The 56,098-nt window shown below is 65.6% G+C and carries 52 protein-coding genes, 1 tRNA gene, 1 pseudogene and 1 riboswitch (2 of these 55 running past the window's edge); of the genes and pseudogenes, 30 read left to right on the forward strand and 24 right to left on the reverse strand.

Annotated elements, in window-relative coordinates; genetic code table 11:
* Positions 1-638, reverse strand: partial view of an iron-containing alcohol dehydrogenase gene (locus OSH10_RS18700; RefSeq protein ID WP_266333493.1) — the 5' portion only. Its footprint begins 475 nt before the window's first position; 638 of the gene's 1,113 nt are visible here — the first part of the coding sequence; the start codon lies at positions 636-638; its stop codon lies off the left edge, out of view.
* A gap of 361 nt (positions 639-999) precedes the next feature.
* Here OSH10_RS18700 and OSH10_RS18705 point away from each other — a divergent pair, with 361 nt between their 5' ends.
* The 5 genes from OSH10_RS18705 (at position 1,000) to OSH10_RS18725 (ending at position 5,525) form a co-directional block, all read left to right on the forward strand.
* Positions 1,000-1,692 (forward strand): GntR family transcriptional regulator, encoded by a 693-nt coding sequence (locus tag OSH10_RS18705; protein ID WP_266333495.1) that lies wholly within the window; start codon positions 1,000-1,002, stop codon positions 1,690-1,692.
* The gene (locus OSH10_RS18710; protein WP_323181632.1) at positions 1,692-1,835 is read left to right on the forward strand and encodes a hypothetical protein; all 144 of its coding nucleotides are present in this window, start codon (positions 1,692-1,694) and stop codon (positions 1,833-1,835) included. The genes OSH10_RS18705 and OSH10_RS18710 overlap by 1 nt, the downstream gene beginning before the upstream one ends.
* Before the next feature lie 61 nt (positions 1,836-1,896).
* Positions 1,897-3,468 carry a GMC family oxidoreductase gene (locus tag OSH10_RS18715; RefSeq protein WP_266333497.1) on the forward strand — a complete coding sequence of 524 codons (1,572 nt, stop codon included), beginning with the start codon at positions 1,897-1,899 and terminating at the stop codon, positions 3,466-3,468.
* A gap of 40 nt (positions 3,469-3,508) precedes the next feature.
* Positions 3,509-4,303 carry an SDR family NAD(P)-dependent oxidoreductase gene (locus OSH10_RS18720; RefSeq protein ID WP_266333499.1) on the forward strand — a complete coding sequence of 265 codons (795 nt, stop codon included), beginning with the start codon at positions 3,509-3,511 and terminating at the stop codon, positions 4,301-4,303.
* A 109-nt stretch (positions 4,304-4,412) separates the two neighbouring features.
* A complete protein-coding gene (locus OSH10_RS18725; RefSeq protein WP_266333501.1) occupies positions 4,413-5,525 on the forward strand; it encodes a glycerol dehydrogenase in 1,113 nt (370 codons plus the stop codon).
* 432 nt (positions 5,526-5,957) lie between these two features.
* Here the strand turns inward: OSH10_RS18725 and OSH10_RS18730 are convergent, their stop codons facing one another.
* Complete coding sequence (locus OSH10_RS18730) at positions 5,958-6,854, reverse strand: SDR family oxidoreductase (protein WP_266333503.1); 897 nt, start codon at positions 6,852-6,854, stop codon at positions 5,958-5,960.
* Between the two features lie 152 nt (positions 6,855-7,006).
* Between OSH10_RS18730 and OSH10_RS18735 the strand changes: the two are divergent.
* A pseudogene (locus tag OSH10_RS18735) lies at positions 7,007-7,380 on the forward strand (transposase); the annotation flags it as partial.
* A 116-nt stretch (positions 7,381-7,496) separates the two neighbouring features.
* Here the strand turns inward: OSH10_RS18735 and OSH10_RS18740 are convergent.
* The 3 genes from OSH10_RS18740 to OSH10_RS18750 all read right to left on the reverse strand — a co-directional run bounded on the left by OSH10_RS18740 (position 7,497) and on the right by OSH10_RS18750 (position 8,993).
* Positions 7,497-7,573, reverse strand: a tRNA-His gene (locus OSH10_RS18740).
* A 167-nt stretch (positions 7,574-7,740) separates the two neighbouring features.
* On the reverse strand, positions 7,741-8,241 hold the full coding sequence (locus tag OSH10_RS18745; protein ID WP_266333505.1) for a phasin family protein: 501 nt from the start codon (positions 8,239-8,241) through the stop codon (positions 7,741-7,743).
* 257 nt (positions 8,242-8,498) lie between these two features.
* Positions 8,499-8,993 (reverse strand): phasin, encoded by a 495-nt coding sequence (locus tag OSH10_RS18750; RefSeq protein WP_266333507.1) that lies wholly within the window; start codon positions 8,991-8,993, stop codon positions 8,499-8,501.
* A 214-nt stretch (positions 8,994-9,207) separates the two neighbouring features.
* Between OSH10_RS18750 and OSH10_RS18755 the strand changes: the two genes are divergently transcribed.
* On the forward strand, positions 9,208-12,441 hold the full coding sequence (locus OSH10_RS18755; RefSeq protein ID WP_266333509.1) for an ATP-binding protein: 3,234 nt from the start codon (positions 9,208-9,210) through the stop codon (positions 12,439-12,441).
* A 129-nt stretch (positions 12,442-12,570) separates the two neighbouring features.
* On the opposite strand, the gene OSH10_RS18760 is transcribed toward OSH10_RS18755, so the two are convergent.
* Together OSH10_RS18760 and OSH10_RS18765 are read right to left on the reverse strand one after the other, a co-directional pair.
* Positions 12,571-12,990 (reverse strand): bleomycin resistance protein, encoded by a 420-nt coding sequence (locus OSH10_RS18760; protein WP_266333511.1) that lies wholly within the window; start codon positions 12,988-12,990, stop codon positions 12,571-12,573.
* Positions 12,991-13,007: 17 nt separating this feature from the next.
* A complete protein-coding gene (locus OSH10_RS18765; RefSeq protein ID WP_266333513.1) occupies positions 13,008-13,889 on the reverse strand; it encodes a LysR substrate-binding domain-containing protein in 882 nt (293 codons plus the stop codon).
* Positions 13,890-14,179: 290 nt separating this feature from the next.
* Here OSH10_RS18765 and OSH10_RS18770 point away from each other — a divergent pair, with 290 nt between their 5' ends.
* Positions 14,180-14,530, forward strand: coding sequence for a DUF1127 domain-containing protein (locus OSH10_RS18770; RefSeq protein ID WP_266333515.1), 351 nt, complete (start codon positions 14,180-14,182; stop codon positions 14,528-14,530).
* 129 nt (positions 14,531-14,659) lie between these two features.
* On the opposite strand, the gene OSH10_RS18775 is transcribed toward OSH10_RS18770, so the two are convergent.
* The 3 genes from OSH10_RS18775 to OSH10_RS18785 form a co-directional block, all read right to left on the reverse strand.
* On the reverse strand, positions 14,660-15,355 hold the full coding sequence (locus OSH10_RS18775; protein WP_266333517.1) for a DUF937 domain-containing protein: 696 nt from the start codon (positions 15,353-15,355) through the stop codon (positions 14,660-14,662).
* Positions 15,356-15,434: 79 nt separating this feature from the next.
* On the reverse strand, positions 15,435-16,259 hold the full coding sequence (locus OSH10_RS18780; protein WP_266333519.1) for a universal stress protein: 825 nt from the start codon (positions 16,257-16,259) through the stop codon (positions 15,435-15,437).
* Between the two features lie 91 nt (positions 16,260-16,350).
* The gene (locus OSH10_RS18785) at positions 16,351-17,721 is read right to left on the reverse strand and encodes a glutamate--cysteine ligase (protein ID WP_266333521.1); all 1,371 of its coding nucleotides are present in this window, start codon (positions 17,719-17,721) and stop codon (positions 16,351-16,353) included.
* 159 nt (positions 17,722-17,880) lie between these two features.
* On the opposite strand from OSH10_RS18785, the gene OSH10_RS18790 reads away from it, so the two are divergent.
* Positions 17,881-18,627, forward strand: a complete 747-nt coding sequence (locus OSH10_RS18790) for an SDR family NAD(P)-dependent oxidoreductase (protein WP_266333523.1) — start codon at positions 17,881-17,883, stop codon at positions 18,625-18,627.
* 45 nt (positions 18,628-18,672) lie between these two features.
* On the opposite strand, the gene OSH10_RS18795 is transcribed toward OSH10_RS18790, so the two are convergent.
* The gene (locus OSH10_RS18795; protein WP_266333524.1) at positions 18,673-19,626 is read right to left on the reverse strand and encodes a DMT family transporter; all 954 of its coding nucleotides are present in this window, start codon (positions 19,624-19,626) and stop codon (positions 18,673-18,675) included.
* A gap of 68 nt (positions 19,627-19,694) precedes the next feature.
* Between OSH10_RS18795 and OSH10_RS18800 the strand changes: the two genes are divergently transcribed.
* Both OSH10_RS18800 and OSH10_RS18805 read left to right on the forward strand, forming a co-directional pair.
* The gene (locus tag OSH10_RS18800) at positions 19,695-20,024 is read left to right on the forward strand and encodes a hypothetical protein (RefSeq protein WP_266333525.1); all 330 of its coding nucleotides are present in this window, start codon (positions 19,695-19,697) and stop codon (positions 20,022-20,024) included.
* Complete coding sequence (locus OSH10_RS18805; RefSeq protein ID WP_266333526.1) at positions 19,976-20,677, forward strand: type 1 glutamine amidotransferase; 702 nt, start codon at positions 19,976-19,978, stop codon at positions 20,675-20,677. Before OSH10_RS18800 ends, OSH10_RS18805 begins: the two co-directional genes overlap by 49 nt.
* Before the next feature lie 101 nt (positions 20,678-20,778).
* Here OSH10_RS18805 and OSH10_RS18810 read toward each other — a convergent pair whose 3' ends face one another.
* Positions 20,779-21,576, reverse strand: coding sequence for a FadR/GntR family transcriptional regulator (locus tag OSH10_RS18810; RefSeq protein ID WP_266333527.1), 798 nt, complete (start codon positions 21,574-21,576; stop codon positions 20,779-20,781).
* 112 nt (positions 21,577-21,688) lie between these two features.
* On the opposite strand from OSH10_RS18810, the gene OSH10_RS18815 reads away from it, so the two are divergent.
* Positions 21,689-22,825: an alpha-hydroxy acid oxidase gene (locus OSH10_RS18815; protein WP_266333617.1), complete on the forward strand. Its 1,137-nt coding sequence runs from the start codon at positions 21,689-21,691 to the stop codon at positions 22,823-22,825.
* Between the two features lie 56 nt (positions 22,826-22,881).
* Positions 22,882-24,162: a DUF3422 family protein gene (locus tag OSH10_RS18820; protein ID WP_266333528.1), complete on the forward strand. Its 1,281-nt coding sequence runs from the start codon at positions 22,882-22,884 to the stop codon at positions 24,160-24,162.
* Here OSH10_RS18820 and OSH10_RS18825 read toward each other — a convergent pair.
* Positions 24,159-25,088 (reverse strand): LysR family transcriptional regulator, encoded by a 930-nt coding sequence (locus tag OSH10_RS18825; protein WP_266333529.1) that lies wholly within the window; start codon positions 25,086-25,088, stop codon positions 24,159-24,161. The genes OSH10_RS18820 and OSH10_RS18825 overlap by 4 nt on opposite strands.
* Positions 25,089-25,214: 126 nt before the next feature.
* Here OSH10_RS18825 and OSH10_RS18830 point away from each other — a divergent pair, with 126 nt between their 5' ends.
* Both OSH10_RS18830 and OSH10_RS18835 read left to right on the forward strand, forming a co-directional pair.
* A complete protein-coding gene (locus tag OSH10_RS18830; protein ID WP_266333530.1) occupies positions 25,215-26,648 on the forward strand; it encodes an FAD-linked oxidase C-terminal domain-containing protein in 1,434 nt (477 codons plus the stop codon).
* 34 nt (positions 26,649-26,682) lie between these two features.
* Positions 26,683-27,855, forward strand: a complete 1,173-nt coding sequence (locus tag OSH10_RS18835; RefSeq protein ID WP_266333531.1) for an FAD-binding protein — start codon at positions 26,683-26,685, stop codon at positions 27,853-27,855.
* 72 nt (positions 27,856-27,927) lie between these two features.
* On the opposite strand, the gene OSH10_RS18840 is transcribed toward OSH10_RS18835, so the two are convergent.
* On the reverse strand, positions 27,928-28,263 hold the full coding sequence (locus OSH10_RS18840) for a hypothetical protein (RefSeq protein WP_266333532.1): 336 nt from the start codon (positions 28,261-28,263) through the stop codon (positions 27,928-27,930).
* A gap of 121 nt (positions 28,264-28,384) precedes the next feature.
* On the opposite strand from OSH10_RS18840, the gene glcF reads away from it, so the two are divergent.
* Complete coding sequence (gene glcF, locus OSH10_RS18845; RefSeq protein WP_266333534.1) at positions 28,385-29,683, forward strand: glycolate oxidase subunit GlcF; 1,299 nt, start codon at positions 28,385-28,387, stop codon at positions 29,681-29,683.
* Positions 29,684-29,719: 36 nt separating this feature from the next.
* On the opposite strand, the gene OSH10_RS18850 is transcribed toward glcF, so the two are convergent.
* Together OSH10_RS18850 and OSH10_RS18855 are read right to left on the reverse strand one after the other, a co-directional pair.
* A complete protein-coding gene (locus OSH10_RS18850; protein WP_266333536.1) occupies positions 29,720-29,983 on the reverse strand; it encodes a DUF1488 family protein in 264 nt (87 codons plus the stop codon).
* Between the two features lie 176 nt (positions 29,984-30,159).
* A complete protein-coding gene (locus tag OSH10_RS18855; RefSeq protein WP_266333538.1) occupies positions 30,160-30,762 on the reverse strand; it encodes a TMEM175 family protein in 603 nt (200 codons plus the stop codon).
* A 190-nt stretch (positions 30,763-30,952) separates the two neighbouring features.
* Positions 30,953-31,064, forward strand: a riboswitch (TPP riboswitch).
* A gap of 64 nt (positions 31,065-31,128) precedes the next feature.
* Between OSH10_RS18855 and thiM the strand changes: the two genes are divergently transcribed.
* The 3 genes from thiM to aceB all read left to right on the forward strand — a co-directional run bounded on the left by thiM (position 31,129) and on the right by aceB (position 34,302).
* A complete protein-coding gene (thiM, locus tag OSH10_RS18860) occupies positions 31,129-31,962 on the forward strand; it encodes a hydroxyethylthiazole kinase (protein ID WP_266333540.1) in 834 nt (277 codons plus the stop codon).
* Positions 31,959-32,600, forward strand: coding sequence for a thiamine phosphate synthase (gene thiE / locus OSH10_RS18865; RefSeq protein WP_266333541.1), 642 nt, complete (start codon positions 31,959-31,961; stop codon positions 32,598-32,600). Before thiM ends, thiE begins: the two co-directional genes overlap by 4 nt.
* Positions 32,601-32,706: 106 nt before the next feature.
* The gene (aceB, locus tag OSH10_RS18870) at positions 32,707-34,302 is read left to right on the forward strand and encodes a malate synthase A (RefSeq protein WP_266333542.1); all 1,596 of its coding nucleotides are present in this window, start codon (positions 32,707-32,709) and stop codon (positions 34,300-34,302) included.
* Between the two features lie 126 nt (positions 34,303-34,428).
* Here aceB and OSH10_RS18875 read toward each other — a convergent pair whose 3' ends face one another.
* The 3 genes from OSH10_RS18875 to OSH10_RS18885 form a co-directional block, all read right to left on the reverse strand.
* Positions 34,429-35,928, reverse strand: a complete 1,500-nt coding sequence (locus OSH10_RS18875) for an MDR family MFS transporter (protein WP_266333544.1) — start codon at positions 35,926-35,928, stop codon at positions 34,429-34,431.
* 154 nt (positions 35,929-36,082) lie between these two features.
* Entirely contained in the window at positions 36,083-37,651 is a 1,569-nt protein-coding gene (locus OSH10_RS18880; RefSeq protein ID WP_266333546.1) for a DHA2 family efflux MFS transporter permease subunit, read from the reverse strand.
* A 175-nt stretch (positions 37,652-37,826) separates the two neighbouring features.
* Positions 37,827-39,071, reverse strand: coding sequence for an HlyD family secretion protein (locus tag OSH10_RS18885; protein ID WP_266333548.1), 1,245 nt, complete (start codon positions 39,069-39,071; stop codon positions 37,827-37,829).
* 251 nt (positions 39,072-39,322) lie between these two features.
* Between OSH10_RS18885 and OSH10_RS18890 the strand changes: the two genes are divergently transcribed.
* Complete coding sequence (locus tag OSH10_RS18890; RefSeq protein ID WP_266333550.1) at positions 39,323-39,985, forward strand: TetR/AcrR family transcriptional regulator; 663 nt, start codon at positions 39,323-39,325, stop codon at positions 39,983-39,985.
* A gap of 52 nt (positions 39,986-40,037) precedes the next feature.
* On the opposite strand, the gene OSH10_RS18895 is transcribed toward OSH10_RS18890, so the two are convergent.
* Positions 40,038-40,607, reverse strand: a complete 570-nt coding sequence (locus tag OSH10_RS18895) for a L,D-transpeptidase (protein WP_266333552.1) — start codon at positions 40,605-40,607, stop codon at positions 40,038-40,040.
* A gap of 299 nt (positions 40,608-40,906) precedes the next feature.
* On the opposite strand from OSH10_RS18895, the gene OSH10_RS18900 reads away from it, so the two are divergent.
* From OSH10_RS18900 to OSH10_RS18925, 6 genes are all read left to right on the forward strand, one after another.
* On the forward strand, positions 40,907-42,658 hold the full coding sequence (locus OSH10_RS18900) for an ABC transporter ATP-binding protein/permease (protein WP_266333554.1): 1,752 nt from the start codon (positions 40,907-40,909) through the stop codon (positions 42,656-42,658).
* 151 nt (positions 42,659-42,809) lie between these two features.
* Complete coding sequence (locus OSH10_RS18905) at positions 42,810-43,274, forward strand: DoxX family protein (RefSeq protein ID WP_266333556.1); 465 nt, start codon at positions 42,810-42,812, stop codon at positions 43,272-43,274.
* A 185-nt stretch (positions 43,275-43,459) separates the two neighbouring features.
* Positions 43,460-44,950, forward strand: coding sequence for a histidine--tRNA ligase (hisS, locus tag OSH10_RS18910; protein ID WP_266333558.1), 1,491 nt, complete (start codon positions 43,460-43,462; stop codon positions 44,948-44,950).
* A 5-nt stretch (positions 44,951-44,955) separates the two neighbouring features.
* Entirely contained in the window at positions 44,956-46,068 is a 1,113-nt protein-coding gene (locus OSH10_RS18915) for an ATP phosphoribosyltransferase regulatory subunit (RefSeq protein WP_266333560.1), read from the forward strand.
* A complete protein-coding gene (hisG, locus tag OSH10_RS18920; RefSeq protein WP_266333562.1) occupies positions 46,065-47,051 on the forward strand; it encodes an ATP phosphoribosyltransferase in 987 nt (328 codons plus the stop codon). Before OSH10_RS18915 ends, hisG begins: the two co-directional genes overlap by 4 nt.
* Before the next feature lie 156 nt (positions 47,052-47,207).
* The gene (locus tag OSH10_RS18925) at positions 47,208-47,366 is read left to right on the forward strand and encodes a hypothetical protein (RefSeq protein ID WP_266333564.1); all 159 of its coding nucleotides are present in this window, start codon (positions 47,208-47,210) and stop codon (positions 47,364-47,366) included.
* On the opposite strand, the gene OSH10_RS18930 is transcribed toward OSH10_RS18925, so the two are convergent.
* Positions 47,360-48,013 carry a DNA-3-methyladenine glycosylase I gene (locus OSH10_RS18930; RefSeq protein ID WP_266333566.1) on the reverse strand — a complete coding sequence of 218 codons (654 nt, stop codon included), beginning with the start codon at positions 48,011-48,013 and terminating at the stop codon, positions 47,360-47,362. The genes OSH10_RS18925 and OSH10_RS18930 overlap by 7 nt on opposite strands.
* A gap of 278 nt (positions 48,014-48,291) precedes the next feature.
* On the opposite strand from OSH10_RS18930, the gene OSH10_RS18935 reads away from it, so the two are divergent.
* Positions 48,292-48,984: a L,D-transpeptidase gene (locus OSH10_RS18935; protein ID WP_266333568.1), complete on the forward strand. Its 693-nt coding sequence runs from the start codon at positions 48,292-48,294 to the stop codon at positions 48,982-48,984.
* 57 nt (positions 48,985-49,041) lie between these two features.
* On the opposite strand, the gene OSH10_RS18940 is transcribed toward OSH10_RS18935, so the two are convergent.
* The 3 genes from OSH10_RS18940 to OSH10_RS18950 all read right to left on the reverse strand — a co-directional run bounded on the left by OSH10_RS18940 (position 49,042) and on the right by OSH10_RS18950 (position 51,798).
* Positions 49,042-49,644, reverse strand: coding sequence for a hypothetical protein (locus OSH10_RS18940; protein ID WP_266333570.1), 603 nt, complete (start codon positions 49,642-49,644; stop codon positions 49,042-49,044).
* A 105-nt stretch (positions 49,645-49,749) separates the two neighbouring features.
* Positions 49,750-50,787, reverse strand: coding sequence for a bifunctional riboflavin kinase/FAD synthetase (locus OSH10_RS18945; protein ID WP_266333571.1), 1,038 nt, complete (start codon positions 50,785-50,787; stop codon positions 49,750-49,752).
* Between the two features lie 138 nt (positions 50,788-50,925).
* On the reverse strand, positions 50,926-51,798 hold the full coding sequence (locus OSH10_RS18950) for a TIGR01459 family HAD-type hydrolase (RefSeq protein WP_266333573.1): 873 nt from the start codon (positions 51,796-51,798) through the stop codon (positions 50,926-50,928).
* A gap of 489 nt (positions 51,799-52,287) precedes the next feature.
* Here OSH10_RS18950 and OSH10_RS18955 point away from each other — a divergent pair, with 489 nt between their 5' ends.
* The 3 genes from OSH10_RS18955 to OSH10_RS18965 all read left to right on the forward strand — a co-directional run.
* The gene (locus tag OSH10_RS18955) at positions 52,288-54,063 is read left to right on the forward strand and encodes a hypothetical protein (protein ID WP_266333575.1); all 1,776 of its coding nucleotides are present in this window, start codon (positions 52,288-52,290) and stop codon (positions 54,061-54,063) included.
* 10 nt (positions 54,064-54,073) lie between these two features.
* On the forward strand, positions 54,074-55,843 hold the full coding sequence (locus OSH10_RS18960; RefSeq protein WP_266333577.1) for a hypothetical protein: 1,770 nt from the start codon (positions 54,074-54,076) through the stop codon (positions 55,841-55,843).
* 116 nt (positions 55,844-55,959) lie between these two features.
* Positions 55,960-56,098, forward strand: the beginning of a protein-coding gene (locus OSH10_RS18965; RefSeq protein ID WP_266333579.1) for a sigma-54-dependent transcriptional regulator. It continues 1,292 nt past the right edge of the window; 139 of the gene's 1,431 nt are visible here — the first part of the coding sequence; its start codon is at positions 55,960-55,962; the stop codon falls past the right edge of the window.

The following is a 56,098-nucleotide window of genomic DNA, read 5'->3' on the forward strand; positions in this document are numbered from 1 at the left end:
ATGGCATCGGCCGGCGGATTGATCGACGGCGCCATGTAGGTTTCGAGACAGTGCGACAACGCATCCATGCCGGTCGCCGCCGTCAGATAAGGTGGCAGGCCATAGGTCAGCTCGGGATCGCAGAGCGCCACCGAGGGCAGCATGTGCGGGCTGACGATGCCGAGCTTGCGGCCCTCGGCGGTGATGATGACCGCGGCACGGCCAACCTCGGAGCCGGTGCCCGAGGTGGTGGGAACGGCCACCATCGGACAGATATTGCCGTGGATCTTCGCAGCGCCGCCTTCGACGGCGGTATATTGCGCGAGTGGGCCTTCATGGCCGGATAGCAGCCGGACTGCCTTGGCGAGATCGATCGACGATCCGCCGCCAAGGCCGACAATGCCGTCGCAGCCCGCTTCGCGATAGAGATCGGCAGCGGCAAGCACCGCCGTTTCGGTGGGGTTCGCCGGCGTTTCCTGAAAGACTGCCGGACGTGCCGGGAAGAGCGCGAGAACCCGGTCGACCAGTCCGCTCGCAACCAGACCGCGATCGGTCACGATCAGCGGACGCGCAACCTTGAGCCCTTCCAGAATAGCCGGAAGTTTCGCCGCCGCGCCTTCGTCGAACTCGATACGGGTCAGATAGGTAATCAGGGCCATCGCGGAGGTGCTTTCGGGTGCTGGAATTCTGGACAAGCAGGTGCTTTCGCAGCTCATGCGAGCCGCGTCCGGTACTGCCTCATGCTGGGATTTGGGTGCGCCTGTCCGTGGGCACGACGCATCCTGCAGCCCGGCTCTATGCCGGTCTGTTTCGTGTTTCCTCCGTCATTTCGGCCTTTGTCGAAACCGGGCAGATGATGTCCTGCGGCAGGGGGAGTGCTTTCCAGCCCTCTCTCCATGCCGTCGCGAAAACGCCCTTGCTTCGCCAACCGATATATGAGTTATTGAAGTCAGACTAATTCGGCGATGTCAACACCCCCTGAAATATCAGGGAAAACCAACAAATTTTGGGAAAATCCCTTTGAATCTGCCAAAAGAGTCCAGCGACCGACCGATCCAGAAGGCTGAGCAGATATATGGGTTGCTGCGCGAGGCCATCGTTCGCCTGGCGATGGTTCCCGGTGCCGCGATCTCGGAAAAGGAGCTCTGCGCGCAGTTCGGCGTCTCGCGGACGCCGGTGCGAGAAGCGCTGAAGCGGCTCGTTGATGAAGACCTCGTCGACGTGTTTCCGCATTCGGGAACCTATGTCAGCAAGATCTCCTACGAGGTGGCGGAGGAAGGCTTCGTCATCCGCCGCGCCCTGGAAATCGAGAGCATCCGCCGGGCGACCCAGTTCGTCAGCGATCCGCAGATCGCGCGCCTCGATGCGCTGATCGCCGAGATGCGCGACATTCTGCGGCGCGGCGCATTGAACGACTACATCGTCGTCGATGACGCCTTCCACTCTGCCATCGCCGAAATCAGCCGTTACCCGCGGATGTGGAAATTCATCAATCTGGTCAAGGCGCATCTCGACCGGATGCGCCAGCTGAGTGCGCCGGTACCCGGCCATCTTGCCGAGGTGACCGAGCAGCACGCCGCCATCGTCCGCGCGCTGGAGCGGCGAAACGCCGATCAGGCCGAACTCGCGATGAAGATCCATCTCGATGCGTCCTTCGCGGTGATGAGCGCGATGTACGAGGACGGCAAATTCTTCAAGCGCAAGGAACTCTGATGCTCGATAGCCCCCCTGAAGCGGCCGGCCAGCGCATCTTCGAGATCATCCTGGCCGCCGCCTCGGGCGAGAAGACCCTGAGCGAAATCCATGACTATGGGGACAATGAATTCGTGCCCTGGCAAGTCGGCGCCGTGATGTGAGGAGGAACTTGGAAGCCGGTCACCACGCCAATCAGAGCCGGCATCCAGGGAGAGGAAAGATATGAGCGATCTCAAAGACAGCTACGACATCGTCATCATCGGCGCCGGTGTCGGCGGCGGCGCATTGGCCAATACGCTGGCAGCCCCCGGCCGCAACATCCTGATGATCGAGCGCGGCACCCGGCTGCCGCGCGAGCCGGACAACTGGAGCGTCGAGGCCGTCTTCCACAAGCGCAAATACGCGGCCAAGGAACAATGGCGCGACAAGAACGGCGCGCTGTTCAATCCCGGCACCTATTACTATGTCGGCGGAAATTCGAAATTCTTTGGCGCCGCGACCGTGCGCTTCCGCAAGGAGGATTTCGAGGACCTGCAGCACGAGGCCGGCGTCGCTCCGGCCTGGCCCGTCTCCTATGCCGAGTTCGAGCCCTACTATGCCCAGGCAGAGCGTCTGATGGGGACGCATGGCCAGGCCGGCCTGGATCCGATCGAGCCGCCGCGAAGCGGGCCCATGCCTTTTCCGGCCATCGGCCACGAGCCCGAGATCGCCTTCTTCGAGAAGAAGCTGCGCGAGAAGGGCCTGCATCCGTTCCCGCTGCCGATTGCGATCGACTATCACACCGGCGGCAGATGCATCCGTTGCGCGACTTGCGATGGCTTCGCCTGCAAGATCGGCGCAAAGGGCGATGCCGAGGTACGGCTCGTCGATCCGGCACTTGCCAAGGGAGGCGTGACGCTCATCACGGAGAGTTATGTGCGGCGGCTGATCACCGATCCCTCGGGCAAGAGGGTCGTCTCCGTTGAGCTGGAGCATGAGGGCCAGGTCCGCACGGTCGCGGGCAAGATCTTCATCTCGTCCGCCGGCGCGATCAACTCCTCGGCGCTGCTGCTGCGCTCGGCCAATGCGAAACACCCGAACGGCCTCGGCAACAACACGTCCGACCAGCTCGGCCGCAATTACATGGCGCATAACAACACGGCGATGATGGCCGTTTCGCCCTTCAAGAAGAACCGCGTCACCTTCCAGAAGTCGATGGCGATCAACGACTATTATCTCGCCAACAAGGAACGACCCTACCCACTCGGCAACGTTCAGGGGCTCGGCAAGCTACAGGCCGGGATGCTGACGGCGAACCTGCGCTGGGCGCCGGAAGCCCTGATGGCGCTGTTCTCAGAACGCAGCGTCGATTGGTGGCTGATGTCGGAGGATCTCCCCGATCCCAACAATCGCGTCAGCGTCGATCCCGACGGCAAGATCCGCGTCGCCTATACTGAGAACAATCTGAAATCGCATGGCGAACTGGTGAAGGTCTGGAGCCGCCACATGCGCTCGCTCGGCTATCCGATCATCATCACGCAGAAGATGGATATCACCGTGGCGATGCATCAGTGCGGAACGGCCCGCTTCGGCAACGATCCGGCGACCTCCGTTCTCGACACCAATTGCAAGGTCTGGGACATCGACAATCTCTATGTCGTCGACGCCTCCTTCCTGCCGTCCTCGACCGGCTTCAACCCCTCGCTGACGATCGTCGCCCAGGCGCTGCGCACCGGCGAGCACCTCTTGAAGGAACTCGGCGAGACCGTTCCGGACGCGACGCAGCCAACCGTCGATGGAAGAGCCGCCGCATAAGGCGCCCAACCGAAAAACACGACCTCTGGAGGAACCAACCATGTCCGCGAAGCGGGACTATACGCGCCTGTTCGACCTGACCGGCCGCAAGGCAATCGTCACCGGCGGTTCGCGCGGCATTGGCCGCGCTCTGACCGAAGCCCTGGCGGCGCAGGGCGCCGACGTCGCCATCGTCGTGCGCTCGTCGATCGATCTGGCGCAGAGCCTCGCCGACGAGCTGAACGCCGAAGGCGGCGACAGCTTCGCCATCCAGGCCGATGTTTCGGTTCCCGCCGATGTCGAGCGCATGGCGCAGGAAATCGAGACGCGCTGGGGCCGGGCCGACATCCTCGTCAACAATGCCGGCATCGTGCTGCCGGGCCATGCCGAAGACTATCCGCTGGAACAGTGGCGGCAGACGCTGAACGTCAATCTCGACGGCGTCTTCCTCGTCAGCCAGGCGATCGGCAAGATGATGATTGCGCAGAAGAGCGGCTCGATCATCAATATCGGCTCGATGTCCGGCCGTATCGTCAACTGGCCGTTCCGCCACGCCGCCTATAATGTCTCGAAGGCGGCGGTCCACATGCTGACCAAGTGCCTCGCCACCGAATGGGCCGAGCACAATATCCGGGTGAACGCGCTGGCGCCGGGCTACATCATGACCGAACTGACCGAGGAAGTTCTGCGCGAGCACCCCGACGTCGTCGCCAACCACTGGGCCAAGGGGGCTGTGATGGACCGCATCGGCACTGTCGACGAACTGGCCGGCTCGGTGGTCTATCTCGCCAGCGACGCCGCCTCCTTCACCACCGGCGAAATCGTCACGGTCGATGGCGGCCTGACGCTGCGCTGACGTCGGAAGTCCACTCTTCGGCCAGCCAATAGGGCCGGAAGCCCTCTCCCGCTTCCGGTCCGGCGCCCTCGAATCATCTCAAATCAATGAAATAACTGGAGTATTCGCCATGTCTCAACGAGGCTACGGGGGACCGCTGCGCTATGTCCAAGGCCCTGGTGTCATCGCGGATATCGGCCGCTATGCCGCGCCTCTGGGTAATTCCGCGCTCGTCGTCCTGGACGGCTTCTTCTGGGACAGCCTGCGGCCGACCCTCGAGGCCAGCCTGACGGCAGCCGGCGTGGAGGCCGATTTCGTTCGCTTCGCCGGCGAATCGTCGGAAAGCGAGATTGAACGCTGCGTCGCGGCCGGACGAACCGCAGGGGCCAGGGCCGTGATCGGCATTGGTGGCGGAAAGGCTCTGGATACCGCCAAGATCACGGCCTTTCATATCGACGCTCGCATCATCACCGTGCCGACGATCGCCTCGACGGATTCTCCGACCAGTTCGATCGGCGTCATCTATTCGCCAGATGGCGTCTATGACCGCGTCGTGCGCTGTGGCCGTAACCCCGATGTCGTGCTGGTCGACAGCGCCCTGATCGTGCAGGCGCCGGCGCGTTTCCTCGTTTCCGGCATGGGCGACGCGCTCTCCACCTTCTACGAAGCGCGCTCCAACATCGAAACGCGTTCGCGCAACTATATCGGAGACGGCTATGCGGCGACCGTTGCCGGTTATGGCATCGCCCGATCCTGCCATGATGTCCTGATGCGCGATGGCCGCGCCGCCTTCGCTGCCGCCAAGGCCGGCCGGCTCACCACGGCCGTGGAGAACATCATCGAGGCCAACACGCTTCTCTCCGGGCTGGGCTTCGAGAATTGCGGCGTTTCCGCCGCGCATGGCGTGCATGACGCCCTCACGGTCCTCGAACCGACGCATCACTTCTTCCACGGCGAAAAAGTCGCCTTTGGCGTGATCTGCCTGCTGGTTCTGGAAAACCGTTCGCCGGAGGAACTGAAGGAAGCCCTCGATTTCTGTGTCGATCTCGGCCTGCCGACGACGCTGGCGGATCTCGGTCTGCAGGACGTGACGGCGACAGAAATGGCGCAGGTCGGCGAGGCGGCGATGCAGCCCTCCAACGTCATCCACTCGGTTCCGGTTCAACTGTCCGCGACGAAGATTACCGATGCGATCTGGACGGCGAGCGCGCTGGCCGAGGCGCAACGGCGCAAGCGCTCGTGACGCCTGCGGCCTTTCGATTATAACTACGTCTGCAACGGACACGGTTCGCCCGATGGTAGGCTTCTGAAGCCAATACCAAGTATTGGGGCGGGCAGTCGGCTGGCCGCTCCCCACCCGCGTGGCGCGTGGCCTGGTCGCCTGAGGCGACGTAAAGTGGGTTTTGGTTTTCCCAGCGAATGGTGCACCGGCGACTCATAGCAGCAGAATTACTCGCTTCGCCGCGCGAAGGCATCGATGATCTACAGGCCGACAGGCAATATCCGTGCGATCCAGATATTGCTCGGCCACTCCAAGCTCGAGAATGCGGTCCGATGTCTTGGTGTCGACGTGGAGAATTGCACGGGAACGACCAGACAAAAGCTTATGACCACATGACGGGATCGGCCTCACAGTCCCAAGCCCTATTCCATTGCCAATGGCGTTTTGTCGCCATCAGGCTACGCCTTTTCCGCCGGTCGCTCCGAAGACCTCCCCATTGATGTAACTGGCTTCCTGGCTGGCCAGCAGCACATAAATCGGTGCCAGCTCGACTGGCTGTCCCGGCCGGCCGAAATCACTGTCCTTGCCGAAATTCTTCACCTTGTCCTCCGGCTGGCCACCGCTCGGCTGCAGCACGGTCCAGAAGGGGCCGGGCGCCACGACATTGGCGCGCACGCCCTTTTCGATCAATTGCTTGGCGAGCGCTTTGGTATAGGCGACGATGCCGGCCTTGGTGGTGGCATAGTCGAGCAGGATGGGCGAGGGCTCATAGGCCTGGATCGAGGCTGTGGTGATGACCGCGGCGCCCGGCGGCAGGTGCGGCGTGGCTGCCTGGGCGATCCAGTGCAGCGCATAGAGGTTGGTCTTGAGCGTCGCGTCGAAATCCTGGGTGGTGACCTGCGACACGTCCTCGCGAAACTGCTGGCGCGCTGCATTGATGACAAGGATGTCGAGGCCGCCTAAGGCTTTGACCGCACTCTCCACCATCTCCTTGCAAAAGCCTTCTTCCTTCACGTCACCCGGCACGGCGAGAGCCGTACGACCCTCGGCTTGGATAAGCGCGATGACTTCCTTCGCGTCGGCCTCCTCGCTCGGCAGGTAGCCGATCACGACGTCGGCGCCTTCGCGGGCGTAGGCGATGGCGGCTGCTCGGCCAATCCCGGAATCGCCACCGGTGATCAGCGCCTTGCGACCCAAGAGTTTGCCCGAACCACGATAGCTTTCTTCGCCATGATCGGGCTTTGGGTCCATTGTCGCTGCAAGGCCTGGCGCGGGCTGGTCGGGTTGGTCCGGAAAGGGTGGCGCTGGATATTGTTTGCGCGGGTCCTGCATGGTGAGGCGGTCAGTCATGGTGCGCTCCAGATACGTGTTGTTTGTGATGGCTAATGGCTCGCCGCCATGCGGGTTCCATGGTGGGCGACAGAGGAGCGATGGTTGACTGACCTGCCACTGCATTTTTCCGCCACGAGGATTCGGAGCCCGGCCCTCTGAAGGACGGCCAGATGAAGCGAGCACGGCTTGCGGAAGAGCAGATCATCGCGGTTCTGGGCGAGCAGGGGGCTGGTGCGAAGACCGCCGATCTGGCGCGCAAGCAGGGTGTCGCCGAAGCGACCCTCTACAACTGGAAGGCCAAGTTTGGCGGCATGGACGTGTCCGAGGCCAAGCGTCTGAAGCAACTCGAGGACGAGAACGCCAAACTCAAGAAACCGCAGGCCGATCAGATGCTGGATGCGGTCTCGATGCGGGAGCTTCTGTCAAAAAATGGTAGCGCCCGCCGTCAAGCGAGAGCTGTCGTGCATCTGCGGGCCGTGATGGACCTGTCGGAACGGCGGCCTGTTCAATCCTCGGAGCGGATCGGAAGATGGTTCGCTACCGCTGACGCTCTTCGACGTTCGCGAGACGCGTGGTGGCTCCTCGGAGCTTCCCAATCGAACGAGTCAGGAAGATCCCCAGGGAGGGGAAAGCTAAATCCAACGATTTCAATGGGTGCTTTGGTACAGTTGGGCGGGCTCGAACCGCCGACCTTCGGAGCCACAATCCGACGCTCTAACCAACTGAGCTACAACTGCCTGCCAAAAGCGAGCGGAACCTAGAATCAAAGTTCGCCGGTTACAAGCACGGAATCCGACTTATCCGCAGAAGCTTTGAGCTGATAGCGAAACGGCCCGAAAAAGATCGGGCCGTTCGTCATCTATGGCGGAATTCCGCGATCGGCAAGGCGCCGATCCAGCTGGAATCAGCCGGGCTGGAACCCCTTCAGCGCCTTTTCGACGCCCTGCTTGACCGGCCGCGACGCGTCGGTCGCGAACTTCTGCGCGAATTCCTGCATGTCACGGGTCTGCGCCGTAAGCGTCTCGAACTGCTTGCGGGCAAAGGCAGCCTGCAACTCGACCGCTTCGGCGAACGACTTGACGCCCATGAAGGCGCGGGCGAACGCATAGGTGGCGTCCGAATGCGTCTTGGCGTTGTCGAGCGACTTGTTGCCGAGAGCCACGAAGCCGCTGCGGGTGGTCTCGTAGCTGTCCTCGAACACTTCGCTTGCCTCTTCGGCGGCCGTCTTCAGCTTGGCATAGGCATCCTTCGAGCCGGCGACAGCCTTGTCGGCCATCTCGCGGAAGGCTGCGGGAACCTCGACATTGGGAACCGCGAAGCTGAACGCTTCAAACGGGGCGTCGAAACCCTTGCTCGACTTGGAGGCGGACTTGGCGCTCTTGGGGGCGGTGGCGGTATCGGACATGGACTGAAAGTCTCCTTCGGGCTCAATCGCCGTCGCGGAGCTTGGTCCCGGATCCAGGATTGCGGATCCATTGCAACTCCGATCGACTTGACGCGACCTTACGTCAGTTCATTGTGCAATGCAATATTTTGTTGCATTGCACAATTCCGGAGTGATTCCAGCGGCTTAGCCGGGAAGATCCATCGATGCGGCCCGGCAGCCGGGCAGAAGGGGCAAGAAATCTGGCGCTTTCATCGCCATCCTGCCCATTTCCTGGCCTATTTCTTCGTCTGCTGCTGCACTTCGCTGGCGGCCTTGCCGATCGTGTCTGCCATATCCTTGCCTTGGCTCTGTGCCGACTCGACTTGCTTCTTCAGGAAGTCCTGCTGGATCTGGCCCAGTTCCTCGATGCTGCGCGCACGCACCAGCTTCTGCGCGAAGTCGAAGGAGGCGGCCACATTGGCCTCCAGGAAAGCGAGCGCCTGGCGGTTGACGTCGCGCGCGCCGGACTGCAGGGTCTTGGCCGATGTTTCCGATTTCTCCACCGCCTTGACCGTGGCGCCCATGAAATCGTCGAAAGCCTTCTTGGCCTGGTCGACGCTCTTGTCGGCAAGGGCCCGCATCTGCTCCGGAATTTCGAATGCCGTCTTGTCAGACATCGCCATCTCCCATGTTGAGGACAAGACAACAATAGTCCCTGCTGGAAGCGACGCAAGGCGAGCTTGCGGGCAATGCTTGCGGCATGCATCGCCTTTGATGGAAAGCGCAAGCAACACATTAACCAAAGGATGGAAGAGATAAGGGGTTGCGGCGGCCGCGGCGTGGACCGGGGAGGGCAGGCCCTATATTAGCTTGTCTTCAAGGACTGACGCTCTTGAGGAGAAGATTGTTCATCGGCGGGACGATGAGCAGGCGGCCCGTTCAATCACGCGGCTGCGCCAGGCGTGAGAGTGAGTACGCCGGAATGGCGGGAAAAGTGGCAGCTATATGAGTGCACGCAATCTTGCCTATCTCGACCTGTCGGCCTTGCCGACCGTCGGACCGGCCTTGCTGTCTGCCCGCCCGACCTTCGTCTGGGCGGCGGATGGAAGACGGGTGCTCTGGGCGAATGCCGCCGGCGCCGATTTCTTCGGCGTCGCCGAACTCGACCGGCTGCTCGACCGCCGCTTCTCCGATACCTTCCCCTCGACCCTCCAGATCGCCCGCTTCGCCCGCGCCCTGCCGAAGGGGGCGACCCGGATGGAGCGCATCAGTTTCGCGACCGGCGGCAGGCTGCAGAGCCTGGCGGCCCGTTGCACGCGCATCGCGCTGGCGGACGACAGCAGTGCCGTACTCATCGCGCTCGATGCGCCGCGCGGACAAGCGTCCTCGCCGAGTGAGCGGGCCGAACGCCTGGCCGATGCCCTGGCGGCCGAGGATTGTCTGGTCGCCATCCTGGATGCGTCCGGCGAGGTGGTCGCCGCCTCCGGCGGGCTCGATGCCCTGACGGCGGCGGAGGGCGCCATCGAGGCGCTGGTCGCCGGCATGGATCGTGGCGATGCGCGGTTGCTGAAGCGTGTGCTGCGCATCGACGATGTCCGCCGTCCCGCCGGTGTCGCCCGTTTCGAGCAGGACGATCGGTCTTTTCATCTCCTGGTCGTCGGCCCGGCGGAACGGGTCCGCCTGGAGCCGGCGGCTGCCGTATTGCCGCCGTCGCCCGAGGAAGAGACTGCGAGCGAAGACGTCGAGGCCGATCGGGCGGAGCTTCCCGCTCTCGGGCCGGTTGCGATCGTGACCGCGCCGGCGGAGCCTGTCGTCGCGCCGCAGGAGCCGTCTGCGCCGGCCCAGCCGGAGCCGGAAAGGGCAGTCACGCCGCTCCCGGCTGAAGCGCTGAAGGCGGAAGCCGAACCGTCCGTGGACGTCGAAAGCGCCGCCCCGTCCCTCGAGCGCGCGCCGAAGTCGATGGCCGATATCGTCGAGGCGGTCAGCGACGCGCCCGCCGTCGAGGCCCCTGTGCGGGCCGCGACCCCTGTTTCGCCGGAAACGGCCGCGCCTTCCGATACGCCGGATGTGCCGGAAGCTGCGCCTGTGGAGCCCGAGCCGGCCGCCGCTGCCGAGGCCGTCGAGGCTGTGCCGGTCGAGCCACAGCCCCGCTTCCGGTTCGAGGAGCCGTCCACCCCTGTCCGCTTCGTCTTCCAGATGGATTCCGAAAGCCGCTTCAGCTTCGTTTCGCCGGAGTTCGCCGCGGTCGTCGGTCCTCGATCGGCTGGGATCGTCGGCGTCGCCTGGCCAGTGGTCGCCGCGGAGCGCGGGCTGGACCCGCAGGGCAGCATCGCCGCCCTGATCGCCCGGCGCGATACCTGGAGCGGGGCGACCCTGAACTGGCCGGTCGATGGCCAGGACCTGCGGGTTTCGGTCGACCTCGCCGCGCTGCCCGCCTTTTCGCGCGATCGCGCCTTTGAGGGCTATCGCGGCTTTGGCGTCATCCGTCCGGTCGAGCTGCGCCGCGAGCCGCCGGTCGCGCCGCCGAGGCCGGTCGTTGTCCTGCCGACCCGGCCGCCCGCCGCCGAGCCGTCCAATGTCGTGCGCCTGCCGCGCGCCGCGACCCTGCCAGCCGATGCCGAGCGGCTGAGCATGCCCGAGCAGGATGCCTTCCGCCGGATTGCCGTGGCGCTCGGCGCCAAGGTCGAGGACGCCGCCAAGCCGGTGGCGGAAACCCCGCCCGTCGAGGAAGCCAAGGGGCAGGGTGCTCCGACGCCCGAGGCCGAGGCGATCGTCGTTCCGGAGCCGAGGGGCGATGCGCCAGCGGCGCCCGTGGAAGTCGCCCAGGCGGATACCCAATCGAACCAGACGTCGGCTTCGGCCGAGGCGCCTGCGCCGGCTGTCGCGCAGGACGTCGCCGCCGAGACGCCGGAAATCGAGTCGACGGAAACGGCTGTCGAGCCCGACAGCGCGGCCATGCTTGCCGCTGAGTTGCCGACAGTCGACGTTACGCCTGCGCCCGAGCCTGAACCCGTCGTGGAAATCGTCCAGGCGCCGGCGCCGGTGCTTGCAGGGCGTGTGGAACCCCCGGTCGCCCGGGCGCCGTCGCCGGATCGCCAACTGGTCGAGGATCTCGCCGCCGCGGGTCAGAAGATCGCCGAGCTGGAAGCGATCCTCGATACCGCCACGGATGGCGTCGCGGTCGTCGATGCCGATGGCTGCATCGTGCGCATCAACCGCAGCGCCGAGGCGCTGTTCGGGGTCGATTCCGCCCATGTCGCGGGCCTGCCCTTTACCCATTTGCTGGCCGAGGAAAGCCGGAAATCGGCGCTCGATTATCTCGAGGGCCTGGCACAGAACGGCGTGGCCAGCGTGCTCAATGATGGCCGCGAGGTCATCGGCCGCGTGCCGCAGGGCGGGCTCATTCCTCTGTTCATGACGATGGGCCGGCTCGGCGAGACCGGAAAATTCTGCGCCGTGCTGCGCGACATCACGCAGTGGAAGAACGCCGAGGAAGAGCTGATCAACGCCCGCCGCGCGGCCGAGACGGCCTCGATGCAGAAATCGGATTTCCTCGCCAAGGTCAGCCACGAGATCCGTACGCCGCTCAATGCCATCATCGGCTTTTCCGAAGTCATGATGGAGGAGCGCTTCGGCCCGATCGGCACAGAGCGCTACAAGGAATATCTGCGCGACATCAACGTCTCGGGCGCGCATCTGATGAGCCTGCTCAATGACCTGCTCGATCTCTCCAAGATCGAGGCCGGCAAGCTCGACCTGAATTTCGAGGCGGTGGCGCTGAACGAGATCGTCATGGAATGCGTCGCGATGATGCAGCCGCAGGCCAATCGCGAGCGCATCATCATTCGCACCAGCCTGTCGAGCCAGGTGCCGAGCATCGTCGCCGATCCCCGTTCGATCCGGCAGATCGTGCTCAACCTGGTTTCGAACGCCGTCAAGTTCACGCTGGCCGGCGGCCAGGTGATCGTCTCGACGGCGCTGGAGGAGCGGGGCGAGGTGACGCTGCGCATTCGCGATACCGGCATCGGCATGTCGGAAAAGGATGTGGAGACGGCGCTGATGCCGTTCCGCCAGATCGCCACCTCGGCGAAGCATCGCAGCGACGGCACCGGCCTCGGCCTGCCGCTGACCAAGGCGCTGGTCGAGGCCAACCGCGCGGCTTTCCAGATCGACAGCGCGGTCGGCCAGGGCACGCTGATCCGCGTGACCTTCCCGGCAACGCGGGTTCTGGCAGGGTAGAGAAGACCCTTACCCTGTCCCTCTCCTGCAAGCGAGCGAGGGGACGCGCTCCTCAGCATGTTGGGAGGGGAGCGCTATGCGAAAATCGCTTCAGCAGGAGGCGAAGCGGAGTCGGCCCAGCAAGAGTTCTCAGCCTGCCACCGGCCTCGTGCCGAGGCTTGTAAAGAACCGCAGCAGATAGCCATCCGGGTCGGCGACGACGAACTGGTGGTGGCCGAGTTCCTCGTCCTCGCGGCGATACCAGCGTTCCTCGAAGGGCAGGGTGATCGGCGCCGCGTCGCGCATGCGGGCCCAGAGCGTGTCGACATCCTCGACCTCGATCTGGAAATTGACGCCGCGCCCGAAGGGACGCTCCAGTGCCGCCTTGTGAAAGCGGCGGCCGGGGCCTTCCGCTTCCTCCAGCATCAGATGCACGCCGTCGCGATCGAGGAACACGAAGCCTTCCTCCGGCCGGCCATAGAGGATGCGGAAGCCGGCCAGCCCGATATAGAAGCGGAGCGACTCGTCGAGGTTCGAAACCTCCAGTTCGGGCACCAGCTTGGGCGGCATCGGTCTGTCCCGGGCCGCTATTCGGCGGCGATCTGCATGGAAAGGTTGTCGAGCGACGACACGATATGTTCGGCCAGCGCGTCGACGATGGGCGTGATCGGCTTGTTCCAGGCGCGGATCAGCCCGATCTCGCAGGGCGCGAGCTTGGGGAAGCCATCGGCCTCGCCGAGCACCCGCATGCCGGGCCGCAGCGCCGATTCCGGCTGCACCGAAATGGCGAGCCCGGCCAGCACGGCGGCGGCGAGCGCGGTCGAGTTGTTGCTGGAATAGAGGATGCGATAGCGCCGCCCGGTCTGGGCCAGGGCCTCGATCGCCGTCTTGCGCCAGCAGCAGGTGTCGCGGCCGAGCGCCAGCGGCAGCACGTCGTCCTGTTCGAGCTGGTGATGGTTCGAGACGACCCAGAGCAGCGGCTCTTGCCGGACCACCTCGGTCATCGGCGTGCCCTTGATGTTGGTGATGATGCCGAGATCCAGTTCGCCGGCGCGCAGGCATTCGATCAGCTGCACGGTCGGCTCGCACACCACCGTCACCTCGACGCGCGGATTGGAGCGCGAGAAGCGCGCCAGGATCTCCGGCAGGAATCGGTCGGCATAATCGTCCGGCGTGCCGAGGCGGACGCGGCCCGAGAGCTCGTCGTCGTCGAAGGCGGCCATCGTCTCGTCGGACAGCCGGACCATCCGCCGCGCATAGCCGAGCAGGCGCTCGCCGTCTTCCGTCAGTTTCGCACTGCGGCCGTCGCGGCCGAAGATCGGCTTGCCGATCCGCTCCTCCAGCCGGCGCATCTGCATCGACACCGCCGACTGGGTCTTGTGCACCGTCTCGGCGGCGCGCGTGAAGCTGCCGGAATCCGAGATTGCGACGAAGGTCCGCAACTGGTCGAGATCAAGCATCGATGCCATGGCACTACCCTCGCTGGATGCCGCCGCCATTTCGCTCTGCCGGGCCCGCCCCGATGGTTCGACCGCGAACGAAGCATCCGCGTTTTCGGCTGGAACGGGAGGCCGGCGTCCGGCAAACCGGCTTCCCGGCCCCGACGAAAAGCATCATCAATTCCGATGGCTGATATTAGAAACATTCGTTGGAATGATCAATCGGGACGAGGCATCTTCAAAGCGTACCCGAGACGCGTGCCGGACAACCCCTTCGAAGCATTCGAAGGACTTCGCCACGCCTGCCGCTGGAGGCTGACATGACCACATTCGAAACGTTCACACCGCATGCTCGCCCGTCGCGTGGCCGCACGATCGTCCTGATCGCCGCCCAGGTCGCGACGGCACTTGTGACGCGCGTTCGCATCTGGAAAAATCGTCGCTCCGTCGCGCGCCTTCTCGATTGGGACGCCCGCATGCTGAGCGATATCGGACTGACGCATGGCGATGTCTATTCCGCCCTGTCGACGCGCGCCGACGAGGACGCGTCGATCCAGCTTGCCATGCGCTCGCTCGAGCGCCGCTATGCCACCCAGGCGCAGGCGAAGGATCGCCAAGTCCACGCCCGCGAATTGCGCGGTTCGTCCGCCCGCTATCAGCGCAAGGCCTGAGAATCGCGACGAAATCGTCGCTCAGGCCCTGCGATACCGCCGCAGCCGGAACCCCTAGATCCCCTGGCGGTTCCGTACTTGGCCCGCCGCGTTCGTGGCGGGCCCTTTTCTTTCCGCGCGGTCCCTGCGTCAATCTTTCCGGGGTGTCGTCGGCGCGAAGCGGTCGAAGATCATCTCCATCGACTTGCGATAATTGTCCTGCATGCTCTTGCCGGCATCGAACAGGCGGTCGATCACTTCCTCGTTGCTCATCGGGCCGGGCTCCGGTTCGGGCTCCTTCTCCTTGCCGAGGAAGCTCTCCATCAGCGTGACGAAGGGGAGGTCTGGCCGCTTCTGCGCCGCCTCCTTCGGCCTAGCGCCGCCGCCCGTCATGTCGCGCATCATGGCGAGGAACGGGTTGTCGTAGCTTTCGGTCTGCCGTTGCAGCCCGCCCATCATCATGTTGGCCATGACCGGCATCATCCGCCGGATCACGTCATGCGCGATGCCGGTGGATGCCTCGACCTGCAGTGCCACCGCCTTGGCGACTTCCGGCGAGCCGAACATGCGCTCGACGATGCCATTGCCATCGGCCTGGGCGCGCGGCGTCATCGCCGCCAGCGGATTGTCGAAATAGGACTGGAACTGGCCGGCGCCGACCTGCTGCCAGAAGGCGGCGACACCGAACGGATCGGCGGAGGTGCGCCGCATGCCGAGCCAGAAGGCCGGCATCATGGCCTCGAAGGCCTTGGATTGCTGGTCCTGGGAGAGGCCGAACTCCTTGGCCATGGTCGCGGCGAAGGCGCCCTGCTGGGCCTCCAGCATCAGATCGTAGAATGTCTTCATCATCGTGCTCCCGCCGCCCCAAGGGCATGTTCGGCGCGGCGGCCGGTCCGCGTCAACCGGTTCGTGTCGATGGCCGCGATCAGTGCGTCATCAGCACCGGCAGGGTGAGGCCGGTCAGCATGCCGCGCGTCGCGCCGCCGAGGATCCATTCCAGCAGGCGGCTGTGGCCATAGGCGCCCATGATGATGATGCCGGCATCGGCGTCGATCGCCGCCTGGCGAATGGCCTTGGCGACGTCCTTGCCGGGATTGGGCACCTTTCGGATGCTGCTTTCCACGCCATGACGCAGCAGGTGGCCGCAGAGCCGCTCGCCGGTCGGCAGCTTCTTGCCGTCATCGACCAGCACCACTTCGACATGCTTGGCCATCTTCAGGAAGGGCATGGCGGCACGCACGGCGCGCGCGGCGGTGATCGTGCCGTCCCAGGCGATCATGATGCGGCTCGGGTCGATCGTCGTCTTGCCCTTGCGCGGCACGATCAGCAGCGGCGCGCCGGCGTTGAACAGCACGGCCTCGATCAGCGCTTCGCGCACCGGCTCGGGGTGGTCCGGGTCGTCCTCGCCGATGATGACGAGATCGGCCATGCGGACTTCGTGCACGATGCCGTCCAGGCCGCCGCCGGCCATGACATCGACCAGATGCGCCTCGCCCTCGATGCCGGTTTCGGCGGCGATCTTGTGGAAGGCGTCGATCGCCGTCTCGGCTTCCTTCATCGCCTGGTTCCGGGCGCTGATCATGAAGTCGGCCGGCACGGGCGCCACGGCATAGCCGGGCACGATCGGGTCATAGGCGAGCGAAAGGCCGGTCAGGTGGGCGCCGAGACGCTTGGCGAGATCGGCCGCGGCGCGCGCGGCCGGCCGGTCGCCGGCCAGATCGACGACGACGCTGATGTCCTTGATATCCATGATGCGCTCCCTTGGCTCTCTCGATGCTGGCGAGGCTAGAGTCTACTCCGCCCACGCGCTTTGAGAAGGATCAATCGGCACCTGTGCGCAACTAGTAGGCGTGGCGACGAAAGACTTCGCTGATGTCGCCGTTCCATTCCGTGCGGCATTCGTGAAGCTGCCTTTCGGCCAGGGTCTGGCCGCTGGCGACGATCTCCTCGAGCGGCTGCAGATAGACCGTCTCGTCATGGCCGTCGCTGTTGAGATAGCCACGTGCTGCCAGTCCGCGCCGGGCGATCTGCACCATCTCGCGGGCGATATCGCGCACCGTGTGGTTGCGGAACGGCGTCGAGAGCGCGGTGCGGGGCACGCTGTCGCGCAGCGCCTGCCGCTCCTCGGCCGTCCAGTCCTTGACCAGTTCCCATGCCGCATCGAGCGAGGGCTGGTCGTAGAGCAGGCCGACCCAGAGCGCCGGCAGCGCGGTGAGCGGCCGCCACGGACCGGCATCGGCGCCGCGCATCTCGATGTACTTCTTGAGCCGCACGTCGGGGAACAGCGTGGTGAGATGGTTGTTCCAGTCCGATAGCGTCGCGATCTCGCCCGGCAGGCCCGGCAGCTCGCCCTTCAGCAGGTCGCGGAACGACTGGCCGGCAACGTCGTGATAGGTGTCGCCGCGCTTGACGAAATACATCGGCACGTCCAGCGCCCAGTCGACATAGCGCTCGAAGCCGAAGCCGTCCTCGAAGGCGAAGGGGATCAGGCCGGCGCGCTGGTTGTCGGTGTCACGCCAGATTTCGGCGCGGTTCGACAGCAGACCGTTGGCGGCATTGTCGAGGAAGGGCGAATTGGCGAACAGTGCGGTCGCGATCGGCTGCAGCGCCAGCGAGACGCGCATCTTCCTGACCATGTCGGCTTCGTCGGAGAAGTCGAGATTCACCTGCACCGTTGAGGTGCGGAACATCATGTCGAGGCCGCGCGTGCCGACCTTCGGCATGTAGCGGGCCATGATCTCGTAGCGCGACTTCGGCATCACCGGCGTCTCGGCCAGCGACCAGATCGGCGAGGTGCCGAGGCCGATGAAGCCGACGCCGAGCGGTTCGGCGCACTGGCGCACCTGCGCGAGATGGGCATGCAGTTCGCGGCAGGTCTGGTGAATCGTCTCGAGTGGGGCACCGGACAGCTCGAACTGGCCGCCGGGCTCCAGCGAGATGGCGCCACCGCCGATGGGATCGACCAGGCCGATGATCAGGCCACGATCCTCGATCGGCTGCCAGCCGAGAAGACCTTCCATCAGGCGGAGGATGCGCTCGATGCCGCGCGGCCCCTCATAGGGGACGGGCGTCAGGTCATCGGTGTAGAAGCCGAACTTCTCGTGCTCGGTGCCAATCCGCCATTGCGCTTTGGGCTTGGAGCCGCTGGCAATTACGTCGACGAGTTCGTCGCGCGATTCGACGATCGTGGAATCGGTAGCGTCGCGGGCCATGAGTACTCCGAAGCAGTGAGGCGCGGCACAGTAGCGGCGCGCCAGGGGAACGGCAATGGAGGGGCCATTGCCTCGCAAAACCGAGACGGGCGGTGGACCGATCGCCTGAATCGGTGCACCGATAGCACCCAGGACATGCTTTCAGGGAGGAAAATCAGAATGACCGATTCGTCGAGACCCGTCGCCATCATCACCGGAGGAACGCGCGGCATCGGTGCGGCGATCGCGCGGGCGCTGGCGGCGCGGGGCGTCGACCTCGTCCTGTCCGGCCGTCATCGCGACGAGCCGGTGGAAAAGCTGATGCGCGAACTCGGCGCCGTCACCGGCGTGCTGTTCCATGCCGCCGATGCGGCCGACCCGGCTTCGGCGCCGGCGATCGTCGATGCCGCGCTCGCCCGCTTCGGCCGTGTCGACTACCTCGTTCCCTCCGCCGGCGGCGCCGTGCCGGGCACGGCTTTGACGGTGACGCCGGAAGCCTGGGACAATGCCTTTCGCGTTCACGTCCATGCGCCATTCCACCTGTTCCGCGCCGCGCACGCGTCGCTGGCGAAGCAGGGTGGGGCGATGCTCCTGATCTCGTCGGTGGCGGGCCTGCGCGGCTGCCCGGCAACCATCGCCTACCAGACCGTCAAGGGCGCGCTGCCGCAGATGGGCCGGGCGCTCGCCCGCGACCATGGCCATGAAGGCATCCGCATCAACACCATCTGCCCCGGCATCATCGAAACCCGCTTCCACGAGGCGATGACGCCGGAAGCGCGCGCCAACAACCTCGCCAACCGCATCCCGCTGCAGCGCCTCGGCACGCCGGAACAGGTGGCGACGGCCGCCGTCGAGTTGCTGACCAACGCGTTCATCACGGGCGAGACGCTGGTGGTCGATGGCGGCATGAGCATGCGGATGGTCTGATCGCGAACCCCGGAAGGTCTCGGCCTTCCGGGGTTCCCCGCTCCCTCAGCGCCGGCCGAGCACGATGACGTTGCCGACCATGACGAGCACGAGGCCGGCGATGGCGAAGGCCGTCCACTGATAGCCTTCCGCGAAGGTCGAGATCAGCAGGGCGAAGACGGGAAACAGCACCGTCGAATAGCCGGCGCGGCCCGAGCCGATCCGGCCGAGCAGCGTCAGATAGGCGAAGAAGGCGACGACCGAAGACAGCAGCGCCAGCCACAGCAGCGAGGCGATGTACTGGAAGGACGGGTCCAAGATGAACGGCTTGCCGAGCATCGCGGCGGTGATCGCCAGGATCGCCGCGCCATAGGCCATGCCCCAGGCGCTGGCCGAGACGACCGGAATGCCGCGTTTCTGCGCCGAGGCGGAAATCATGTTGCCGATGCAGAAGAACAGCGTGCCGCCGACGCAGAGCATCAGGCCGATGGCCGCGTCGTGGTCGATCTCGGTGCCGGCGATCTCCGGCCAGAACATCAGCGCCACGCCGCCAAAGCCGAAGGCGGCGCCGAGCAGGACGCGCCGGTCGACCGACTGGCGCAGGAAGATCGCGCCAAGCAGCATGTTGAAGACCGAGGCGAGCGAGAAGATGACGGCCAGCAGGCCCGAGGCCAGCTTGGCGCCGCCAACGTAGAACTGCAGGAAATTCATCGAGAAGATGAAAAAGCCGAGCCCGAGGAAGCGCAGATGATCGGCGAGCGGGAAGGCGAGGCGGTGGCGGCGTACGATCGCCCAGCCGAACATCACCAGCGAGGCGAGCAGGAACCGCCAGGTCAGCGCCACCTGGGGCGCGACGACGCCGAGTTGCAGCTTGAGCGCGATCCAGCTCGTGCTCCAGGCAAACACCGTGACCGCATAGAGCGAATAGTCGAGCCGGGTCATCGCCGCCTCGGAAGGCTTGGCGCGGGAGCGGGCGGCCGGGGCGATTTCGGTCGCTTGTGAGTCGGTTGGGGGAGGCATGCGGCGATCCGAGTGGCTGAGGGACGCCACCGAGAGCAGGAACCCCGGACCCCGTCCAGCAAAACTTTGTGAGCGGTGACGTCACCGAGATTGATGAGTCCGATGCCGCGATGCGAAATTCTGGCCGGATTCAGCGGCGAATGGCGAAAGCCTCCCGCCTCGTTCGCCGGTATCGTCATGGCGGCATCCTCGCCTGCCATCAAGGGGCGGTCGCGCCGCTGGCGGACGTCAGCTTCCCGATCAGCCGCGTCGGCGCGCAATGGCCCGGCGCCATCGAAGCGCGGGCTGGCGGAATCGTTCGGTTCGGCATCTATTGGTGGATGCCGAATCCAACTGAGCCGTCAGCCCCATGCGCATTCTCGTCGTCGAAAACTATCAAGCCACCTCGCTCGGCCTGATGCGGCCGGCGCTTGCCTCGGCCGGGGCGGTGATCGATGTCCGTCGCGCGCATGAGGGCGACGCCTTGCCGGAGACGCCCGACGGCTATGACGCGATCATCGTGCTCGGCGGCGGTCAGAGCGCGGTCGACGACGCGGCGCATCCCTATCTGCCGCGCCTCGCCCGCCTGATGCGCGCCTTTGGCGATGCCGACAAATCCGTGCTCGGCATCTGCCTGGGTTCGCAGATCCTGGCGCGCGGCTATGGCGCCAGCAACATACTGGGCCGGCCGACCGAATTCGGCTGGCAGGAGGTAACGCCCACCGAGGCGGGCCGCGACGATCCCGTGGTCGGCGTGCTGGAGGGCCCGTCGCCCCTGTTCCACTGGCATTCCGACACATTCACCCTGCCGGAAGGCGCCGTCCACCTGGCGACCAGCGCCCTGACGCCCCACCAGGCCTTTCGCATCGGCCGCGCCGTCTATGGCATCCAGTTCCATTTCGAGGCCGATACGGCGCTGGTGCGCGACTGGAGCGACACTTTCGGCGACGTGGCGGCGGAGATCGATCCGGAGTGGCCGGAGCGCCATGCTCGCGAGGAAGGCCCGCTCGGCAGCCGCGCCGACGCTGCGGGAAGGGCGATCGCCCGCGCCTGGATCGCGACGATCCGGTAGGCGCGCTCGTCACTCCGGCAGGAAGTCGTCGTCGCGCAGCGGTTCCAGCGTCCAGGGACATTCAAGGCTACGGGAACCATGCCGCCGCAGTCCGAAACCGCTCAGTCCCGGCGAACCGGCCGCTTCGCCGTCGCGCGTTCCTCGAATTGCATCAGCCGCAGCGAGGCGATTTCTTCGCGGGCGCCGGCCTCGGCGGCGTCCTTCATCGACGCCGCGACATAGGCGATGTGATCGATCGCCGCCTGGCGGGCGGCTTCCGGATCGCCGGCCAGGATCGCATCGCGGATCGCCTTGTGCTGGGCCAGGAGCTGGTCGCGCGAGCCGGCCTGGCCATAGAGCCGGCTGCGATTGTAGAACACGCCGTCGGCCAGCAGCCGGTAGCAGGCGCGCAGCACGTGGATGATGACGATGTTGTGCGTCGCCTCGCCGATCGCCTGGTGGAATTCGACGTCCAGCGCCGCCTCGCGGCGGAAGTCGGCCTTGCCGTGTTCGGCTTCCATCGTCTCGATGATGCGGCCGAGGATGATGCGGTCGGCCTCGGTGGCGCGTGTCGCCGCCATCGCCGCCGCCGTTGCCTCAATCTCGCGGCGGAATTCCAGATAGTCGCCGCCGGCCTTGGGCGATTGCGCGATCAGGTCGACGATCGGCGCGGCGAAGACCGAACCTTCGATCGCGGCCACATAGGTGCCGCCGCCTGGGCGGCTTTCGACCAGCCCGCGTCCCTCCAGCGCCTTCAGCGCATCGCGCAGGATCGGCCGCGAAACGCCGAGCGTCGCCGACAGGTCGCGCTCGCCCGGCAGCTTGTCGCCGGGATGCAGCACGCCCTCCAGCACCAGCATCTCGATCTGTCGCGCCACCTCGTCGGCGGTCGCGCGGGAAGGAATCGGTTGAAAGACCATGCGGAAGAGCCTATCAGCGGAAATCAGGAAGTGGTCAAGAAATTGATCCAGTTGGCGGGCGCGGCCCGCCTTTCAAGAATTCATATGAAATTGGAGCGGCGCCATGGGCGGCTTGAAGGACGCAACGAGCATTGCAGACCTGAGATTGTTGGCGAAGCGCCGCGTGCCGCGCGCCTTCTTCGATTATGCCGATCGCGGCTCCTACAATGAGGAAACGATCGACGCCAACTCGGCCGACTTCAAGGCCCTCAAGCTGCGCCAGCGCGTCATGGTCGACGTGTCCAACCGCTCGACCGAAGTCACGCTGCTCGGCGAGAAGTTCGCCTATCCCTTCGCCTTCGCCCCGACCGGCCTGACCGGCATGCAGCATGCCGATGGCGAGATCCTGGCGGCCAAGGCCTGCGAGAAGGCCAACATCCCGTTCGCGCTGTCGACCATGTCGATCTGCTCGATCGAAGACGTGGCGGCGGCCACTTCGCGACCGTTCTGGTTCCAGCTCTATGTGATGAAGAACCGCAACTTCGCCAAGCAACTGGTCGAGCGCGCCATCGCCGCCAAGTGCTCGGCCCTCATCCTGACGCTGGACCTGCAGGTGCAGGGCCAGCGCCACCGCGACATCAAGAACGGCATGACCGTGCCGCCGCAGATCAAGCTGCACAATGTCCTCGACATGGCGACCAAGCTGCCATGGGCGTTCAAGGTTCTGGGCAGCAAGCACAAGACCTTCGGCAATCTGAACGGCGTCGAGGGCATGAGCGGCGTCAAGTCGCTGGGCCAGTGGATCTCCGGCCAGTTCGACCCGGCGCTCAACTGGGATGACGTGGCCTGGATCCGTTCGATCTGGCCCGGCAAGCTGATCCTCAAGGGCGTGCTGGATGTCGGCGACGCGCAGAAGGCGGTCAATACCGGCGCCGACGCGATCGTCGTTTCCAACCATGGCGGACGCCAGCTCGACGGCGCGCCGTCCGCGATTTCGCGCCTGCCGCGCATCGTCGACGCGGTCGGCAACCAGACCGAAATCCTGTTCGACAGCGGCATCCGCTCGGGACAGGACGTGCTGCGCGCGCTGGCGCTCGGCGCCAAGGGCTGCATGATGGGCAAGGCCTTCCTGTTCGGCCTCGGCGCCGGCGGCGAAGAAGGCGTGTCCAAGGTGATCCAGATCGTCGGCAAGGAGCTCGACGTCTCGATGGCCCTGACAGGACGTCGCACCCTGGCCGAGATCGACGATACCGTCATCGATCGGGGTTGAGCCCGTTCCGTCCCGGCCCTACTGCTTAGGTAGTTGGGCGCGGGATCGAGGGCGCGATGCGCGAAGGACCAAGGCGTTTCGAGGATCATCCGCTTCGAAGCGCGGTGCTGAACGAGATCCATGCGCGGCCCTTCCACATGATGGAAGCGCCGCGCATCGTGTTGAACTTCGCCTTCATGACCGATGCCGGCCATGCGGACGCGGCCCGCGACCGTCTCGCGGCGCTGTGTGTTCGCAACGGCCTGCCGCAACCGGCCGCTCATGCGCGCCATCATGTCGTCGATCTCTGCGGCGGCACGCTGCGCTGGGAGAGCCACGCCGAATTCACCACCTATAGCTGGGATGCGCGCGGCGGCGCCGGCGCGCTGCCGGCCGAGACGCCGTTCGGCGAGGCCTTCGAGGCGCCGGGCCCGTTGATGGTGGCCGCGCGGCTCGACCTCGTCGCCGACCAGCGCCCGATCGCCGAACTGCTCTCCGGCTTTGATCCGGGCTCGCTCGCCGTTTCGGAAGTGGCCGGGGGCAGGGGGCTGATCGCATCCGATTTTCGCGAGGATGGCGATGGCTATACGCGCCTTCTGGTGGTCGATCGCGGGCTCGAGCCGCAGGAGGCGGGACCGATCGTCCAGCGCCTGCTCGAGCTCGAGACCTATCGGACGCTGGCCATGCTGGGCCTGCCGGAGGCGCAGCGCCTGCATCCGGAGCTTCGCCGCATCGAGATGGATCTTGTCGCCAATACCGGCCGCTTCCGCGCCAGCGAAGGGTTCGAGGCCAACCGCGCCTTGCTGGACGACCTGACCGCCCAGGCCGGCGATCTGGAAGCCGGCGCGGCCGAAAGCGCCTTCCGCTTCGGGGCCAGCCGCGCTTATTCCGAGATCGTGCGGTTGCGCCTCAACGCCATGGATGAGCAGCCGATCGCCGGCTATTCGAGCTTCACCGCCTTTCTCGCCCGTCGCATGGCGCCCGCGATGCGCACCTGCCAGACCGTGGAGGGCCGCCAGCAGGACCTGTCGCGAAAGCTCGCCCGCGCCGCGGCGCTGCTGCGCGCCCGTGTCGATGTCGAGCTGTCGCAGCAGAACCGCGCCTTGCTCGACAGCATGAACCGCCGCGCGCGGCTGCAACTGCGTCTGCAGCAGACGGTCGAAGGGCTCTCCGTCGCGGCAGTCAGCTACTACGTCGTCGGGCTGATCGGCTATCTGGCGAAGGGATCTTCCGTCCTCGGCTTCGAGCTCGACCCGGCGCATGTCACCGCCTTTGCGGTGATCCCTGTGGCGCTGTTCGTCTGGTTCCTCGTCCGCCGCATCCGCTCGAAGCATGACGACGGGCATGGCGCCGACTAGGGGGTAGCCGGCGCGAGGATCTTGCCGAGGCCTTCGTCCCAGTGCGGGTGGTCGCCATAGAGTCCGGCGAGGTGGTCGATGAACAGCCGCACCTTGGCGGCGAGGAAGCGCCGGCTCGGATAGACCGCATGCACCGCGACGTGCCGCGAGGCACGGTAGGCGGGCAGCACGACGACCAGGCGCCCTTCGCGAAGCTCCGGCCCGACATCCCAGGTCGAGCGATAGGCGATGCCGAGCCCTGCCAGCACGGCTTCGCGAACCACCTCGTTCGAATTGGTGCGAAGCCTGCCCTCGACATGCACCGTCACCGGGCCGTCCGGCCCTTCCACCCGCCAGGGATCCTGGCTGGCGGTGGCGAGCAGCGTGTGCTTCGACAATTCGGCGATGGTCTGCGGCGTGCCGTGTTCGGCGAGATAGGCCGGCGTCGCGCAGAGCAGGCGGTGGTTCGGCGCGAGCCGCCGCGCCACCAGGCTCGAATCCGTCAGCTCTGCGATGCGGATCGAGACGTCGATGCCGTCCTTGACCAGATCGACGAACTCGTCGGAGAGCACGAGATTGACGGACAGGCCGGGATTGGCGGCGAGAAAGCTGCCCAGATGCGGCGCGATGTGCAGCCGGCCGAAGGTGGTGGGCGCCGAGACCTTGAGCGTTCCGCGCGCCACGTCGGAGCGCCGGCTCACAAAGGACTCGGCCTCGTCGATCGAGGCGAGGATCTGCACCACGCGGTCGTGGAAGCCACGGCCGGCCTCGGTCAGCGCGATCTGCCGCGTGGTGCGCTGCAGCAGGCGCGTGCCAAGCCGATCCTCCAGACGCTTCAGGCGCTTGGAGACGACGGCGGGAGAGAGGTCAAGCTCGCGTCCGGCCGCCGAAAGGCTTCCGGCGGTGACAACGCGGGCGAAGATCTCCATATCGGATAGTGTGCTCATTGCCTCTATAGTGGCAAAAAAGTTGGGTGATTTTCAATCCTGCGGCAAGGATGATTGTTTTCTATCCCGGCTTGGGTACAAAACCGTCCGCGCCTAGAGTGGTTCTGAACTGGGAGGGAGGCTGCCATGTCCGCGATTGAGATTCCGAGGCCGGATCCGCGCATCCTCGCGCGTCGCGCGGAGATTCTCGCCGGCCTTGCCGCGCTGGTGCCGCCGACCTCGCTGATCACCGAGGAGGACGAGCGCCGTGCCTTCGAGACGGACGCGCTCACCGCCTATCGTCGCATTCCCATGGCCGTCGTGCTGCCCGAAACGACCGAGCAGGTGTCCAAGGTGCTGGCCTTCCTGAACAAGGAAGGCGTCAAGGTCGTCGCCCGCGGCGCGGGCACGTCGCTTGCCGGCGGCGCTATCCCGAGCGAGGACGCGGTCGTCCTCGGCGTCTCCAAGATGAGCCGGATCCTGGACGTCGACACGGCCAACCGTACCATCCGCGTCGAGGCCGGCGTCACCAATCTCGGCGTCTCCGGCGCGGTCGCCCATCTTGGTTTCTTCTACGCGCCCGATCCGTCGAGCCAGCTCGCCTGCACCATCGCCGGCAATATCGGCATGAACTCCGGCGGCGCGCATTGTCTGAAATACGGTGTCACGACCAACAACGTGCTGGGCGTCAAGCTCGTGCTGATCGACGGCACCATCGTCGAGATCGGCGGGGCCCACATGGATGCAGCCGGCTACGACCTGCTGGGACTGATCGTCGGCTCCGAGGGCCAACTCGGCGTCGTCACCGAGGCGACGTTGCGCATCCTTCCGCTCGCCGAAGGCGCGCGGCCGATGCTCATGGGCTTCCAGTCGGCCGAAGATGCGGGCGCCTGCGTCGCTGCGATCATCGCCTCGGGCATCATCCCGGTCGCGATCGAATATATGGACCGCCCGGCGATCCAGGTCTGCGAGGCCTTCGCCCACGCCGGCTATCCGCTCGATGTCGAGGCGCTGCTGATCATCGAGGTCGAGGGTTCGGAGGCCGAGATCGAGGATCTCATCGTCCGGATCACGACGATCGCCGCCGACTACAACCCGTCCGGCCTGCGCGTTTCGCAGTCGGAAGCCGAGAGCGCCGCGATCTGGAAGGGCCGCAAATCCGCTTTCGGCGCGATGGGCCGGCTCGCCGACTATATCTGCATGGACGGCACCATCCCGACCGGGCAGCTTTCCGCCGTCCTGACCGGCATCGCCGAGATCTGCGCCGGCTATGGCCTGCGCGTCTCCAACATCTTCCATGCCGGCGATGGCAATCTGCATCCGCTGGTGCTGTTCAACGCCAATGATCCGGTCGAGCAGCACAAGGCCGAGCGCTGCGGCGAGGACATCCTCAAGCTCTGCGTCGATCTCGGCGGCTGCCTGACCGGCGAGCACGGCGTCGGCATCGAGAAGCGCGACCTGATGACCTACCAGTTCAACACCATCGATCTGGACCAGCAGATGCGGGTGAAATCAGCGCTCGATCCGCAATGGCTGCTCAATCCGCACAAGGTGTTTCCGCTCGCGGGGCGCCCGGTCTGATGTGTGAATCTCCGTTCTTCCAGAAAGCATGCCGATGACGTCGATCCTTCTCCCCGAAAGCGAGACCGAGATCGAGGCGATCGTGCATGAGGCTGCGCAGTCGCACAGCCCGCTGGCAATCCACGGCGGCGGCACGCGCCCGATCGGCAAGCCGGTGCATGCCGACAGGGCGCTTTCGACGAAGCTTCTGACCGGCATCACGCTGTACGAGCCGTCGGAGCTGGTCCTCTCTGCCCGCGCCGGCACGCCCCTGGCCGAGATCCAGCAGACGCTGGCCGTCAACCGGCAACGCCTGCCCTTCGAGCCGATCGACTACCGCCACCTGCTTGGCAATCATGGCATCCCGACAATCGGCGGCGTCACGGCCTCCAACAGTTCCGGTCCGCGCCGCATCCATTCGGGCGCTGCGCGCGACTCGCTGATCGGCGTCCGTGCTACCACCGGGCGCGGCGAGACGATCAAGTCCGGCGGCCGCGTCATGAAGAACGTGACCGGCTATGATTTCGTCAAGCTGCTGGTCGGGTCCTGGGGCACGCTCGCCGTGCTGACGGAAGTCACCTACAAGCTGCTGCCGGAAGCCGAGACGGAACTGACGCTGCTCCTGACCGGGCTGTCGGCGGAGCGCGCCGTCGAGGCGATGACGACCGCGCTCGGCACGCCGTTCGAGGTGACGGGCGCGGCGCATCTGCCGGCGACCGACGGCATGCCGACCCGCACCGCGCTGCGCCTGGAAGGCTTTGACGCCTCGGTCCGCTATCGTATCGACCGGCTCGACACGGTGCTGCAGCCGTTCGGCGCGTTCGAGACGATCGCCGCCGAAGCCTCGCGCGTGCTCTGGGCGTCGATACGCGACGTCGAGGCGCTTGAAACGCCGCACGATGCCGCGATCTGGCGGATTTCGGTCCGGCCGACCGATGGCCCGAGGGTGGGCGAGTCGTTGAAAGCCCAGCTTGGCAGCCGCGTGCTCTATGACTGGGCCGGCGGCCTGGTCTGGGCCAGCGGGCCGGCGGAGGGCGATGGCGGCGCCGCCATCGTGCGGTCGGCCGTGGCGTCGGTGGGTGGCCATGCCATGCTGGTGCGCGGGTCGCCGGAACTGCGCGCCAGCGTGCCGGTGTTCGAGCCGGAGTCGCCCGGCGTGGCGGCGATGAGCCGCCTGATCAAGGCGACCTTCGATCCCGCCGGGATACTCAATCCGGGGCGGATGTAGGCGATGCAGGAGGTTCGGATCGGGTTGGGGGAGTGGCCGGCGCCGCGAGGCGCCGGAACCGGTACTTGCTGGCTATTCGGTGAAGCGGACGACACCGACTTCACAGACGTCGACGCCTTCCAGCACCGCTTCGCTGTCGTCGACGAAAACGCCCTTGAAGTCGAATTTGCAGTAACCGCTGCCGTCATCCATGTTGATGCTGACCGATCCGCCGGCCGGAACCTGGTCGTCGCCGAGAATGTCTTCCTCCCAGTCGCTGGCGCCGACATTCGAGGCGTAGAATTCGTTCAGATCGCTGCTGGTCTCGTTGATGATCTTGACCTTGCGATTTTCGGCATGGGCCGCTCCGCCAAGGACCATGGTGGCAAAGAACACCGCGCCCAGGGCGGTCCACAGGCGATGCTGCATAATCATTCCTTTGATAGCACTGAAGAAATTTCAGGCGCTCCGCCAATGCCAGATGCCCCCGGGTGGCGCAAGCGCGATTGTGCGGCCGCCTCAACCGAGCCCACAGCGGCAGAGTAGACCCATGCAAACTTCTTTCTCGCTTGCCCAGCTTGCAGACCCGGATGTGCGTGAATCCGAGAAGATCCTGCGCACCTGCGTCCACTGCGGATTCTGCACGGCGACCTGTCCGACCTATCTGCTGCTCGGTGACGAGCTCGACAGTCCGCGTGGTCGCATCTACCTGATCAAGGACATGCTCGAGGGCGGCAAGCCGGCGAACGAGCAGGTGGTCAAGCACGTCGATCGCTGCCTGTCCTGCCTTTCCTGCATGTCGACCTGTCCGTCCGGCGTGAACTACATGCACCTCGTCGATCATGCCCGCGCGCATATCGAGGAGACCTATGACCGGCCGATCGCCGACAAGGTGATCCGTTCGGCCATTGCCGGAATCCTGCCCTATCGCAACCGTTTCCGCCTGGCGCTGGTGGGAGCCGCCATGGCGCGTCCCTTCGCGGGACCGATGGGCAAGGTGCCGGGCTTCAAGCGGATCAGCGCCATGCTGAAGCTGGCGCCGCGCTTCCCGCATGGCCGTACCGCTTCGGAAGGGCCGGGCACGTTTCCGACGTCCGCCGAGAAGCGCGGCCGCGTCGCGCTGCTCTCCGGCTGCGTCCAGCCCGTGCTCGATCCTGGCATCAACGAGGCGACGATCCGCCTGCTGAACCGGGTCGGCGTCGAGGTGGTGATCGCCAAGGGCGAGACCTGCTGTGGCTCGCTCGCCCACCACATGGGCAAGTCCGAACAATCGCATGCGACGGCCAAGCGGACGATCGATGCCTGGATCGCCGAAATGGACGGCGAGGGGCTCGACGCCATCATCATCACGGCGTCCGGCTGCGGCACCACGATCAAGGATTACGGTTTCATGTTCCGCGAGGACGCCGCCTATGCCGAAAAGGCGGCGCGCGTGTCGGCCATCGCCAAGGACATCACCGAATATCTGGAGAGCTTGAAGCTGGCGCCCGTCGTCGCGCCCAAGGCCCTGACCGTGGCCTATCACTCCGCCTGCTCGATGCAGCACGGCCAGCAGATCAAGACGACGCCGAAGACGTTGCTGGCGAAGGCAGGCTTCACGGTGCGCGATGTGCCCGAAGGCCACATCTGTTGCGGTTCCGCGGGCACCTACAACATGCTGCAGCCGGAGCTTTCGCAACAGCTCAAGGCGCGAAAGCTCGGCAACATCTCCAAGGTGTCGCCCGATGTTGTCGCCACCGGCAATATCGGCTGCATCACGCAGCTCTCCGGCGGCGTGCCGGTGGTCCATACGATCGAGTTGCTGGATTGGGCCTATGGCGGCCCGAAGCCGGCCGGTCTCAACGCCTGAAGCATCGCGCCGAACGGGCGGCGCGATCGCCCGAAATCAGAGATCGCTGGCGGTGAGCGTGTAGGACGCGTGCGCCTGCCTGGAATAGGCGCGTGCGGCGGCCTGTTCGATCCGCGCCCGGTTGGCGTCGAAGGTGCGCAGCGCGTGATCCTCGTCCAGCGCACCGTTCGGATCGATCCGCGCGAGGGCATCCGCTTCGAGATAGAACGAGACCTCCTTCGCGCTATCGTGGCCCCAGAACTGAATCCGGTGACGCGTCTCATTGTAACTGCGGCTGCGATTGGGGAATTGGAGGTTCATTCTTCAAGCATACGCTCAATTCCGCGCGAGGGTTACCTCTATTGTGGTCCAAGTCGATATGGCCATGAGTTCAGAGAGCTGAAGGCATTCTCCTTTGCCTGCCCAAAGCAATTCAAGGAGAGGCCTCGAGACGATACTGTCAAAGAGGTTGAGGACTTGGGGCGCTGCGGCCAGTGCTAGGGCTTCGGCGCATGGCCGGCGCGCGCCGAAAGCAGGACGCGCTCCACCCGCCGATCCGGCACAAGCCAGATCATCGCGACGCCGACATAGCAGGCGATGGCGATCCAAGGGTTGAGAAAGGCCAGGCCGATCGCCGCCGCATAGATGACGACGGAGATCTTGCCCTTGCGATCCCTGCCGAATGCCTCGGCGATTGGGGAGCTTTCGCCTTCGAGCCGGATCAGCGACCGGGCGAGAATATAATAGGCGATGCCGCACATCATCAGCACGAAGCCATAGACGGCGACCGGCACGGCCTCGATGTGGTTTTCGCCCATCCATGCGGTGGTGAACGGGGTCAGGGACAGCCAGAACAGCAGGTGCAGATTGGCCCAGAGCACGCCGCCACGAACATGGCTGACGGCATGGAACATGTGGTGGTGGTTGTTCCAGTAGATGCCGATCATGATGAAGCTCAGCACATAGCTGAGAAACACCGGCACCAGCGGCAGCAATGTGTGGATGTCGACCTCGTGGGGAACCTTCAGCTCCAGCACCATGATGGTGATGATGATCGCGAGAACGCCGTCACTGAACGCTTCGATCCGGCCCTTGTTCATGCCCAATGCTCCATCGTCATGCCAGCTGGTACGCTAACCCTTTCCGTTGCGTCGCTCCATCCTCGCGATGGGTGAAGGAAGGGCCGCGCCGACACGTTGGCATGGAGCGCGTGACAAGCCTGAACGTTGCTTTGCGCATCAGGGATCGGCAGGGGCCTCTTGCCTGTCCGTCTGGCCGTGCTAGGGTCGCCCCGTCTCATCGGGGTGCCCTGATCCATCCGGATCCTGGCTGAGAGGTCTTCGGACTAACCCGCGAACCTGATCCGGATCATGCCGGCGGAGGGATTGAGCCAAGCGCCTGGATGCTCAAGCACCTGGATGTTCTTGCCGTCGTTCCGTCCTGCGTCACAGCAAAGGACGTCTACCGTGTCTTCCCCCCCTTCCTTCACGATCGAAGCGGCGACGGATGCGCTGCATGCCATGCGCGCAGCCCGTCCGCTCGTCCAGAACATCACCAACTACGTCGCCATGACGATCTCGGCCAATGCTTTGCTTGCAGTCGGCGCGTCACCGGCCATGGTGCATGCGTCCGAGGAGGTCGACGACTTCGTCGCCATTTCCAATGCGCTGGTGATCAATATCGGTACGCTGTCGCCGACCTGGATCGTGGGCATGCAGCGCGCGGCGAAGCGGGCCGTTTCCCTCGGCAAGCCCTGGGTGCTGGATCCGGTCGGCTGCGGCGCGACGAAGTTCCGCACCGATTTCGCCGTCGAGATGAGCCGGGCAGGTCCGTCGATCATCCGCGGCAATGCCAGCGAGATCATGAGCCTCGCCGGCGCGGCCGGGGCAGGGGGCAAGGGCGTGGACTCGACCGCTTCGTCCGATGCAGCGCTGGAGGCCGGCAAGGCGCTGGCGCGCGCCAGCGGCGCGGTCGTCGCCATCACCGGCGAGACGGACTATGTCACGGACGGCACGAGCGTCGTGGCGATCACCGGCGGCAGCCCGCTGATGCCGCTCTCGACTGCGCTGGGTTGTGCATTGTCGGCGACGGTTGCCGCGTTCGCCGCCGTGCGTCCGCCCTTCGAGGCGGCGGTCGCCGCGCTTGTCGTCTATGGCGCGGCGGGCGCTGCCGCGGCGACCCGCGTGACCGGGCCGGGCCATCTGCCGGCGGAGCTTTGCGACGCGCTCTATGTGGTCGACGCCGACATGATCGCGCGCTATGCGACTATCCGGGTTGTTGAAGAGGTGAATGTGGGATGAGCCGTCCTTTCGATCTTTCGCTTTATCTCGTCACCGACGACGATCTTGCCGGACCGCGCGGCGTGGTCGAGACGGTGCGCGCCGCGATCGACGGTGGCGTCACGCTCGTGCAGCACCGCTGCAAGCAGGGCACCACCCGCGATTTCGTCGCGACGGCATCGGCGCTGATGGAAATCCTGCGCCCGCGCGGCATTCCGCTCATCATCAACGACCGCGTCGATGTCGCGCTGGCGGTGGATGCCGATGGCGTCCATGTCGGCCAGGACGACATGCGCGTCGCCAAGGTGCGCGAACTGATTGGCCCGGATCGCATTCTCGGCTTGTCCGCGGCCTTGATGGAGGAACTGACGCCGGACGAACTCGGCCCGATCGATTATCTCGGCGTCGGCCCGGTCTTCGCGACGACGACCAAGCCGGATGCGGACGACGCGATCGGCTTTGACCATCTCGGGCGGATCCAGGCGGCGGCTGGCCTGCCGGTCGTGGCGATCGGCGGCCTCAAGCCCGAGCATGTCGAGCCGACGCTGGCGGCGGGCGCCGATGGCCTTGCCGTCGTTTCCGCCATCATGGCGGCGGAAGATCCGGCCAGGGCGGCGCGGGACTTCACCGACCGGATCGCGCGCTACCGGTTGCGATAGGCCGACTTTTTCCAAAACGGAACAAGTTCTGCCCTGATCATGCAGGTTCAGTTGAAGACGGCGGCGTGGCATAGTCCGCTCCAACATGCCCACCGAGGAGTTGTCCATGTCCGCCACCAATGCTGAACGCCTGGTCGTCAAGGGAGCCCTGGGCCCCCGTTTCGACGAGATCCTGACGCCCGAGGCGCTCGCCTTCGTCGCCGAACTGCATGGCCGGTTCGATGCGAAGCGCCGCGCCCTGCTCGAATTCCGCAATGAGCGTCAGGTCTTCTTCGACAATGGCGGGCTGCCGGACTTCCTGCCCGAAACCCAGGCGATCCGAGAGGGCGATTGGAAGGTCGCGCCGATCCCGGCCGACCTGCAGGACCGCCGCGTCGAGATCACCGGCCCGGTCGACCGCAAGATGATCGTCAACGCGCTGAACTCCGGCGCGAAGGTGTTCATGGCCGATTTCGAGGACGCGTCCTCGCCGGTCTGGGCCAACATGGTCGAGGGCCAGTTGAATCTGAAGGACCGCTGGGCCAACCAGATCGACTTCACCGACGCGCGCACCGGCAAGGCCTACAAGCTCGGCGCCAATCCGGCCGTGCTGATCATCCGCCCGCGCGGCTGGCACCTGCCCGAGCGCCACATCACCTTTGACGGCATGGACGCTTCCGGCTCGCTGGTCGATTTCGGCCTCTATGTCTTCCATAATGCCAAGGCGGCGCTCGCGCAGGGATCGGGCCCCTATTTCTACCTGCCCAAGACCGAGAGCCATCTCGAGGCGCGCCTCTGGAACGACGTCTTCACCTATGCCGAGGAGGCGCTGGGGCTCGCGCAAGGCACCATCAAGGCGACGGTCCTGATCGAGACGCTGCCGGCGGCGTTCGAGATGGACGAGATCCTCTATGAACTGAAGGACCACATGGCCGGCCTCAATTGCGGCCGCTGGGACTACATCTTCTCGTTCATCAAGACGCTGCGCAACAACAAGGCCTTCCTGTTGCCGGATCGCGGTCAGGTCGTCATGGGCAAGGCGTTCCTGCTCGCCTATTCGGAACTGCTGATCAAGACCTGCCACCGCCGCGGCGCCTTCGCCATGGGCGGCATGGCGGCGCAGATCCCGATCAAGAACAACCCGGAAGCCAACGCCGCCGCCTTCGCCAAGGTTCGCGCCGACAAGGAGCGCGAGGCCAATGCCGGCCATGACGGCACCTGGGTCGCGCATCCGGATCTCGTGCCCGTCGCCATGGAAGTGTTCGACCGCCTGATGCCGACGCCGAACCAGCTCACGCGCCTGCGCGAGGAGGTCTCCTTCGGCCAGAAGGACATGCTCGCCATCCATGACGGCACCCGGACGGAGGAGGGCCTGCGCCACAACATCCGTGTCGGCGTCCAGTATATCGAGGCGTGGCTGCGCGGCCGTGGCGCGGTGCCGATCTACAACCTGATGGAAGATGCGGCGACCGCCGAGATCAGCCGTGCGCAGATCTGGCAGCAGCTCAATTTCGAGGCGACGCTGGAAGACGGCCAGAAGGTGACGGAAGAACTGTTCCGCCGCGCGCTCGCCGAGGAAATGGAAGTCGTGAAGGGCGAGGTCGGCGCCGACAATTACGCTGCCGGCCGCTTCCCCGAGGCGATCGACCTGTTCGCCAGGCTTTCGACCGCCAAGACCTTCGAGGCCTTCCTCACGGTCCCGGCCTACAAGCTGATCGACTGATCTGCTTCGATTGACGCGAACTCACAGTTAGAAAGGGGCGGCAGGCTGAAAGGCCTGCCGCCCCTTTCTGTTCTCAGAACTGGAGTGCGGGCCGCCGCGCGGCGCGCGCAGCGGTTGGGGGCGATCCTACACTTCGACGGCGGTCGGCACCGGGCTGCGGCCACCGCGCAGCGGCCGCTCTTCCATGATCGCGAGCAGGGCCAGCGAGATGGCGATGCAGATCGTCGCCGCGATGAAGACGCCGCTGAACGCGCCGGCCAGCGAAACGCCGGCCTCGGCCGCGGCGGCGATCTTGGCCTCGACCGATGTGCCGGTTCCGCCCGAGATCGCGCCCAGGCCGCCCAGGAAGATCGCGCCGAAGGCGGCGACCAGGATGGCGCTGCCAAGCGAGCGCATGAAGTTGATCGTGGCCGTTGCCGTGCCGAGATGATGCGCCTGCACGGCGTTCTGCGCCACGACGATGGTGACGGGGAACAGCGTGCCGAGACCGGCGCCGATGAAGGTCAGGATGACCTCGATCGAGATCACGTCGAGCCGGCCGGCCCAGACCGCGAGAACCGCGGTCAAGACCATGGCGACCACCAGCCCGATCATCGGCGAGCGCTTGTAGTGCTGGACGCGGGCCATGACGCGGCCGGAAAACTGCGCGCCGAACACGGTGCCGATCGAGAGTGGAATGAGCGCAAAGCCGGATTCCGCCGCCGACATGTGCAGCACCGACTGGAAGAACAGGGGCATGTAGATCGAAAGGCCCACCATGGTGCCGATGCCGAAGAAGCCGGCGAGCGTGGCAGTTGCCACCACCTGGTCGCGCAGCACGCCGACCGGCAGGAAGGGCTCCGGCGCATTCAGGACGCGGAACACGAACAGCGCCCATGCGACAAGGGATGCGACGAACAGGCCGATGATCTCCCAGGACGACCAGGGATAGGAAACGCCGCCCCAGCTGAGCGCGAGCAGCAGCAGCACCGCCGCCGCCACCAGCAGCACCGCGCCGATGATGTCCAGCTTGTGCGGGCGGTCGTTGCGCGGCAGTTTCTTCAGCGCGTTGAAGGTCATGGCGAAGGCGAGAAGGCCGAGCGGCACGTTGATCCAGAAGATCACGGTCCAGTTCAGCGATTCCGAGAGCACGCCACCCAGCACGGGCCCGGCGACACTGGCGGCCGCGAACACGGCGCCGAAATAGCCCATATATTTGGCGCGTTCCTTGGGCGCGATCGCGTCGCCGGTGATGGTATGGGCAAGCGAGATCAATCCGCCGCCGCCCAGTCCCTGCAGGAAGCGGGCGATGATGAGCCCGGTCATGGTCGGCGCGAGCGCGCAGGCGATCGAGCCGATGATGAAGATGACGATCGCGATCAGCAGGACCGTGCGTCGGCCATGGATGTCGCTGAGCTTGCCATAGAGCGGCGTCACGGCCGTCGACGACAGCAGATACGCGGTCACGACCCAGGCGATGTTCTGGAGATCGCCCAGTTCGCGCCCGATGGTGGGCAGCGCGGTCGCGACGATGGTCTGGTCGAGGGCTGCCAAGAACATCGCCAGCATGACGCCAAGCACGATCGAGCGAATGGTGGCCTGGTCGAGCGGAGCCGGGCCGGGGCGCGCGGAAACGGAAGCATCCATGGGGTATCGCCAATGTGATTGTTCGCCCGCCTGGGAAGGCCGGGGCGATAAAGACGGCTGATCATTCTGATTCAGCAAAGATAGGCCGGAGCTTAGCCCCGTTGCCCGACGATCTCAATCCGCGGCCCCGGCCGATCGGCGGGACCGCGGCGTTTCAGTGGCCGCCGCCACCGCCGGCAGGCGCTGCCTGCGGCTTCTGGGCGAGCGGGACCAGCAGCACGATCAGCGCGAAGATGACCGCCAGCACGAGGAAGACGTCCGAGAAGGCCATTACCAGCGCCTCGCGCTTGACCGACTGGGTCAGCGTCTTGATCGCCGCCAGATTGGCGTCGCTGCCCATCGTGGCGGCGAAGCCCTTGGTCATCATGTCGAGCCGTTCGGTCGCCGCCTCGCGGCCCCACTGCACCTGCTCGTGCAGACGGGTGATGTGCAGGTCCCAGCGATTGTTCAGGATCGTGGTGATGACGGCGAGGCCGACGGCGCCGCCAAGGTTCCTGGTCAGGTTGAACAGGCCGGACGCATTCTTCATCCGCTCGGGCGGCAGGGTTCCCAGCGCCAGCATCGAGACCGGCATCATCGACGTCATGAGCGCGACGCCACGCATCGCCTGGGGGATGAACAGCTCGTTGAAGGCCCAGTCCTTGGTGATCGGCACCAGTTCGAGGCAGGACAGCGCGAACAGCGACAGGCCGAACGCCATCATGTAGCGCGGGTCCATCTTCTGGCCGAGCCGGCCGACGATCGGCGCGGTGATCATCATGAACAGGCCGGTGACGAACATGGTCTCGCCGATCTGCAGGGAATCGTAGCCGCGCACCCGCGCCAGATAGACCGGATAGAGGTAGACGAGGCCATAGAGACCGACGCCGAGCATGAAGGAGAACAGGGCGCCGGTGGCGAAGTTGCGGTTCTGGAAGGCGCGGACATCGACGATCGGCTCGTCGGTCCGCAGCACGCGCCAGAAGAACAGGACGCCGGCGACCACGGTCACGACGGCGAGCGTCGCGATGGTCTCATCCTGGAACCAGTCGTTCGCCGAGCCTTCCTCCAGCACATACTCGAGGCTGCCGAGGAACAGGGCCAGCGTGACCAGGCCCATGTAGTCGAAGCGCTGCAGCAGCTTGAAGTTGGGCTTGTCCCAGTCGACGAAGGTCAGCACGCCCAGCGTCACGCAGATGCCGGGAATGACATTGACCAGGAACAGCCAGTGCCAGGAGAAGATGTTGGTGAGATAGCCGCCAATGGTCGGGCCGACGGTCGGCGCCAGCGTCGCGATCAGGCCGACGATCGCGGACACCATGGCGCGGCGATTGGGCGGGAAGATCGTGAAGGCGGCGGCGAACACGGCCGGGATCATGCCGCCGCCGATGAAGCCCTGCGCCGCGCGCCAGGCGATCATCTCGCCGATCGACGAGGAACTGGCGCAGCCGATCGAGGTGATGGTGAAGCCGCCGGCGGCGATGGCGAACAGGTAGCGGGTCGACAGCGCGCGGCCGAGGAAGCCCGACAGCGGGATCATGATGATCTCGGCGATCAGATAGGCCGTCTGCACCCAGGAGATTTCCTGCGAGCTGGCGGACAGGCCTGCCTGGATCTCGGTCAGTGACGACGAGACGATCTGGATGTCGAGGATCGCCATGAACATGCCGACCGCCATGGCCACGAAGCCAAGCGTGCGGCGGGGCGTCATCACGGGAAGGGCGGGTGGTTGCGGACCGGCCATGACTGTCTCCTGGGGGTGCGTTCACCCCTGAAAAGCGCCAGGCTTCGGAACCTGGCGGCACGGCCGTGCGCGGACGGTCGGTTTGGTTCAACGAGAGGGGAGCCGGAAGGCCGGTAGGGACAGCATGTCCGGCTCCCCTCTCGAAGCACTCCCCCGAAGGAGAGAAGCTTGCTGGTCAGTTGCGGGCCGCGGTGGCGGCATTGCCGCCCGTGCGGCTGTCGATGTCGACCACGACGGAGAGCCCGGGGCGAAGGATGCCCTTGGCGGCTTCCTCGGCGGGAATGCGGATCCGCACCGGGACACGCTGCGTGATCTTGGTGAAGTTGCCGGTCGCATTGTCGGCCGGCAGCAGGCTGAACACCGAGCCGGAAGCCGGCGCCACACTTTCGACCGTGCCCTCGATCGTGGCATCGGAATAGGCGTCGACGCTGACCGTCGCGGTCGCGCCCGGCCGGATCCGGCCCAACTGCGTTTCCTTGTAGTTGGCGTCGACATAGACGTCCTGCAGCGGCACCAGGGCCAACAGGCGCTGCCCGGTCGCGACATACTCGCCGGGATCGACTGCGCGATTGCCGACGACGCCGTCGAAGGGCGCGCGCACGACCATGTGGTCGAGGTCGAGCTTCTTCTGCTCCAGCGTCGTCTGGTACTGGTCGAGCGCCCGCTCGGCTTCGACGCGCTGGGCCTGCAGGACGGCGACATTGGCCTCGGCCGACGTCATGCCGGCCTTGGCGGATTCCACGGCAGCGGCGGTCTTGTCCTTGGTGGCCTGCGCCTGCTGCAGCGATTGCTGCGACGCGAACTGGTTCTTGGCCAGCGTCGCGGCGCGGGCGAGATCGGCCGCGGCCAGTTCGGCGTCGGCATCGGCGGAGGCGATCGATGTGCGGGCCTGCAAGACTCCGGCCTGGCCGGCCTGGATCTGCTTGTCGATCCGGTCGATCGCGGCCTGTTGGGAGGCGATCTGGTTCTCGGCGGCGGTGACGGCCAGCTTCTGCTCGGAATCATCGAGATAGACGAGCGGGTCGCCAGCCTTGACGGCGGTATTGTTGGCGACGGCGACCTTGGTGACATAGCCGGAAAGGCGTGGCGCCACGGTCGAGGTATCGGCGCCGACATAGGCGTCGTCCGTCGAGACCATGAAACGGCCGACCGTCCACCATTCGTGACCGAAATAGGCGCCGGCCGCGATCGCGACGGCGGCTACCGTCAGGAGGAGAAACCGCCGCCGCCCGCCGCGTTTTGCCGGGGGTGAGGCAATCGCAGGCTTGGCTTCGCCGCTGTTGCCGGGCGCGGGGGGCCGCTCGGCAATGGGCGCTGCCGCTGGCGGCGGCGGTGTGGCTTCGGCGTTGCGGCGCTGGATCGGCTCCAGCTCGGAAACGCCGGTATCCTCAGGAGTCTCGACAAGTGCGACCTTTGCCATGACTCGTCTCCTGTCTCTCAGCCCTGGAAAAGGGTTTGACCGAACCGTTCGGTCAATGGCGCTTGAATTAGTCCCATTGACTGGTTAAATCAAGATCGAACTGAACGGTTCGGTCATAAAAATCGCGTGTCGCACAAAAAGGCAGCTCGGTTGGTTTGGCCTCCGCTTCTTGGTACTTTTGAATTGGACATAAGTGATCCCGACTCAAAGCCGCCTCGCGCGGGGGATCGCAGCCGGATGGGAGAAACGCCGTGTCACTCGTCGACGCTACCCGTGACACCGAAGAAGGTGGAGCGGGGCAGGATTCGCGCAAACGCGAGCAGATCATGCGCGGCGCCAGCCAGGTCTTCCTTGAGAAGGGCTTCGACGCGGCGAGCATGAACGACATCGCGCGCGCGGCAGGCGTCTCGAAAGGTACGCTCTATGTCTACTTCGCCAACAAGGAGCGGTTGTTCATCGAGTTGATCTCGGCCGAGAAGCGCGAGGAACTGTTTCGGATCGTCATGCTCGATTTCGAGAATCACGATGTCGAAGCGGTGTTGAAGAAATTCGGCCGCGAGCTTTGCGCGATCCTGACCAAGCCATACTACATCAAGGCCATGCGGTCGGTGTTTTCGATTATCAATCGCATGCCGGAAGTGGGCGCCGAGTTCTATTCGAACGGCCCGATGCTCTGCACGCAGCTGCTCGCCCAATATCTGGACGCGCAGACCAAGGCGGGCGTGCTGGAGATAGAGGATTGCCTGCTGGCGGCGCAGCAGTTCGTAGAGTTGTCGCAGAGCGGTGTCATGCGCAGCGTATTGTTTGGCGTGATCGACAGCCCGGGGCCGGAGGAAATCGCGCGCCGTGTGGACAGCGCCGTCACCATCTTCATGAAGGCCTATGGGGCGCCGCAGCCGGCCTTGGCCGGCTGAAGCGGGGGAGGCGAGGGACGCGAGCCCGCCGCCGTCCCGGTGGACCGCCGCCTTAGCGAACGACGACCTTCGTGCCAACCGGCACGCGGGAGTAGAGGTCGCTGACGTCGGCGTTCACCATGCGGATGCAGCCGGACGAGACGTTGTGGCCGATGGTCCAGGGCTCGCTGGTACCATGGATGCGGAAGATGGTGTCCTGACCGCCGCGATACAGATACATGGCGCGCGCGCCGAGCGGATTCTTGGGACCACCTTCCATATAGGCGGGCAGGATCCGGCCCTTCTTGCGTTCGCGACGGATCATCTCCGGCGGCGGCGTCCAGCCCGGCCATTCCGCCTTGCGGCCGATCTTCACATTGCCCTGCCAGCCGAAGCCGTCGCGGCCAACGCCCACGCCATAGCGCAAGGCCTTGCCATTGCCCTCGACGAGATAGAGGAATTTCTCGCTGGAATCGATGATGATGGTTCCGGGCTTTTCATTGGTCGCGAAGCGCACGCGCTGCTTCTGGTACTTGTAGGGCAGCGTCGAGCCCGGGCCGCTGGCCCTCGGACCGAAATTGTCGCTGCCCTGGAACAGCTTCTGGAAGAAGTTCTGGGCGTGCGCGCTGCCAACTGCGGTCATGGATACAGCTCCAGCCAGCAGCGAGGCGGCTATGACGCGTCGGAAGTTCATGGAGTCCCCCATTTCGGTCCATCGCGCACGCGGCGCGGTTCTCGGATGACGTAGAATAGAATCGCGATTGGGATGCGGCAACCGGCGTGCGAATCACGCGGCCGTGATTGTGATCGCGTTCACGGAGCCTGCATTCTCCCTTCCGGCCATTAATGTTCGGTAACGCGGCGGCCATGTCGCTGAGAGGTCCGCCGCGCCACAGTGCTGGAATACGCTGCGGCGGCGCTCCGCTCCGCGTGGAGATCGAAATGCAAAAGCTCAAATCGGCGCTGGGCACGGTCCTGCGGATCGCGCTTCCCTATTTCCGTTCATCCGAGATGTGGGTGGCGATCGGGCTGCTCGCGATCGTCATCGGGCTTCGGTTGTTCAACGTCTGGCTCGATGTCAAATTCAACTACTGGAACAATGATTTCTATACGGCGCTGCAGAAGAAGGACTGGACCACCTTCGCCTATCAGATGTTCGTAGTGTTTTCCTGGATCGCGGCGCTCTCGATCATCACAACGGTCTACCAGCTCTATTTCTCGCAATGGCTGCAGATCCGCTGGCGCAACTGGCTGACGCATAAATATGTCGACGAATGGATGTCGAAGGGCACGCATTACCGCATGCGCCTGGCCGGCAACCCGGCCGATAACCCGGACCAGCGTATTGCCGAGGATGCGGATCGCTTCACCGATGGCGCGCTGTCGATCGGCGTCGCGCTGCTGGGCCAGGTCGTCACCCTCGTCACCTTCATCTTCATCCTCTGGAGCCTGTCGTCGACCGCGCCGCTGATCGTCTTCGGCAAGAGCTACGCCATCCCCGGCTATCTGGTCTGGCTGGCGCTCGGCTATGCGATCCTCGGCACGCTGGTGACGCACTGGGTCGGCAAGCCGCTGGTGGCGTTGAGCTATCAGCAGCAGCGCTACGAGGCGGATTTCCGCTTCGCTCTGGTGCGGCTGCGCGAGAATGGCGAGGAGGTCGCGCTGCTCAAGGGGGAGGCTGCGGAACGCGCCGGTCTCTACGGGCGCTTCAACTCCGTGCTGTCGAACTTCTACCAGATCATGAGCCGGACCAAGAAGCTGACCTTCCTGACGGCCGGCTACAACCAGCTTGCGGTGATCTTCCCCTTCATCCTGATCAGTCCGCTCTATTTCGCCGGCTCGATCGAACTGGGCGGGCTGACGCAGATCGCCTCGGCTTTCGGCACCGTGCAGGGCGCACTTTCCTTCTTCGTCACCGCTTATTCGACGCTGGCGGGCTGGAAGGCGGTCGTCGATCGTCTCGATGGCTTCGAGAAGGCGATGGAGCATTCGGAAGAGATGGAGAGGGCAGGTCCTGCGCTCGCCGCCGACAGCGCCGACGCCGATCTCGTCATCAGCGGGCTGGTCGTCCATCTTCCCGATGGCCGCGAGATCGTCGACGTGCCGCAACTGACGCTGACCCCGCGCGAGCGCGTGCTCCTGACCGGGCCGTCCGGCTCCGGAAAGTCCAGCCTGTTCCGCGCGCTGGGCGGCATCTGGCCGTTCGGCAACGGCTCCATCCGCATCCCGGCCGGCTCCAACCTGCTGATCCTGCCGCAGGAAGCCTATATGCCGCTCGGCTCGCTCCGCACCGCTCTGGCCTATCCGCGCGACGCGGAAACGCTCTCCACCGAGCAGGCCCGCGAGGCGCTGGAGGCGGTCGGCCTGCCGCGGCTGGCGGACCGGCTGGACGAGGAGGCGCATTGGGGCAATCGCCTGTCCGGCGGCGAACAGCAGCGCATCGCCATCGCGCGCGCCATCCTCGCCGGCCCCGACTGGCTGCTGCTCGACGAGGCCACCAGCGCGCTCGACGAGAAGGCAGAGGCGTCGGTCTACAATCTGATCCGGGAACGGCTGCCGCATGCCACGGTGGTCTCGATCGGCCACCGCTCCAGTCTCACCGTCCTGCATGATCGCTTCCTCGAACTGGTCGAGAATGGCGGCGGCGGCCATGTGCTGGTCGAGCGCGAGGAGACGGCGCTCCAACGGGCGTGACAGATTGTTCCGCGCGGACGGGCCCTGCGCGGAATTGTTTACCCCAACTGAACAGTGTGTCGTGCCGTGGCTACGTTTCGGGTATCAATCGGATCGTCTATGTTTTGCTCCAGATCAATCGAACATGCCGATCCGGCATCTGGAGATAAAAATGACCGATACGACGTCGCAGAAGCTGATCGTGCCCGCCTTTGGCGGTCTTTACGCTGCATCGCCCTTTTTTGAAGCGGTTCTTCGCTTCGTGGTTGGTTTCTGGCTGGTTCCGCATGGCGCGCAGAAGCTGTTCGGCCTGTTCGGCGGTGGCGGCATCGAGGGCACGGCCGGCTTCTTTGGCTCGATCGGCCTGCAGCCGGCGGTCCTGCTGGCAACGCTCGCCGGTCTCGGCGAGTTCTTCGGCGGCCTGTTCCTTGCGATCGGCCTGCTGACCCGCCCGGCCGCGCTGGTCGCTGCCTTCGTCCTGCTGGTGGCGACGCTGACCGTCCATATCGGCAATGGCTTCTTCATGGCGACCGGCGGCTTCGAATATGCCTCGCTCTGGTTCTTCGCCGCGCTCTACTTCGTCTTCAAGGGCGGCAACCAGTACTCGGTCGACGCCAAGATCGGCCGCTCCTTCTAAGCGCTTTCGTTCGCAGTACGCTTTGCAAGGCCGCCCTTCGGGGCGGCCTTTTGCGTTTGGTGTCATGCGCCGGTGAGGTTGCCCGTTCAAGGTCGATGGGGTACGAAACGCGCCGCTAGATACGGTACGAAATGTACCTTCGGATGCGGTACAAGATGTATCGCTCGAGAGACGGGATCGACGACATGGCCGAGAAAGACAAGACGAACGCCTTGAAGGCGCGCCTGCCGCGTGGGCTCGTCGATCGCCATGCCGGCGCGATCAAGACGGCCGACCGGATGCTCTCCACGATTCGGGGCGTCTACGAACTCTATGGTTTCGAGCCGGTCGAGACGCCGCTGATCGAATATACGGATTCGCTCGGCAAGTTCCTGCCCGACCAGGACCGTCCCAATGAGGGCGTCTTCTCGTTCCAGGACGATGACGAGCAGTGGCTGAGCCTGCGCTACGATCTCACCGCGCCGCTCGCCCGCTATGTCGCCGAGAATTACGACCAGTTGCCGAAGCCCTATCGCAGCTATCGCAATGGCTGGGTGTTCCGCAACGAGAAGCCGGGTCCCGGACGTTTCCGCCAGTTCATGCAGTTCGACGCCGATACGGTGGGCTCCGCGTCGCCGGCTGCCGATGCCGAAATGTGCATGATGATGGCCGACACGATCGAGGCGCTCGGCATCAGCCGCGGCGACTACGTCATTCGCGTCAACAACCGCAAGGTTCTCGATGGGGTCATGGAGTCGATCGGCCTGGCGGGGCCCGAAAATGCAGGCAAGCGGCTGACAGTGCTGCGCGCCATCGACAAGCTCGACAAGTTCGGACCCGAGGGCGTCGAGCTTCTGCTCGGCGCAGGCCGCAAGGATGAAAGCGGCGACTTCACCAAGGGCGCCGGCCTCGACGAAGCCGGTGTCGCGACGGTGATGAAATATGTCGCCGCGCAATCGAGCGTCGGCAACGAGGCGACGGTCGAGAGCATCCGCCAGAATATCGGCATGGGCCCCTCCGGCGTCGAGGGGCTGAACGAGCTCGATCAGATCTCGGTCATCACCACCGCGGCCGGCTATTCGGACCGCATCAAGATCGATCCCTCGGTCGTGCGCGGCCTTGAATATTACACCGGCCCGGTCTTCGAAGCCGAGCTGCTGTTCGAGACGGTCAACGAAAAGGGCGAGCCCGCCCGCTTCGGCTCGGTCGGCGGCGGTGGCCGCTATGACGGGCTGGTGGGACGCTTCCGCAGCGAATCCATTCCGGCGACCGGTTTTTCGATCGGCGTCTCGCGACTGATGGCGGCGCTCACCGCGCTCGGCAAGGTTTCGGCGGAGGCCGAGATCGGCCCGGTCGTGGTGACGATCTTTGATCGCGACCGCATCGGCGAATACCAGAAGATGGTCACGGAACTGCGCAACGCCGGCATCCGTGCCGAGCTCTATCTCGGCGGTTCCGGGCCGAAGGCGCAGCTCAAATATGCCGACAAGCGCAATGCGCCCTGCGTCGTCATCCAGGGCGGCGACGAGAAGGCCAAGGGTGTCATCCAGGTCAAGGATCTGGCGCTCGGCAAGCAGATGTCGGCCGAGATCACCGACAACGCCGTCTGGCGGGAAGCTCGTCCGGCGCAGGTCGAGGTGCCGGAAACGGATCTGGTCGCCGCCGTGCGCGAGATCCTGGCGCGGCAAGCGGGGTGATGGACATGGTCGAAACGACCCGACTGCGCGTTCTTCTTTCCGAGGCAGGCTATCGCTTCGTCGAGCCGCCGATCGTCTCGGAGGCGAACGTCTTTCTCGACGTCGCCGGCGAGGATCTGCGTCGCCGCCTCTACCTGACGACCAGCGCCGATGGCCGCGAGCAGTGCCTGCGGCCGGAATTCACGATCCCGGTTTGCCTGCAGCACATCGCCACCGGCGATGCGCACCGTGCGGCCGACTACGCCTATCTCGGCCCCGTTTTCCGCCAGCGGCCCGGCGGAGCCAATGGCGAGTTCCTGCAGGCAGGCGTCGAATCGCTCGGCCGAACCGATCGAATCACAGCCGATGCCGACGTGCTGGCGCTGGCGCTCGATGCGGTCCGCGTCTACGGCCTCGACGAGCCGATCGTGCGGATCGGCGACTCGGCCCTGTTTTCCGCCGTGACCGAGCAACTGGGCATTGCCGCCGTCTGGAAGCGCCGCCTGTCGCGCGCCTTCGGCGACCGCGCCCGTCTCGATGCGACGATCGCCCGTCTTTCCGCCGGCGGGTCGGCCGAGACGCCGGCGCATGCCGGGTTCCTGGCCGCCATAGACGGCACGGATCACGAGGCGGCCCACCGCATCGTCGAGGACCTGCTGTCGATCGCCGGTATCCGCGCCGTGGGCGGCCGTTCGGCCGGCGAGATCGCCGACCGTTTCCTGGAGCAGTCGGCGCTGGCCGCCGGCGGCGGGCTCGACGAGCGCGCGCAGGCGGTGCTGGGTCGCTTCCTCGGCATCGTCGGCAAGCCAGCCGTCGTTCTGGACGATCTGAAGTCGCTGGCGCGCGATGAGAAGCTTGGCATCGAGGCGTCGGTCGAAGGGTTCGAAAAGCGGAGCGAAGGATTGGCGCGGCGCGGCATCGATCTGGAGCGGCTCGACTTCGCCGCCGATTTCGGCCGCCGTCTCGACTACTATTCCGGTTTCGTCTTCGAGATCTATGACAAGGCGCTTCCGGCTGGCCAGCAGGTGGTCGGCGGAGGCCGCTATGACCGGCTGATGCCGCTGCTCGGCGCCAAGTCCACTGTGCCCGCCGTCGGCTTCGCCCTCTGGCTTGATCGCGTCAAGGGAGAAGCGGCATGACCGACGCCCCCCTCGTTCTCGCCGTCCCCTCCAAGGGGCGGTTGCAGGAAAACGCCAACGCGTTCTTTGCCCGCGCCGGCCTGCCGGTCGTGCAGCAGGGCAGCGAGCGCTCCTATCGCGGCCGCATCGGCGGCCTGCCCGACGTCGAGGTCGCTTTCCTCTCGGCCTCCGAGATCACCCGCGAACTGGCCGCCGGCTCCGTGCATCTGGGGATCACGGGCCGCGACCTGGTCGAGGAGGAAGTCTCCGATTTCGCCCAGCGCCTCGATCTGGTGCTGCCGCTCGGATTCGGCCACGCCGACGTCGTGGTCGCCGTGCCCGAGGCCTGGATCGATGTCCGCTGCATGGCCGATCTCGACGATGTCGCGGCCGATTTCCGCTCGCGCCACAGCCGCTGGCTGACCGTCGCCACCAAATACGTCAACCTGACCCGGCGCTTCTTCACCCACCACGGCATTGCCGATTACCGGATCGTGGAAAGCCTTGGCGCGACCGAGGGCGCGCCGGCATCGGGCGCCGCCGACCTGATCGTCGACATCACCTCGACGGGCTCCACGCTCGCGGCCAACGCGCTGAAGATCGTCGGCGACGGCGTCATCCTGCAGTCCGAGGCACATCTGGTCGCCAGCCTCTCCGCCACGTGGAGCGGCGCGGCGCGTGGCGCCCTTCGCACCATCATCGACCGCATCGAGGCGGAATCGGCCGGGCGTTCCCTGCGCGAGATCCGGGCCGACGTCGCCGATGCGGAAGGGGCTGCCAAGGTCGCTGCCGATCGGTTCGGCGCGACCACGCCGTTCGGCATACCCTCGGGGCACTTGTTGCTGCATTGCCCAGCCGCCAAGGTCTATGCCTGCGCCGAATGGCTCCGCACCGGCGCCGGCGCCCGTACCGTGGCCGTTTCGCGGCTCGACACGGTGTTCTCTGCCACGAGCCCGCTGGCCGAGCACCTGCTGGGCCGCATCGACGGCCGCGCCCTGGCCTGAACCGGCATCTTCACCGCGCCGGTCAGGCGCGGTGACCGCGCAGAGCGCTGGGGATCGTCATGCAGGGACTGCATTGCTGCGTTGCAACATAGTCGTTTGCAATGCGGGAGGAACAGCTTACCTTTGCGTTATCACCCACCAAAGGGAGACACGCAGATGTTCAAGTCCTTGAAGAAGTTCCGCCGCAGCTGGTCGGAATATGTCAATTTCGACCCCGAAGCCGCGCAGCTCGCCCAGGCCGGCGATCTGATCGACCTGGAAATGATCCAGCGCGACCTCGACCGTCGCGGTCGTCGTTCCTACGGCGGCTACTGAGACGCCGAGGCTTTGCCTGGCAGCTTGAGTTCATAGCGCATGCGCGTCGCCTCGGCGCGACAGTGACAGCCCTCGACGTGGTCGTTGACCAGCCCCATCGCTTGCATGAAGGCATAGACGGTGGTTGGCCCGACAAAGTTCCAGCCGCGTCGCTTGAGATCCTTCGACAGCCGCACCGAAGTCGGTGACGTGCTGTTCGCCGTGAGGCTTGCCTTGTCGAACGCATCCGGCCGTTCGCTCGCCGGCGGCTCGAAACTCCACACATAGGCTGCGATCGAGCCTTCGCTTTCGATCAGTTCCAGCGCGCGTCGGGCATTGTTGATCGTCGAGACGATCTTGCCGCGATGGCGCACGATGCCGGGATCGGCGAGCAGCCGGGCGATGTCCTCGTCGCCGAATTGCGCCACCTTCGCCGGCTCGAAATTGGCGAAAGCCTGGCGGAATGTCTCGCGCTTGCGCAGGATCGTCAGCCAGGACAGACCCGACTGGAAGCCTTCGAGACAGAGCTTCTCGAACAGGCGGCGGTCATCCGTGACCGGTCTTCCCCATTCCTGATCATGATAGGCCTGGTACTCGGCGGTTCCGTTTGACCACCAGCAGCGGGGAACGCCGTCTTCGCCGGCGAGGATGCCATCGGGCAGGGACATGGGACTCTCGAAGTTCGCTTTTTGTTCCCGGAACTTTTACGACTGTCCATGGTGCGAGGGCAAGGCCCATCCTTGCAACGAAATCGCGCTTGCGTTGTTAACGCTCCGTTAGCCCTTCGTTCACCATCCCGATGGGCGGCCAGACCGCTTCACCTTTCCTTTGCCTGCTTTATCTAGCGTTCGGGAAAGGGGCTTACGGAGCGGCCCGAGCCGACCGGTCGCGACGCCGCAACGATCGATCTATCCTGCCCAACCCGCGCAACTCATTCGAGGCGTCCATGCGTAGTCCGCTGCAAAGAACCGTCCTCGCCGGCCTCGCCCTTCTCGGGCTGGCCGCAATCCCCGACGCCGCCCAGGCCTATGACCGCTACAGTCCGCGTCCGCCGGTGATGTATCCGGAGGAGGGGGAGGCCTGGTGGATGGAGCGGCCAACCTATGGCGCACCCCGGCGCTCGCGCGGGGCGGCGGAGACGGTGGGCCTGATGCCACGTTCGGAACGGCCGACCGGTCGCAAGTCGCGCCAGTTCGATCCCGCCTTCCTGCCGGCCATCGTCGAGTATGACGGTTCGGAACGGCCCGGCACCATCGTGATCGATACCGGGTCGCGCTACCTCTATCTGGTCGAGGGTGATGGCACGGCGCGTCGCTATGGCGTCGGCGTCGGCAAGCCCGGCTTCGAGTGGGCGGGCGCCCATACCATCACGCGCAAGGCGGAATGGCCGAGCTGGACGCCGCCGGCGGAAATGCGCGCCAGGCGGCCCGGCCTCCCGGTGCGCATGGAGGGCGGACTCGACAATCCGCTCGGCTCGCGCGCGCTCTATCTTGGTTCGTCGCTCTACCGCATCCATGGTTCGAATGAGCCCTGGTCGATCGGCAAGGCGGTTTCATCGGGCTGCATCCGCATGCGCAACCAGGATGTCGAGGATCTCTACGAGCGGGTCGGCGTCGGCACCCGGGTCGTCGTGCGCTAGCGGCAGGCATGAAAAAGGGGGCCTCGGCCCCCTTTGCATGTCGTTCGCGCGTCCGGCCTAGAAGGGCCAGAGCTTGCTGACGTCGAATTTCTTCTTCGTCTTCTCGGGCTCGGTCATCGGCGCGTTCGGATCCGCGGCGCGATAGGCGACGGGCGGCTCGGTCAGATATTTGCGCTTCGGCGTGCCGTCGGCATTGACCGAACCGGACTTGCCGGCGTGCAGGTCATTCCAGGCCTTCTTGCCTTCGGCCTTGCGGGCCTCGGAATATTCCTCCTCGCGGCGGCTGAAGCTGGTCTGGCCAGGCGCCAGGCGCAGATTGGGCGCGCCTTCGCTGTTCGGAGCGACGGCGTCGTTCTCGCGCTTTTTGCGGCGGGCAACGTCCAGATCCTTGGGCCAGTTCGGATCATTGACGGCCGCGACCGTCTGTCCCGGCGGGGGGAGGGACTTGGACGGCGGAACGACGATGCCGCCGCGCGGCTTGTAGTCGATCGGCGGCTTGTCCTCGCTGCCAAGGCTGGCGATGCTCATGACGTCCGTCAGCGTTTGCGTCTCGGGCGATACGCCTGTGCCGTAGGTCGTGCCGGAGCAGCCCGCGAGGGCGGCCAGAACGAGGGCTCCCGCAGGGAGAACCAGATAACGCTGAACAGTCGAAGCGGGCATGTCGATCGATCACTCCTGGGCGCGCTCGAATCGGCACACCTTAGCCTGTACCGTTGTTAAACGCAGAAAAGCAGGCAAAATTCCGGCACGGTCGTGCGCGCTCTTTTATCGGATCGGGTCTGCCGGGGCAACCAGCGGCGATGGCGCGACGGAGGCAAGCCGCTGATCCAGCGCCGTTCCGGGGCCCGCCGTGGCGAGAACGCGGCGCGCATCGAGCGAATCCCGGTCCATCTGCTCGATCAGCGCGTCGATGCTGTCGAAGCGCGCCTCGGGGCGAAGAAAGGCGTGAAAGGTTACGATTACGCTCTCGTCGTAGAGCTGCTCGTGGAAATCGAACACATGGACTTCCAGCAGTACGGCGCCATTGTCGAAGGTCGGCCGGCGGCCATAGCTGGCGACCGCGTGGTGCACGCTGCCATCGGCGCGGGTGAGGGTGACGGCGTAGATTCCGAGCGCCAGGCCGCAATCGGTCGGGAGGCGGATATTCGCGGTGGGATAGCCGAGTTCGCGGCCGCGCTTGTCACCGTGCTGGACCGGGCCGGTGACGAACCAGCGATAGCCGAGCTCGGCATTGGCCGCCTCGATCGATCCCTGTTCGAGGCAACGCCGCACGCGGCTCGAGGAAAAGGCGTCGCCATGCTCGTCCATGACGGCGCCAAGCACGGACAGGGTGAAGCCACGGCGCACGCCCTCATGCGCCAGAAAGGCCGGAGACCCCTGCCGGTCATGGCCGAAATGAAAATCATGGCCAATGATGGCGGCCGAAATCCCGAGTTGCCGGATCAGGACGGTGTCGACGAAGTCGCTGGCGGTGGTCTTCGCGAACTGCGGGTCGAAATTGACGACCACGATGCCGTCCAGCCCGAACGCGGCCGCGATTCGCGCCTTCGCTTCGACGGGGGTCAGCCGGAACAGCGGCGCGTCGGGGCGGAAGACGCTGCGGGGATGCGGCTCGAAGGTCAGCAGCAGGGCGGGTGTGTGATGGGCGTCCGCCTCGCTGCGCGCGGCTTCGAGCAGGGCCTGGTGGCCACGATGCATGCCGTCGAAATTGCCGATGGCGATGGCGCTTCGGCGGTAATCCGGGGGAAGGGCATCCAGCGGAAAGATCCGGGCGGGCGGCAGGGGCGCGTTGGCGCTCGTCATGATGGCTCCCGTTGAGCCGGCCGGTTGGGCAAGGGCGGCTGCGGCCGGAAATTGGCCTCTCGCTCGAACAGGGTCAAGCTGCGACTTTCTGCGGAGAGAGCGGCATGGGCGCCGGCAGGCGCGGCGCCCATCGTCCGGCTACCAGGTGAGGTGGGGGACGAATGCCCGCGCGCCAAGGTTCTTTTCGTCGAGGAAGCGGTGCACCGCCGTGGCCTCCGGGGATTCCGTCGGGCCGAAGCTGGCCGAATGGATGCCGCCGGTGACGAACAGCACGTCGAGGTTCTGGTCGCAGGCGCCGCGCAGGTCGGTCGGTGCGCCATCGCCGATCGCGATGACTGCGTCCCGGGCGATCGGCCCGCCGCGGATCGCCTCGGCCTTCTTCAGCGCCGCCTCGTAGATCGGCGCGTTGGGCTTGCCGGCGACGTAGCTGGTGCCGCCGATCGCCTTGTAGCGCTCGGCGAGCGAGCCGGCGCACCAGACGAAGCGGTCGCCGCGTTCGACGACGATGTCGGGATTGGCACAGATCATCGGCAGGCCGCGCCGGTGCCAGGCGGCAAAGCGCTCGGCATAATCGTCCGGCGTCTCCACCGTGTCGTCGAACAGGCCGGTGCAGGAAATCAGCTCCGCGTCGCCTTCGCCCACGAACTGCAGCTCGAGGCCGTCATAGAGTGTCTTCTCGCGCTCGCTGCCGACATGGAACGTCTTGGCCGATCCGCGCTCGACCAGGAGCGCGCGGGTGACGTCGCCGGAGGTGACGATCGCGTCGTAGCAATCCGGACTCACGCCCAGCGTCCCCATCTGTTCGACGATGAAATGGCTGGTGCGCGGCGCATTGGTGATCAGCACGACGGTGCCGCCCTGCGCGCGATAGCGCGCCAGCGCATCGCAGGCGGGCGCAAACGATCGCACGCCATTGTGGATGACACCCCAGACGTCACAGAGGACGGCACGATACTGGGCGGCGAGCTCCGACAGGCCGGAGACAGCGATGGGCGAAGTCGTATTGGTCATAGGCGGGGCGTATTGCTTCCGCTCGCAAGGGTCAAGCTCAGGCCTGCCGGATTACGGCCGGGCTGGATGAATTTGGCGTCGATTGCCAGCCGGCGCGGTGCCTTCCCTGCCAGGCGCCCGACGCGGCTTGTGTTGCGGACGTGTCGCTTGTTCTGTTTCAAACACCGATTTTGCGCCGTCCGGCCTTGATCTCGACAAGAAAACGCGGTGGGGTTGCGTAGCGTCAACTGGGCCCAAACATGGGGAATTTCGGTTTTCTCCATTCGGCTCGTGCCAAGTCCATGTTACCCAATCGGGTGAGCTTTTGGATATGCCGGGGCAGTTAACTGCTTTCTTTCGCCCCTGGATTGTTCCGGGGGGACAATGTTGTGCTTGAGCGCCCCGAGCGGCGCAAGATGACCGGCTTCGGGCGGCCGGGCGGTATTGTCCTGTCGATGGGACAGAGGCGACGTCAACTTGTGCAGGAGATAGGGAAGGGTCGTGAATTACATGCCGCCCGACTCAGGGTCTGCATTCAACCTCGATGAGGTTGACGCGGACCAGGCCCGCGCTGTTCTGGAGAAGATTCTGGGGAGTGCCGAGTTCGTCGCCTCGCCCCAGCTCTGCGCCTTTCTGACCTATATCGTAGAAGCCCGCCTGGCCGGCAACGAGCACACGCTGAAGGGCCAGACCATCGGCACCGTGGTGCTGGGCCGGCCGGAAGGCTACGATTCGCAGCGCGATCCGATCGTGCGCGTCGAGGCCAACCGGCTGCGCCGGACGCTGGCGTCCTACTATGAGCGCAGCGGCGCCGAAGACCCGGTGCGGATCGTCGTGGAGCGCGGCTCCTATGTGCCGCGCTTCGAGCGCTTGGTGCCGTTGCCGCCATCCCTGCCGGATGCGGCGGCGATGCCGCAACCCCCTCCGGTTCCGCAAACATCCACGCCCACGCCCGCTTCGGGCGGTCGGTGGCCGAACGCGATGGCAATCGGCGTCATTCTGGCGTCGATTGCCATCGCGCTTTTCGGTATCTTCCTCTTCTTGATTCAGCGCACGGCGGAGATGCCGGCCGGCAATAGCGCTGCTTCGGCAGCCACCGAGATGGCATCCGGTTCGGGCGTTGCCCAGCCGGCTAGCAGCCCCTATCTGCCGAGCATCGAAGTCATGCCGTTTGCCGCGCCGGCCGGGGGCGAGATCGCGGAACGCAGCGAGGAACTGGCCTCCGGGCTCACGGTGGCGCTCGCCCGGTTCCCGGAACTGCGCGTGCTCTCCGACCGCAGCCAGCCGGCGGATTTTCGTCTGGAAGGCGAGATTTCCGTGTCGGACAGGAGCAGCACGGTTGCGATGCGCCTGCTTTCGACGCCGGCCGCCGAGGTGCTGTGGAGCGCATCGGTCGACATGCCGATATCCGAGCTGATGTCGCGCGCGGGGATCGACCGCCTCCTGGCGGTTGCGACGACGGCGATCGCGCCGCAATTCGGCGCCATCGCCCAATATGTGGCGCGCAGCGATGGCAGGCTGGCCGGCGACATGGACGGCTATGATTGCCTGGTCGAGGCCCAGTTGCAGAAGCACCGGATCGACGGCGAGGCCTGGAGGCGTTTTGATGCCTGTCTCCGGGCGCTGATCCAGCGCTATCCGAGTTTCGCCAATGCGCGGGCGTCGCGCGCACTGCTGCTGATGGAGAATTTCCGCCTCAATCCCGACCAGTCGGCGGCGCAGGCCGCCCTGAAGGAGGCCGACGAACTGGCGCGTCAGGCGCTGCAACTCGAACCGGCCAATGTGCGCGCCATGACGGCGGTGGCGACGGTCGCCTTCGCCAAGGGCGACCTGGAAGCGGCGCGTACCGTCGGCCTGCGCGCCATTTCCTCGAATCCGCACGATCCGCTCTCGCGTTTGCAATATGTGCTCGCCCTCATCGCCTCCGACTATCCCGACCAGGCGCTCCAGCAATCCGCGGCCGCGCGGCTGCTCGACCCTGCGCATATCTCGTTCTACGATTCTCTGGAGTTCCTCGCGCGGCTCGGCAAGCCGACGCGCGCCGAGCCGATGTCCGGCGCGGTGATGGCGGATGTGTCGCTGCTGCCCTACGGTGCGATCGCGCGCATTTTGGCCTATGATGAGGCCGGCCAGATCCCGGCACGGGATGCCGCCGTGCAGGTTCTCTATGAATTGATGCCTCTTTTTGCGACCGACATGCCTACCGCGCTAAGCCGACAGTTTCCACCTTCACCCTTCACGCGGCGCCTCCAGGACGCATTGCACAAAGCCGGCGTCGGCACCTGATGGTGGCATCATGACCGAGCAGGATCCCCGTGCCGGGCCGAACGAGCCCGATATAGACCCGGACGAAGTCAGGGCGGCTCTTGCCGAAATCCAGGTCTGCGCGCCGTTCGTCGCTTCGCGGCAGTTGAACGCCTTCCTCAGCTACGTCGTCGGGAAGGCGCTGGCGGGAGAATCCGACCGCATCAAGGCCTATTCGATCGCCACCGAGGCGCTCGGCCGGCCGGAAACGTTTGATCCGGCCTCGGATCCCATCGTTCGGGTCGAGGCTGGCCGGCTCCGCAAGGCGCTCGATGCCTATTATCAGGCCGAGGGCATCGGCGCCGCGATCCGGATCGCCGTGCCGCGCGGCAGCTACGTGCCGCGTTTTGAACGGATCGATGTCCAGGCCCCGCAGGCCGACCTTTCGGACGTCGCGGCCGCGACGGAGGGAGAGGACGAAGCGCCCGCGACCCCGCATGCGACGCCGGCGGCCGCGGGGAAGCCCCGGCACCTTCGCCTTGTCGCCGCGCTGGGCGTTCTCGCGGTGCTGGTTGCCTTCGGCCTGTCGAGCAGTCCGCGGCTGCCTGCGGAACTGGCCCGGGCCCAGGCCAGCATCGGCGAGACGGCTTCGGCAAGCCGGCCCTCCGCCATCGCGCGGCTCCCGGCCACCAAGCCCGAGGCGCCGCGCATCTTCGTGGCGCCCTTCGCCGTGACGGACGAGATGTCGGTCGGGGTTTCCGGCAGCCAGTTCTCGACGATGCTGGCGACCGCGATGGCCCGTTTCGACGAGGTCACGGTCGTCACCCGTCCGGATGGCGACGCGGACTACAAGGTGAGCGGCAGACTGTCGTCCGGCGAAACCGGCATTTCGGTTTCGACGATGCTGACGAGCCGCGCCACGGGCCGCGTGATCTGGTCGTCGCAGGCGACGCTGCCACGCAACCCGATCCTTCCATCCCGGACGATCAACGAATTGTCGGGTTCGATCGCCACGGCTCTCGCCCAGCCCTATGGCGTCGTCCTGTCCGATCGTCTGGCGCGCAGCGACCTTCCCGATGATGGCTTTCCCTGCGTGATCCGGTCGTTCAACTATTGGCAGAGCTATACCCCGAAGGCGCATGACGAGGTCAGGGCCTGCCTGGAAGAGCTGACGCGCCGCTTTCCGGCCTATGCGCTCTCCTACGCGCAACTCGCCATGCTTTATCTTTCCGAAGACGAGGTCGCGGCGGATCCCGCGCTGCACCGGGCCTCGATTGACCGCGCGGTGAAGGCCTCCGCCCTGGCAGTGCAACTGGCGCCGACCAGTGCGCGGGCGATGCAGTCGCTGCAGTACACCTACTATTCCAATGGCCAGCTCCAGCGCGCCATCGAGGCTGGCAACCGCGCCATGCTGCTCAACCCGCTCGACACCGATATCCGTGCGTCGCAGGGACAGGTGCTGATCGTCGCCGGTCGCTACCAGCTCGGCCAGCGGCTGATCGAGGAAGCGGCCAGCAACAACACCGCTTACCCGCCCTGGTACGACCTTTACCTGGCGCTGGCGGCCTTCCAGGGCGGCAAGACCGAAGCGCTGCGCACGCTGATGGGGCGCGTCGACCTGCCCGACCATCCGCTCGCGGCGCTGCTGGAAATCATCGCCGCCAGCAATGGCGCCGCCCGCGAGGCCGCGGCGGCCCGCATGCGCGCCCGCTACCCCGCCATGGCGGCCGACCCGGCTATGGTGCTGGCCCGCGTCGTGCCGAACCCGGAACTGGTCGACAAGCTGGTGACCGCTGCCCGACGGGCGGGACTGCAAAGCTGAAATCGCCTGTCGTTTCACGCGATTGGCGACTGTTTCGGAACGTTTTGTTTACCCTGTTCTGAGAAGGATGGTTCGTCGCGGAAAATGTTTCGCGGCGGAAGAGGGGTCTTCCAGGCATGGGTTTCGTTGGCGGCTCGCAAGAGCTCGTTCAGGTTCTGATCGTCGATGCCGATCCGGTGCAGCGGCGCACCGTCTCCGCGCATCTGGCGTCTGAGGCAGGGCTGCGCTTTTCGACGGTCGCCTTCGCGACCAAGG

It is taken from the genome of Kaistia defluvii (assembly GCF_026343955.1).
GTDB classification, from domain to species: Bacteria; Pseudomonadota; Alphaproteobacteria; order Rhizobiales; family Kaistiaceae; genus Kaistia; species Kaistia defluvii.

Bases quoted from the DNA above. Each gene is read 5' to 3' on its own strand.
- OSH10_RS18710 (WP_323181632.1), top strand. From the start codon at position 1,692: ATGCTCGATAGCCCCCCTGAAGCGGCCGGCCAGCGCATCTTCGAGATC.
- OSH10_RS18715 (WP_266333497.1), top strand. From the start codon at position 1,897: ATGAGCGATCTCAAAGACAGCTACGACATCGTCATCATCGGCGCCGGT.
- OSH10_RS18720 (WP_266333499.1), top strand. From the start codon at position 3,509: ATGTCCGCGAAGCGGGACTATACGCGCCTGTTCGACCTGACCGGCCGC.
- OSH10_RS18725 (WP_266333501.1), top strand. From the start codon at position 4,413: ATGTCTCAACGAGGCTACGGGGGACCGCTGCGCTATGTCCAAGGCCCT.
- OSH10_RS18730 (WP_266333503.1), bottom strand. From the start codon at position 6,854: ATGACTGACCGCCTCACCATGCAGGACCCGCGCAAACAATATCCAGCG.
- OSH10_RS18745 (WP_266333505.1), bottom strand. From the start codon at position 8,241: ATGTCCGATACCGCCACCGCCCCCAAGAGCGCCAAGTCCGCCTCCAAG.
- OSH10_RS18755 (WP_266333509.1), top strand. From the start codon at position 9,208: ATGAGTGCACGCAATCTTGCCTATCTCGACCTGTCGGCCTTGCCGACC.
- OSH10_RS18760 (WP_266333511.1), bottom strand. From the start codon at position 12,990: ATGCCGCCCAAGCTGGTGCCCGAACTGGAGGTTTCGAACCTCGACGAG.
- OSH10_RS18765 (WP_266333513.1), bottom strand. From the start codon at position 13,889: ATGGCATCGATGCTTGATCTCGACCAGTTGCGGACCTTCGTCGCAATC.
- OSH10_RS18770 (WP_266333515.1), top strand. From the start codon at position 14,180: ATGACCACATTCGAAACGTTCACACCGCATGCTCGCCCGTCGCGTGGC.
- OSH10_RS18775 (WP_266333517.1), bottom strand. From the start codon at position 15,355: ATGAAGACATTCTACGATCTGATGCTGGAGGCCCAGCAGGGCGCCTTC.
- OSH10_RS18780 (WP_266333519.1), bottom strand. From the start codon at position 16,259: ATGGATATCAAGGACATCAGCGTCGTCGTCGATCTGGCCGGCGACCGG.
- OSH10_RS18785 (WP_266333521.1), bottom strand. From the start codon at position 17,721: ATGGCCCGCGACGCTACCGATTCCACGATCGTCGAATCGCGCGACGAA.
- OSH10_RS18790 (WP_266333523.1), top strand. From the start codon at position 17,881: ATGACCGATTCGTCGAGACCCGTCGCCATCATCACCGGAGGAACGCGC.
- OSH10_RS18795 (WP_266333524.1), bottom strand. From the start codon at position 19,626: ATGCCTCCCCCAACCGACTCACAAGCGACCGAAATCGCCCCGGCCGCC.
- OSH10_RS18805 (WP_266333526.1), top strand. From the start codon at position 19,976: ATGCGCATTCTCGTCGTCGAAAACTATCAAGCCACCTCGCTCGGCCTG.
- OSH10_RS18810 (WP_266333527.1), bottom strand. From the start codon at position 21,576: ATGGTCTTTCAACCGATTCCTTCCCGCGCGACCGCCGACGAGGTGGCG.
- OSH10_RS18820 (WP_266333528.1), top strand. From the start codon at position 22,882: ATGCGCGAAGGACCAAGGCGTTTCGAGGATCATCCGCTTCGAAGCGCG.
- OSH10_RS18825 (WP_266333529.1), bottom strand. From the start codon at position 25,088: ATGAGCACACTATCCGATATGGAGATCTTCGCCCGCGTTGTCACCGCC.
- OSH10_RS18830 (WP_266333530.1), top strand. From the start codon at position 25,215: ATGTCCGCGATTGAGATTCCGAGGCCGGATCCGCGCATCCTCGCGCGT.
- OSH10_RS18835 (WP_266333531.1), top strand. From the start codon at position 26,683: ATGACGTCGATCCTTCTCCCCGAAAGCGAGACCGAGATCGAGGCGATC.
- OSH10_RS18840 (WP_266333532.1), bottom strand. From the start codon at position 28,263: ATGCAGCATCGCCTGTGGACCGCCCTGGGCGCGGTGTTCTTTGCCACC.
- glcF (WP_266333534.1), top strand. From the start codon at position 28,385: ATGCAAACTTCTTTCTCGCTTGCCCAGCTTGCAGACCCGGATGTGCGT.
- OSH10_RS18850 (WP_266333536.1), bottom strand. From the start codon at position 29,983: ATGAACCTCCAATTCCCCAATCGCAGCCGCAGTTACAATGAGACGCGT.
- OSH10_RS18855 (WP_266333538.1), bottom strand. From the start codon at position 30,762: ATGAACAAGGGCCGGATCGAAGCGTTCAGTGACGGCGTTCTCGCGATC.
- thiE (WP_266333541.1), top strand. From the start codon at position 31,959: ATGAGCCGTCCTTTCGATCTTTCGCTTTATCTCGTCACCGACGACGAT.
- aceB (WP_266333542.1), top strand. From the start codon at position 32,707: ATGTCCGCCACCAATGCTGAACGCCTGGTCGTCAAGGGAGCCCTGGGC.
- OSH10_RS18875 (WP_266333544.1), bottom strand. From the start codon at position 35,928: ATGGATGCTTCCGTTTCCGCGCGCCCCGGCCCGGCTCCGCTCGACCAG.
- OSH10_RS18880 (WP_266333546.1), bottom strand. From the start codon at position 37,651: ATGGCCGGTCCGCAACCACCCGCCCTTCCCGTGATGACGCCCCGCCGC.
- OSH10_RS18885 (WP_266333548.1), bottom strand. From the start codon at position 39,071: ATGGCAAAGGTCGCACTTGTCGAGACTCCTGAGGATACCGGCGTTTCC.
- OSH10_RS18895 (WP_266333552.1), bottom strand. From the start codon at position 40,607: ATGACCGCAGTTGGCAGCGCGCACGCCCAGAACTTCTTCCAGAAGCTG.
- OSH10_RS18900 (WP_266333554.1), top strand. From the start codon at position 40,907: ATGCAAAAGCTCAAATCGGCGCTGGGCACGGTCCTGCGGATCGCGCTT.
- OSH10_RS18905 (WP_266333556.1), top strand. From the start codon at position 42,810: ATGACCGATACGACGTCGCAGAAGCTGATCGTGCCCGCCTTTGGCGGT.
- hisS (WP_266333558.1), top strand. From the start codon at position 43,460: ATGGCCGAGAAAGACAAGACGAACGCCTTGAAGGCGCGCCTGCCGCGT.
- OSH10_RS18915 (WP_266333560.1), top strand. From the start codon at position 44,956: ATGGTCGAAACGACCCGACTGCGCGTTCTTCTTTCCGAGGCAGGCTAT.
- hisG (WP_266333562.1), top strand. From the start codon at position 46,065: ATGACCGACGCCCCCCTCGTTCTCGCCGTCCCCTCCAAGGGGCGGTTG.
- OSH10_RS18925 (WP_266333564.1), top strand. From the start codon at position 47,208: ATGTTCAAGTCCTTGAAGAAGTTCCGCCGCAGCTGGTCGGAATATGTC.
- OSH10_RS18930 (WP_266333566.1), bottom strand. From the start codon at position 48,013: ATGTCCCTGCCCGATGGCATCCTCGCCGGCGAAGACGGCGTTCCCCGC.
- OSH10_RS18935 (WP_266333568.1), top strand. From the start codon at position 48,292: ATGCGTAGTCCGCTGCAAAGAACCGTCCTCGCCGGCCTCGCCCTTCTC.
- OSH10_RS18940 (WP_266333570.1), bottom strand. From the start codon at position 49,644: ATGCCCGCTTCGACTGTTCAGCGTTATCTGGTTCTCCCTGCGGGAGCC.
- OSH10_RS18945 (WP_266333571.1), bottom strand. From the start codon at position 50,787: ATGACGAGCGCCAACGCGCCCCTGCCGCCCGCCCGGATCTTTCCGCTG.
- OSH10_RS18950 (WP_266333573.1), bottom strand. From the start codon at position 51,798: ATGACCAATACGACTTCGCCCATCGCTGTCTCCGGCCTGTCGGAGCTC.
- OSH10_RS18955 (WP_266333575.1), top strand. From the start codon at position 52,288: ATGCCGCCCGACTCAGGGTCTGCATTCAACCTCGATGAGGTTGACGCG.
- OSH10_RS18960 (WP_266333577.1), top strand. From the start codon at position 54,074: ATGACCGAGCAGGATCCCCGTGCCGGGCCGAACGAGCCCGATATAGAC.